The organism is Nocardia higoensis NBRC 100133, from assembly GCF_000308595.1.
In the GTDB taxonomy this organism is placed as follows: domain Bacteria; phylum Actinomycetota; class Actinomycetes; order Mycobacteriales; family Mycobacteriaceae; genus Nocardia; species Nocardia higoensis.
On the sequence record NZ_BAGA01000116.1, the window covers coordinates 1 to 57,671 of the forward strand.

General features: G+C 69.6%; 51 protein-coding genes (1 of these 51 running past the window's edge). 25 read left to right on the forward strand and 26 right to left on the reverse strand.

Going from position 1 to position 57,671, the window contains the following annotated elements:
- On the reverse strand, window positions 1–650 hold a 650-nt coding region (locus tag ON26_RS31745), incomplete at its 3' end, for a DUF2797 domain-containing protein (RefSeq protein WP_157171970.1).
- Between the two features lie 147 nt (window positions 651–797).
- Between ON26_RS31745 and ON26_RS21015 the strand changes: the two genes are divergently transcribed.
- Together ON26_RS21015 and ON26_RS34680 are read left to right on the forward strand one after the other, a co-directional pair.
- Complete coding sequence (locus tag ON26_RS21015; protein WP_040797941.1) at window positions 798–1,028, forward strand: hypothetical protein; 231 nt, start codon at window positions 798–800, stop codon at window positions 1,026–1,028.
- Between the two features lie 174 nt (window positions 1,029–1,202).
- On the forward strand, window positions 1,203–2,297 hold the full coding sequence (locus tag ON26_RS34680) for a uracil-DNA glycosylase (RefSeq protein WP_245545932.1): 1,095 nt from the start codon (window positions 1,203–1,205) through the stop codon (window positions 2,295–2,297).
- A gap of 51 nt (window positions 2,298–2,348) precedes the next feature.
- Here ON26_RS34680 and ON26_RS21030 read toward each other — a convergent pair whose 3' ends face one another.
- A complete protein-coding gene (locus tag ON26_RS21030; protein ID WP_040797943.1) occupies window positions 2,349–4,388 on the reverse strand; it encodes an N-6 DNA methylase in 2,040 nt (679 codons plus the stop codon).
- A gap of 151 nt (window positions 4,389–4,539) precedes the next feature.
- On the opposite strand from ON26_RS21030, the gene ON26_RS21035 reads away from it, so the two are divergent.
- The 5 genes from ON26_RS21035 (at window position 4,540) to ON26_RS31755 (ending at window position 10,020) form a co-directional block, all read left to right on the forward strand.
- On the forward strand, window positions 4,540–5,127 hold the full coding sequence (locus ON26_RS21035; protein ID WP_040797944.1) for a hypothetical protein: 588 nt from the start codon (window positions 4,540–4,542) through the stop codon (window positions 5,125–5,127).
- A 136-nt stretch (window positions 5,128–5,263) separates the two neighbouring features.
- A complete protein-coding gene (locus ON26_RS21040; protein WP_245545933.1) occupies window positions 5,264–6,067 on the forward strand; it encodes a DUF4352 domain-containing protein in 804 nt (267 codons plus the stop codon).
- 123 nt (window positions 6,068–6,190) lie between these two features.
- Window positions 6,191–6,889: a vWA domain-containing protein gene (locus tag ON26_RS21045; protein WP_245545934.1), complete on the forward strand. Its 699-nt coding sequence runs from the start codon at window positions 6,191–6,193 to the stop codon at window positions 6,887–6,889.
- Entirely contained in the window at window positions 6,889–7,947 is a 1,059-nt protein-coding gene (locus tag ON26_RS31750) for a PP2C family serine/threonine-protein phosphatase (RefSeq protein ID WP_157171971.1), read from the forward strand. The genes ON26_RS21045 and ON26_RS31750 overlap by 1 nt, the downstream gene beginning before the upstream one ends.
- A gap of 3 nt (window positions 7,948–7,950) precedes the next feature.
- Window positions 7,951–10,020, forward strand: coding sequence for a hypothetical protein (locus tag ON26_RS31755; RefSeq protein ID WP_051027310.1), 2,070 nt, complete (start codon window positions 7,951–7,953; stop codon window positions 10,018–10,020).
- 60 nt (window positions 10,021–10,080) lie between these two features.
- On the opposite strand, the gene ON26_RS21060 is transcribed toward ON26_RS31755, so the two are convergent.
- The 3 genes from ON26_RS21060 to ON26_RS21070 form a co-directional block, all read right to left on the reverse strand.
- A complete protein-coding gene (locus tag ON26_RS21060; protein WP_040797945.1) occupies window positions 10,081–11,442 on the reverse strand; it encodes an FAD-binding oxidoreductase in 1,362 nt (453 codons plus the stop codon).
- Between the two features lie 131 nt (window positions 11,443–11,573).
- On the reverse strand, window positions 11,574–12,794 hold the full coding sequence (locus tag ON26_RS21065) for an MFS transporter (protein ID WP_051027311.1): 1,221 nt from the start codon (window positions 12,792–12,794) through the stop codon (window positions 11,574–11,576).
- Window positions 12,795–12,968: 174 nt separating this feature from the next.
- On the reverse strand, window positions 12,969–13,706 hold the full coding sequence (locus tag ON26_RS21070) for a class I SAM-dependent methyltransferase (protein WP_245545935.1): 738 nt from the start codon (window positions 13,704–13,706) through the stop codon (window positions 12,969–12,971).
- Between the two features lie 100 nt (window positions 13,707–13,806).
- Between ON26_RS21070 and ON26_RS21075 the strand changes: the two genes are divergently transcribed.
- Window positions 13,807–14,967 (forward strand): helix-turn-helix transcriptional regulator, encoded by a 1,161-nt coding sequence (locus ON26_RS21075; protein WP_040797946.1) that lies wholly within the window; start codon window positions 13,807–13,809, stop codon window positions 14,965–14,967.
- A gap of 106 nt (window positions 14,968–15,073) precedes the next feature.
- Here ON26_RS21075 and secA read toward each other — a convergent pair whose 3' ends face one another.
- On the reverse strand, window positions 15,074–17,872 hold the full coding sequence (gene secA / locus ON26_RS21080; protein ID WP_040797947.1) for a preprotein translocase subunit SecA: 2,799 nt from the start codon (window positions 17,870–17,872) through the stop codon (window positions 15,074–15,076).
- Window positions 17,873–18,134: 262 nt separating this feature from the next.
- On the opposite strand from secA, the gene ON26_RS21085 reads away from it, so the two are divergent.
- From ON26_RS21085 to bluB, 6 genes are all read left to right on the forward strand, one after another.
- Entirely contained in the window at window positions 18,135–19,565 is a 1,431-nt protein-coding gene (locus tag ON26_RS21085) for a WS/DGAT/MGAT family O-acyltransferase (RefSeq protein WP_040797948.1), read from the forward strand.
- A 55-nt stretch (window positions 19,566–19,620) separates the two neighbouring features.
- Window positions 19,621–20,169, forward strand: coding sequence for a DUF6912 family protein (locus tag ON26_RS21090; protein WP_174375426.1), 549 nt, complete (start codon window positions 19,621–19,623; stop codon window positions 20,167–20,169).
- A gap of 284 nt (window positions 20,170–20,453) precedes the next feature.
- Window positions 20,454–21,590, forward strand: coding sequence for a ferredoxin reductase (locus ON26_RS21095; RefSeq protein ID WP_040797997.1), 1,137 nt, complete (start codon window positions 20,454–20,456; stop codon window positions 21,588–21,590).
- Window positions 21,591–21,639: 49 nt separating this feature from the next.
- Window positions 21,640–22,980: a fatty acid desaturase family protein gene (locus ON26_RS21100; protein ID WP_040797949.1), complete on the forward strand. Its 1,341-nt coding sequence runs from the start codon at window positions 21,640–21,642 to the stop codon at window positions 22,978–22,980.
- Between the two features lie 110 nt (window positions 22,981–23,090).
- Window positions 23,091–24,341, forward strand: a complete 1,251-nt coding sequence (locus tag ON26_RS21105; protein ID WP_040797950.1) for a fatty acid desaturase family protein — start codon at window positions 23,091–23,093, stop codon at window positions 24,339–24,341.
- 66 nt (window positions 24,342–24,407) lie between these two features.
- Window positions 24,408–25,097: a 5,6-dimethylbenzimidazole synthase gene (gene bluB / locus ON26_RS21110; protein ID WP_051027315.1), complete on the forward strand. Its 690-nt coding sequence runs from the start codon at window positions 24,408–24,410 to the stop codon at window positions 25,095–25,097.
- 135 nt (window positions 25,098–25,232) lie between these two features.
- Here the strand turns inward: bluB and hpf are convergent, their stop codons facing one another.
- The 15 genes from hpf to cofD form a co-directional block, all read right to left on the reverse strand.
- On the reverse strand, window positions 25,233–25,886 hold the full coding sequence (gene hpf / locus ON26_RS21115) for a ribosome hibernation-promoting factor, HPF/YfiA family (RefSeq protein WP_040797951.1): 654 nt from the start codon (window positions 25,884–25,886) through the stop codon (window positions 25,233–25,235).
- Between the two features lie 353 nt (window positions 25,887–26,239).
- A complete protein-coding gene (locus ON26_RS21120) occupies window positions 26,240–26,884 on the reverse strand; it encodes a ComF family protein (RefSeq protein ID WP_040797952.1) in 645 nt (214 codons plus the stop codon).
- A gap of 89 nt (window positions 26,885–26,973) precedes the next feature.
- The gene (gene lpqB, locus ON26_RS21125) at window positions 26,974–28,785 is read right to left on the reverse strand and encodes an MtrAB system accessory lipoprotein LpqB (RefSeq protein WP_040797953.1); all 1,812 of its coding nucleotides are present in this window, start codon (window positions 28,783–28,785) and stop codon (window positions 26,974–26,976) included.
- Complete coding sequence (gene mtrB, locus ON26_RS21130) at window positions 28,782–30,659, reverse strand: MtrAB system histidine kinase MtrB (RefSeq protein ID WP_083884257.1); 1,878 nt, start codon at window positions 30,657–30,659, stop codon at window positions 28,782–28,784. The genes lpqB and mtrB overlap by 4 nt, the downstream gene beginning before the upstream one ends.
- Window positions 30,656–31,333 (reverse strand): MtrAB system response regulator MtrA, encoded by a 678-nt coding sequence (mtrA, locus tag ON26_RS21135; RefSeq protein WP_040797954.1) that lies wholly within the window; start codon window positions 31,331–31,333, stop codon window positions 30,656–30,658. The genes mtrB and mtrA overlap by 4 nt, the downstream gene beginning before the upstream one ends.
- A 136-nt stretch (window positions 31,334–31,469) precedes the next feature.
- A complete protein-coding gene (locus tag ON26_RS21140) occupies window positions 31,470–32,126 on the reverse strand; it encodes a dTMP kinase (RefSeq protein WP_174375425.1) in 657 nt (218 codons plus the stop codon).
- On the reverse strand, window positions 32,126–33,610 hold the full coding sequence (gene ahcY / locus ON26_RS21145) for an adenosylhomocysteinase (RefSeq protein WP_040797955.1): 1,485 nt from the start codon (window positions 33,608–33,610) through the stop codon (window positions 32,126–32,128). Before ahcY ends, ON26_RS21140 begins: the two co-directional genes overlap by 1 nt.
- 96 nt (window positions 33,611–33,706) lie before the next feature.
- On the reverse strand, window positions 33,707–34,810 hold the full coding sequence (locus tag ON26_RS21150; RefSeq protein ID WP_085999062.1) for an alkane 1-monooxygenase: 1,104 nt from the start codon (window positions 34,808–34,810) through the stop codon (window positions 33,707–33,709).
- 246 nt (window positions 34,811–35,056) lie between these two features.
- The gene (locus ON26_RS21155) at window positions 35,057–35,602 is read right to left on the reverse strand and encodes a TetR/AcrR family transcriptional regulator (protein ID WP_083884262.1); all 546 of its coding nucleotides are present in this window, start codon (window positions 35,600–35,602) and stop codon (window positions 35,057–35,059) included.
- Between the two features lie 76 nt (window positions 35,603–35,678).
- Window positions 35,679–35,861: a rubredoxin gene (locus ON26_RS21160; RefSeq protein WP_040797958.1), complete on the reverse strand. Its 183-nt coding sequence runs from the start codon at window positions 35,859–35,861 to the stop codon at window positions 35,679–35,681.
- Entirely contained in the window at window positions 35,858–36,031 is a 174-nt protein-coding gene (locus ON26_RS32495) for a rubredoxin (RefSeq protein ID WP_083884258.1), read from the reverse strand. Before ON26_RS32495 ends, ON26_RS21160 begins: the two co-directional genes overlap by 4 nt.
- The gene (locus ON26_RS21165; protein WP_040798001.1) at window positions 36,028–37,263 is read right to left on the reverse strand and encodes an alkane 1-monooxygenase; all 1,236 of its coding nucleotides are present in this window, start codon (window positions 37,261–37,263) and stop codon (window positions 36,028–36,030) included. Before ON26_RS21165 ends, ON26_RS32495 begins: the two co-directional genes overlap by 4 nt.
- 180 nt (window positions 37,264–37,443) lie before the next feature.
- Window positions 37,444–37,962 carry an NUDIX hydrolase gene (locus tag ON26_RS21170; protein WP_040797959.1) on the reverse strand — a complete coding sequence of 173 codons (519 nt, stop codon included), beginning with the start codon at window positions 37,960–37,962 and terminating at the stop codon, window positions 37,444–37,446.
- Window positions 37,959–39,305, reverse strand: coding sequence for a coenzyme F420-0:L-glutamate ligase (locus ON26_RS21175; RefSeq protein WP_040797960.1), 1,347 nt, complete (start codon window positions 39,303–39,305; stop codon window positions 37,959–37,961). Before ON26_RS21175 ends, ON26_RS21170 begins: the two co-directional genes overlap by 4 nt.
- Window positions 39,302–40,435: a 2-phospho-L-lactate transferase gene (gene cofD / locus ON26_RS21180; RefSeq protein ID WP_083884259.1), complete on the reverse strand. Its 1,134-nt coding sequence runs from the start codon at window positions 40,433–40,435 to the stop codon at window positions 39,302–39,304. Before cofD ends, ON26_RS21175 begins: the two co-directional genes overlap by 4 nt.
- 351 nt (window positions 40,436–40,786) lie before the next feature.
- On the opposite strand from cofD, the gene ON26_RS21185 reads away from it, so the two are divergent.
- The 6 genes from ON26_RS21185 to manA all read left to right on the forward strand — a co-directional run bounded on the left by ON26_RS21185 (window position 40,787) and on the right by manA (window position 46,166).
- Window positions 40,787–41,020 carry a WhiB family transcriptional regulator gene (locus ON26_RS21185; protein WP_040797961.1) on the forward strand — a complete coding sequence of 78 codons (234 nt, stop codon included), beginning with the start codon at window positions 40,787–40,789 and terminating at the stop codon, window positions 41,018–41,020.
- A 99-nt stretch (window positions 41,021–41,119) separates the two neighbouring features.
- Complete coding sequence (locus ON26_RS21190) at window positions 41,120–41,599, forward strand: metallopeptidase family protein (protein ID WP_169333755.1); 480 nt, start codon at window positions 41,120–41,122, stop codon at window positions 41,597–41,599.
- Window positions 41,600–41,753: 154 nt separating this feature from the next.
- Window positions 41,754–42,131: a DUF3499 domain-containing protein gene (locus ON26_RS21195; protein ID WP_040797963.1), complete on the forward strand. Its 378-nt coding sequence runs from the start codon at window positions 41,754–41,756 to the stop codon at window positions 42,129–42,131.
- A gap of 93 nt (window positions 42,132–42,224) precedes the next feature.
- Window positions 42,225–43,595 (forward strand): phosphomannomutase/phosphoglucomutase, encoded by a 1,371-nt coding sequence (locus tag ON26_RS21200; protein ID WP_174375428.1) that lies wholly within the window; start codon window positions 42,225–42,227, stop codon window positions 43,593–43,595.
- Window positions 43,596–43,689: 94 nt separating this feature from the next.
- A complete protein-coding gene (locus ON26_RS21205) occupies window positions 43,690–44,943 on the forward strand; it encodes a hypothetical protein (protein ID WP_040797965.1) in 1,254 nt (417 codons plus the stop codon).
- Window positions 44,943–46,166, forward strand: coding sequence for a mannose-6-phosphate isomerase, class I (gene manA, locus ON26_RS21210; RefSeq protein ID WP_040797966.1), 1,224 nt, complete (start codon window positions 44,943–44,945; stop codon window positions 46,164–46,166). The genes ON26_RS21205 and manA overlap by 1 nt, the downstream gene beginning before the upstream one ends.
- Before the next feature lie 128 nt (window positions 46,167–46,294).
- On the opposite strand, the gene ON26_RS21215 is transcribed toward manA, so the two are convergent.
- Entirely contained in the window at window positions 46,295–47,131 is an 837-nt protein-coding gene (locus tag ON26_RS21215) for a helix-turn-helix domain-containing protein (RefSeq protein ID WP_040797967.1), read from the reverse strand.
- 102 nt (window positions 47,132–47,233) lie between these two features.
- Here ON26_RS21215 and ON26_RS21220 point away from each other — a divergent pair, with 102 nt between their 5' ends.
- A complete protein-coding gene (locus ON26_RS21220) occupies window positions 47,234–47,977 on the forward strand; it encodes an SDR family oxidoreductase (protein ID WP_040797968.1) in 744 nt (247 codons plus the stop codon).
- A gap of 18 nt (window positions 47,978–47,995) precedes the next feature.
- On the opposite strand, the gene ON26_RS21225 is transcribed toward ON26_RS21220, so the two are convergent.
- The 3 genes from ON26_RS21225 to rfbD all read right to left on the reverse strand — a co-directional run bounded on the left by ON26_RS21225 (window position 47,996) and on the right by rfbD (window position 51,821).
- On the reverse strand, window positions 47,996–49,465 hold the full coding sequence (locus ON26_RS21225) for a phytoene desaturase family protein (RefSeq protein WP_040797969.1): 1,470 nt from the start codon (window positions 49,463–49,465) through the stop codon (window positions 47,996–47,998).
- Window positions 49,466–49,664: 199 nt separating this feature from the next.
- Window positions 49,665–50,744, reverse strand: coding sequence for a mannose-1-phosphate guanylyltransferase (gene manB, locus ON26_RS21230; protein WP_040798003.1), 1,080 nt, complete (start codon window positions 50,742–50,744; stop codon window positions 49,665–49,667).
- Between the two features lie 219 nt (window positions 50,745–50,963).
- Complete coding sequence (rfbD, locus tag ON26_RS21235) at window positions 50,964–51,821, reverse strand: dTDP-4-dehydrorhamnose reductase (RefSeq protein ID WP_040797970.1); 858 nt, start codon at window positions 51,819–51,821, stop codon at window positions 50,964–50,966.
- 245 nt (window positions 51,822–52,066) lie between these two features.
- On the opposite strand from rfbD, the gene ON26_RS21240 reads away from it, so the two are divergent.
- The 3 genes from ON26_RS21240 to ON26_RS21250 all read left to right on the forward strand — a co-directional run bounded on the left by ON26_RS21240 (window position 52,067) and on the right by ON26_RS21250 (window position 55,656).
- Window positions 52,067–53,533 (forward strand): LCP family protein, encoded by a 1,467-nt coding sequence (locus tag ON26_RS21240; RefSeq protein ID WP_051027319.1) that lies wholly within the window; start codon window positions 52,067–52,069, stop codon window positions 53,531–53,533.
- Complete coding sequence (locus ON26_RS21245; protein ID WP_040798005.1) at window positions 53,521–54,243, forward strand: TIGR03089 family protein; 723 nt, start codon at window positions 53,521–53,523, stop codon at window positions 54,241–54,243. The genes ON26_RS21240 and ON26_RS21245 overlap by 13 nt, the downstream gene beginning before the upstream one ends.
- Window positions 54,244–54,348: 105 nt before the next feature.
- Window positions 54,349–55,656, forward strand: a complete 1,308-nt coding sequence (locus ON26_RS21250) for a cytochrome P450 (RefSeq protein ID WP_040797971.1) — start codon at window positions 54,349–54,351, stop codon at window positions 55,654–55,656.
- Window positions 55,657–55,660: 4 nt separating this feature from the next.
- On the opposite strand, the gene ON26_RS21255 is transcribed toward ON26_RS21250, so the two are convergent.
- The gene (locus tag ON26_RS21255; RefSeq protein ID WP_083884260.1) at window positions 55,661–57,238 is read right to left on the reverse strand and encodes a carboxylesterase/lipase family protein; all 1,578 of its coding nucleotides are present in this window, start codon (window positions 57,236–57,238) and stop codon (window positions 55,661–55,663) included.
- Window positions 57,239–57,451: 213 nt separating this feature from the next.
- On the opposite strand from ON26_RS21255, the gene ON26_RS21260 reads away from it, so the two are divergent.
- Window positions 57,452–57,671, forward strand: partial view of an FmdB family zinc ribbon protein gene (locus ON26_RS21260; protein WP_040797972.1) — the 5' portion only. It continues 8 nt past the right edge of the window; only the first 220 of its 228 coding nucleotides appear in the window; the start codon lies at window positions 57,452–57,454; its stop codon lies beyond the right edge, outside the window.

Here is a 57,671-nt window from a genome sequence, read left to right on the forward strand (position 1 = left end):
ATGGCGGTGCCGGAAGGCAGCAGATCCACGGCGTGCGAGGCCGCCGTCTCCAGCGTGCGCTCCAGCTTCGGCAGGCCCTCCAGCACCCCGGTCAGCGCGGCCGACTTGGCCCTGATGGTCACCGCCTCCTTGAAGCCGGCCGCCGACACCAGCCGTTCCAGCTCCCGTACGTGCAGGCCGTCGGGCGAGGATGCCACGAAACGCGCCAGCAGCGCGCCCTGTTCGTACAATCGCTTGTTCCTACGGGTCACCGTGGTCGTGCCCACCTTGCATTCGCCGTTTCCGAAACACGCGATGTAGAGCAGGTGCGGCCGGCCGATGTATTCGCGGATCTGCGGCGGCAATTCCTCCAGCGAACCGCGATGGTGATGCACCACCGAGAATCCCTCACGCAACCGGCAACGCTCGCACTGCCTGCCGCTGGTCACCTGCGCGCGCCGCGCGCACGGAAACCGATTCCCCACGCCACCGTCGAACGTGAAATAGCCCAGACACCAACGCTTTTCCTCGGCGATCCGAAATGCCAGCCGATGGCCGGCGCCGGGTAATTCCTCGATCGAGCCGTCCGGCGAGATCATCTGGTGATACCAGCTGCCGTCGTCGCGCCACCGCAATCCGCCGTACAGAAATGGCTCCGCCGCGCCTGCCAAGATCCCGCTCCCTTTCACCCGAACGGATGACACTACCCGCGCGCGAACGGTGAGACGATACGACCGCTACCTGTTCGGCATACGCGCTCGTCGTGGTGTTCCTACCGGCTCCGGGCCTGTTCTCGGCCCGTCCGGGAACCGCACGGAATGAGGGGAAATGTCGTTGTACTCGTCTGGCCGACCATCGTGACCTCCGATCCGGACTACGTCCACGCCGACGACGTGCTGGCCGAGACCATGTGCAAGGTCCGGGTCATCGGGCTCGACTACAGCCGCGCCGTCGAACTGCTGCGCCTGCACTCCGCATGCCTGGCCGACGAATGCGATGTTCATCTGGCCTGCGCGGTGCACATCGCCGACTGGCTCTACGGCCGCTGAGCCCGCCCGACGGTGCGCCGACCCCCGGGGCGCGGCATCCGACACCCGGGGCGGACCAGCGGAAACCGCCCGACGGCGCTAGTCTCATGACTCGACCGATCCGGACCATCCGGGCAGGTCGCGCAACGCCGTCGGCGTGATCGGGAATCGCCGACAAGGAACGGAGTGTCACTGATGGCGATCGGCAAGAACACGTCCCGGGGAATTGTTCAGCGGGCCAAAGCCACGCTCACGCGTTTGCTGCCCAAGCGGGCGAACAGCTCGGCGGCGGAGGAGGCGGCGGGGATCGCCGAAGACGCTGCTCCGGCACCTGCTTCGCCCACGGCACCGGAGTCATCGGCCGAGCCGAGCGGGCCGGCCGCGGCCTCCGCGTCCACGAATGTCGATGAAAACGTCTCGCCGTCGGACTCGACCGCAGCGGTCGACGCCGGCGAACCCGGCTCCCCCGCCGTACCCGCGCCCGATGCCGAGAATGCGGGGTCCCCGGAGGGCGCCGAGCCCACCACCGAGAACACCGGGTCTGCCGAGCCCGCAAAGACCACCGAGTCGCCGGTAGTCGCCACGCCCGCCGAAGCCGCCGTGCACACGGTCGCCGATCCGGTGGCGACCGTTGCGGAACCCCGGGCCGCGCGCGTGGACTCGAACCTTCGCGCCCGTCGCATGGCCGACCCGGACTACCGGGAAGAGCAGTACGCGAACCGCTACGAAGGCCCCGTCGCACCGATCAATCGCCTGATCGACGAACTGGTCGCGGAGTCCGGCGAATGGATGCCCTACGTGGCGCCGGTCTACGGCGGCGTCGAGGCCCGCCTGCTCACCCTGTTCCGCGACCCCGGCCCGAAGACCAAAGTGGGCAAGGGCAGCGGGATGCTCTCCCTGGAGAACGACGACCAATCCGCCGAACGGTTCCTCGCCTTCTTCGAGGAAGCCGGCATGCGGGTCGGCGACCTGATGACCTGGAACACCTTCCCCTGGTACCTCAACCGCAAGCCGAGCACCGCCGAAATCGACCGGGGCCTCGAGCCGCTCGAGCGTGTGATCGCCCTGCTGCCGGAGTTGACGGTCGTCATGGCACACGGTCTCGACGCCCAGAATGCCTGGCGCCGCTTCGAGCGCAAGCACCCGGCCGTCGCGGGCAGGTTGCTCGTGATCCCCACGTATCACACCAGCAAGCAGGCTCTTTTCACCCCGGATCCCGACGTGCGGGCGCAGCGCGAGGCGAAACTGCGCAGCGATTTCGCGCGCGCGGCGCAGCATCTGGCTCGCTGACCCCATCCGCCTGCCGAGCCGGGCCGCCGAGCCGGAAGTAGCCGCGGACGATCAGCCCTCGCCTTCCAGGGGTTCGAGGGCGCCCACGGTCAGGCCGTTGGTGACCAGCCGGCTGATCTGGGCGGCCAGTTCGTCGGCGCGACGGGCGGACGTGCGTAGGCGGTACAGGCGGGCGAAGGCGGCGCCGTATTCGCGTTGGCGCGAGAGCGGGAGCAAGGGAATACGGATTCGCTGCGGCACGAGGCGGACCGTGGAGCCGAGGGTGGAAGCCGCGGCGTCGGGGCTGCCGGCGAAGCCGGCGACGAACCAGGGGTCGAGGCGGTCGGGGTCGACGCGGAGGGCGACGACATTGGGGCCGATGGCCGCACCGAGCCATTTCGCCGGAGCCACTCGGGCGTGCACGGCGCGATCGCGGCCGCCGTGCACGAGGGGGACGATGACATCGTGCGACTCGACGCGCAGGACGGCGCGTTGCCAGGTGTCGTCGACGAGGCCGGTGGGATCGCTGTCGGCGGCGACATCGCGGCCGGTGAGGGCGGGCGTGCCGAAATCTTCTTCCGACGGGTCGGCGCCGGTGGCGGGGTTCAGCACTTCCAGGGCGCCGCCCGCGGCCAGGTCGCGAACGGTCGCGGTGCGCCAGGCGGGCGCGTCGGCGGCGGTGAGGATCTTCAATTCGGATGCCGCGCTGCGCAATCCGTCGAGTTCGGCGAACAGATCGCGCAGCGCGGTGGTGACGGCTTCGCCGGTGCGGTCGGCATCGACGGCGGCGCGGACGTGGCGAGCCGGGGTGAGGTCGACCTCGTCGTCGAGGACGTCCATCACGCGGACCACAGCCGCCGCATCGGTGGCATCTGTTCGCGCGCGGTCGCCGCGGGCGAACGCGCGCCAGGTTTCGGTGATCAGGCGGGTGAGTTCGGTCCAGTTCGGCTGCTCGCCGGTGGAATCGGGGGCTCGGCGCGCGGTGTCGAGGAAGAGTACGTCGTCGGGGGCGGGCCGGTCGGGCGCGGGGCGGGTCAGCACCCACAGTTGCAGCGCGATCTGACGGGGCGGGGCGAGACCGGCGGGAAGGCCGATCACGGCGCGTAACGCGCCCGCGCGCAACAGGTTCGCGCGAATCCGTCGGCCACTGGAGCGCATCGCCACGGCGGGCGGCAGCAGCAGGACGGCACGACCACCGGGGCGCAGGTGCGCCAGGGCGTGCTGCACCCAGGCCAGTTCCGATTCCACGCGCGGGGGGACGCCGTACTCCCACCGTGGGTCCAGCGCCAGCCGGTCGGCACCCCAATCACGCTGCTGGAAAGGGGGATTGCTGATGACGGCGTCGACGGTGACACCCTCGAAGGCGTCCTCGGTCAAGCTGTCGCCCGCTTCCACGGTGACCGACGCGGTCCCGTCGCGGGACGACGGCGCGGCCCCGGCCTCGGAGATGTCGCGCACGGCGTCGAGGGCGAGCAGGGCGCGGGCGCGGTGAACCTGGACCGGTAGCAGGTCCTGGCCGAGCAATCGGCGCGCTCCCGCCCGGGCGGCGGCGCGCAGTAGCGAACCACTACCGCACGCCGGATCGAGCACTTCGGCGGGCACGGCGGCCGGGACGGTCGTCCCGATCCCGCGAGGCACGCCGACCTCCCGGATGAGTTCGACGATCAACTGCGCCAACGGTTCCGGGGTGGGATAGACGCCGGTCGTCGGGCTCTCCTCGAGGCCGCGCTCGGCCAGGACATCGAGTACGACGGCCGGATCGTCGGCGCGCGCGGCGGCGCGGACCGCGCGGCGCACGTCGTCGTCGGAAGAATCCGGCTGCGGATCGGCGGCGAGGGCGGGCAATTCGTCGATGAGGGCGGGGATGTCCTGGGGGCGCACCGCGGCCCGCAGGACGCTGCGCAGCTCACGGACCGGTGATTCGGCCGACTCGACGCCGTGCCGGCGCAGCCAGTCGCGCACATCGGCGAGTTCGAACAGCGGTCGGGTCTCGCTGCCGCCGGCGGGGGACGGAAAGTCGGGGTGACGTCGCCGCCAGTTGCTGACGGTCGCACGAGTGACGCCGGCCAGCCGAGAGATCTCCGCGGCCGTGACCTGTGGGGTGTCGTTCATACCCCTCCTTTCTTGTCGCACAAGCTTCCGCCAAGCATGCCAGTGTGTCAATCATGGTTGTATTAGTTGACAATGTTTTCACTCTCTTCTACCTTAGGCGAAGTTCGAAACGACTGAAAACATTGTTCACCACACAGGCAGGAGAGACACTATGCCGAGCCACCGACACCGCCGGGCCGACCATCGCCGCACCGGCGGCCGCCGCACCCTCGGTTGTGGCGAGGACCTGCGCAAACGTTCCGCCCGGGTGCCCACCACGCGCTGCATCAACGGTGGCAAGCGGCGTTACTTCACCCGGAGCGACGCCGAACTCGCGTTGTCGGGGGTCGATCACGACGACCCGCGCCGTCGGGAACAGCGCTGCTACCAGTGCCCGGCCTGCCACGGCTGGCATCTCACCAGCCTGTCGCTGGCGGAATACGTCGAGACCCGCATCCCCCAGCGATCACACGACACCCCTGCTCATCCGCGGCGCATCGATCGAGGCGCCACGACGGCGTCCCGCCCCGCCCGCGCGGCGCGCGTCTCGTTCGACCACATCACCGCCGGTCCCGCGCCCAGCCCCGCCGAGGTGGCCGCGAGGGCCCGCACACGCGCCCCGGTTCGACCTGCGCCACAGGAGAAGCCGACGACATGGCCCGGCTTCGGCGCACTGCTGCGCGCATGGCTCCGCCGCCGGCTCACCCATCCCGCCCTCCCGGCCGTGCTGCGCCGGGCTTCGAAAGGACACCGCTCGTGATCATCCGCTCCGCCCCCGCCGCCCTCGCCGCCGTCGGCACCCGCATGGGCGTCCCGGCGACCGCGCACGCCGAAGCGCACACCTGGATCCGCGAAACCTACCGGCCCTGACGGCCTTTCACCCCGAGGACGAAACCATGACCGACCACTCTTCTGGACAGCGCCATTCCCAGCACCCGGATCCCGGCTCTCGGCAGCCCGGCAATCAGCAGTCCCATCCTCAGCACCCCGCTGCTCAGTACTCCTATCCTCAGCACCCCGATCCTCTGCCGTCCGTTCCCCGGCCGCCCGCGGCACCTCAGCAGTTCGCCGGACAGCCCTATCAGGGGCCGCATCCGGCGCCGCGGCCGCCGAAGCGATCGACTCCGGTGTGGCCGTGGGTGCTCATCGGCGTGATGGTGCTGCTGTGCGGCGGATGCTTCGGCATCGTCGGGATGTCGTCGGATGCCGCCGACGACGGCTCCTCGACCACCACGTTCACCACCGGCGCCGCGGCGAGCGAGCCCGCCGTCGCCGCGCCCGGGGAGGCCGCGCCACCGAAGCCGGACGCCGCTCCCGCAGGCGCGGCCGTCCGGGACGGGAAGTTCGAGTTCCGGGTGACCGCCGTCGACGGGCCGGTGAAGACGGTGGGCGACAACCAGTTCCTGCAGTCCACCGCACAGGGCGAATACATCCTGGTGCACGTGAGCGTCACCAATATCGGTGACCGGCCGCAGACCTACTTCGGCAGCAATCAGAAGCTGTTCGACGCTCAGGGCAGGCAGTACGAGAACGACACCATGGCCGAGGTGAACCTGCACGATCACATGGCCACCACGATCAATCCGGGCAACACCATCGATGTCGTGCTCGCCTTCGACCTCCCGGTCGGCACCGTGGCGGACAAGCTGCAGCTGCACGATTCGATGTTCTCCGGCGGGGCGAAGGTCGCTCTGCGCTGAGACCGGACCCGGCGGTTGTCGAGCGGATGACCGACAGACGCCGACCGGTCCGGAATGTCATGCTGACGATCCCCGAAACGGTTCGGGTGCTCATTGTTCGCGAACGCGCCAGGAGGCGAACCCTTGTCGCACTTCACCATCCCCCTCAACGAGGCCAATCCCGATCCCCGCGTGGCCTGCATCGTGCTCGCGGATGTGTCGGGGTCGATGTCGGGTGCGCCGATCGCCGCACTGGAGAAAGGCTTCGCCGCGTTCGTCGAGTACGTCACCGATGACGACCTGACGCGCAAGCGGGCCGAGGTCGCGGTGATCACCTTCGGCACCCAGGCCCAGCTGGCGGTGCCGTTGCAGGAAGCGCGAACGCTCGAGCCGATCCCGTTCTCCGCGAGCGGCAGCACGAACATGGCCGATGCCATCGACATGGCGATCGACATGATCGACGAGCGCAAACGCGAGTACAAGGCCGGCGGCATCCAGTACTTTCGGCCGTGGTTGCTGCTGCTGACCGACGGCGCGCCGAACCAGCAGGGCTTCGACGCGGCCGTGGCGCGGCTGAACGCGCTCGAAGCCGCCAAGGGCGTCACGGTCTTCGCGGTCGGCGTCGGCGACAACGTCGACTACCGGCAGCTCGGGCGGGTGAGCACCCAGCGTCGGCCCGTCCCGCTGGCCGGACTGCAGTTCTCCGAGTTCTTCGAATGGTTGTCGGCCTCGCTCGGCAATATGGCCGCCTCGGGTAACCACGGCCGTTCGGACGAGCAGGTGGCGCAGAACTCCGGCCAGCAGGTGCCGCTCGCACCGCTGGACGGTTGGGCGACCGCCTGATGGTTTACCTGCGCCCCATCGCCGCACTGTTCGGCCAGGCCGCAGCCGGGCCGCCGACCGACAGCCCGGACGGCGCCGACAGCCCGGATGCCGGCCGGGAAGGTCCGGCAACCACCGAGGACCGGTCCGGGCCCGACATCGGCGCTCGCTCCGAGCCGGATGCCGCGGCCGGATCGACGCCCGGATCCGTCCCGGATGCGGGCGCGCCCGTACGGCGCTGGGCGGTCAGCGGAGCGTCGGTCGCCGGGGAAGCGCACATCCGCAAGGGCCTCGGCTGTGACGACGCCTTCGCCTACGCGACCACCGGCGACCTGGTCGTCGCCGCGGTCGCCGACGGCGCGGGCAGTGTCACCCAGACTTCGGCGTGGGGCTCCTACACCGTCTGCGATCGGGTCGTGACCACCGTGCTGAGCCCGGTGTTCCTCGACTGGCTCGACGACGTCCTGCGCGGCGACGAACCCGCCGAACGCCTGATGACATGGCTGTTCGAGCAGGCCCTCGGCGCTCTGCAGGCGCGGGCGCGCTATACCGGCCAGCCGATCGGCGAGCTCGCCACCACCCTGGCGGTGGCGATCGCGACGCCCGAGTTCGCGATCTTCGCCCAGATCGGCGACGGGGTGATCGCGCTGCGCGATCCGGACGGGGTGCGGACGGTGCTCGTCGAGGAGAAGGGCGAGTACGCGAACCTGACCTGGTTCGTGCAGTCGCGCGACGCCTTCACCGCCTCGTTCCGCGTGCACACCGCCACCGATGTGACGGCCTTCGCGCTGAGCACCGACGGGATGGCCTACAAGATCACCGATGTGGCCAGCGGGGCGGCGTTCGTGCCCTTCTTCGAGGGCGCGTGGGCCGCGACCACGGCGAACGAACTGGGCGAGGTGGAGTTCCAGGCCTGGCTGAGCGCGATCCCCGAGGACCAGACCGGCGACGACAAGACCCTCGTGCTCGCGGTGCGCACCGACGACAGCGCGGCGGCAGGCGCCGGCCTGGAACGCCGGGTGCAGTCCCGGCGGCCACCGGCCTATGTCGCTCCCGCGGCGGTGGGCGCCGAAGGCTGAGCCATGCGGGAATTCCGGCTCGACGACGGACGGGCCGTGCGGCTCGGCAAGCAGCTGGCCAGTGCAGGTGAGGGCGTGGTCAGCGAGGTGATCGGCCATCCCGAGTGGGTGGCCAAGATCTATCATCCGCACCTGCCGCAGCAGGGACTGCAGGCCCGCGGACGGAAGGTGCGCGCGATGGCGGCCGCGAAACCGGCCGGCGCCACGCAGGCCGACGGTTTCGTGGTGCTCGCCTGGCCGGAGCACGCGCTGCTCGGGCCGGACGCGCGGGTGCGCGGGTTCGTCATGCGCAAGATCGACACTTCGAAAACCGTCGAGGTGCACAGCCTGTCGAACCCCGCCGACCGGGCGGACCCCAACCCCAAAGGGCCGCAATGGCCGAAGAAGGCGACCTGGCTGCATCTGGTCAATGTCTCCCGCAATCTCTGCCGGGCGCTCGACACCGCGCACAACGCGGGCGCGGTGATCGGTGACTTCAACGAGCGCAACATCCTCGTCGCCGACACCACTCTGGTGACGCTGGTCGACTGCGACTCCTTCCAGTTCCGCTCCGGTTCGACGGTGCACCCGTGCGGGGTGGCACGGCCGGAGTTCCTCGCACCCGAGCTGGCGAAAGTCGATCTCGCCAAGCATGTCCGGGACAGATCATCGGACCTGTTCGTACTGGCCATCCACATCCACCTGCTGTTGATGGCTGGCAATCACCCGTTCTCGCGGGGCAACTGGACCGGGCCGGGCGAGAAGCCGGAGGCGCTGGTGCTGGCCGCGGGCGGACACTGGGCCGGTGGCGCGCAGTCGAGGCTGAAACCGCACCCGGCGGCGCCCGAGGTGAGCATGCTGCCGGTGGCCGTGCGGAATCTGTTCGAGCGGGCTCTCGGCGTCGGGGCCCGGCAGCCCGCGCAGCGACCGTCGGCCGCCGAATGGGAGCGGGCGCTCGCGGCGATGACCTTGGTCGGCTGCTCGCGGGACAAGACGCATGTGTATCCGAACCATAATCGGAGCTGTCCTTGGTGCGCGCTCGCGTCGCGCCAGAACGGCACGACGCGCACCACATCGGGGCCGCGGCCGAAGACGACGGTGCCCAAGCCGGGTACGCGGGTGCGGCGGTCTGCGGCCGCCACGGTCGGAACCCGGCCCGTGACGAAGACCGCGACGGCGACGCGGCCGGCCGCCACCACGACCAGGGCCACCGCGACCACCGCAATGGTCGGCACGAAACCCGCTGCCGGGACCACCGCCACCGCGGCGGTCGCGACCACCCAGCGGGCCGCGACAGGTCCGGGCGCGCAGGGGAAACCGACGCCCAAGCGCCCCGACCCGGTGCTCGCCGAGCGTCGTGAGAACGACTCCTCGGCGCGTCTGCTCACCGTCGTGGCGAGCCTGACCTGTCTGCTGCCCTGGCTGCTCGGCCATTACGTATTGCGCGGGAACTATCTCCCGGTCTCCGGCGAGGTCTACGACGACGAGATCCGGGCATGGTGGCCGTACTTCTGGGCGGAACTGCGCGCCGGCTGGGCGCTGCTGTGGCTGGCGGCCGGGGCGTTCTTCGTGTTCCGGCCGTGGCGCGGACGCTGGGTGTCCGTCGCGACCGGTGTCGCTCTTGCGGCGGCGGCGATCTGGATGGGGCCGGGCGCGAAGGCCGATTTCGCCGCGGCGGAGCAGGATTCGGTCTTCGCGCTGAGCGCGACGGCCTACCCGTTCCCCCGGTATCACACCATGTGCAACTCCATCGATGTCGGAGTTCGTGACGCCGAGGACGAGCCGACGCACACCATGTGGCAGATGTACGTGTACACCGACGCCGAATTCGGCACCTCGGTCTGTGACCACGTCGCGGTGTATCGCGGCTGGACCCGAGTCGCCCACCTGCAGCTGCCCGAAGGCGTCACCATCGATAACACCAGCCGCGATGTCTGGGTCCACTTCGAGGAAACCGGCGAGACGGTTCCACGCGGCTGGGTCTTCTGGAACCTCGACTGGTCCCGGATATGGCTCAACGCCCGCACCGGCGACGGGCGGGTCGTGTCGACGAACCTGCGCGACGCCCCCAACGGCGGCCTCGCACTTCGGTAGCACGTACCGGAGGCGCCGACGCGAAAACGCCGGCGCCTCCAGACCCCTCGAAAAACGTCCTCACAGAGCGTGATTGGCCACGAACACCGAGCCCGGTGCCACGGTGTCGCGCACCTGGTTCAGCCGCGCCCAGTCCTCCCCGTCGAACAGCCTCCCGCTGTCGACGCGGTCCTCGGCGAAGGTGGCGACGAGACCGGGCAGCGACCACGGCGCCAAGGCGCGCGAGACCGCGAAGCCCGCCGCCTTGCCCGCCACCGCGGCCTGCGGAGTGGGCGCCACCGCGACACAGAGCAAGGCGAATTCGCCCGGGACATGGGAGAGCGCACCGCCCTCTGCGTCCGGGCGGGCGAAGGCGCCACCGAGATGGCGCAGTTCGGCGAACATCAGGCCGGAGGAGGTGCCGTCGCCGACCTGCGCGAGAAACGCCGACACGGCCTCGTCGTCGAGCGGGCCGAGCACACTGTGCTCACCGACCGTCGGTGTCGGCGCGGGCGGGTCCATGTGGACCTGCACCAGGGCCGGCGCCGGGATGCGGGTGAAGGTGTCGATTTCGGGCGACAGGGCGCGCAGCGGGGCGAGCACATCGCCCGCGAACGCGTCGGATTCGAGGATCGCGCCGTCGATGACGACGATGTCGCGACCGGACAGGAACGGCGGCAGTTCCGGCAGCGGCGGGAAGCTCATCACGCGCAGCGAGGTGGTGGCCGACTCCGGGGCGGACCTCGTCCACTCGAGCCACGCCGGGACGACCTCGGCGGCGCGCGAGCGGTCCCACAGCAGCATGCCCGCGTAGACGTCCGCGTAGGGCAGCAGGTCGATCTCGATGGCGACGACCACGCCGAAGTTGCCGCCGCCGCCGCGCAGCGCCCAGAACAGGTCCGGGTTCTCGGTCGCCGAGGCGTGCGCGACGGTGCCGTCGTGCAGAACCACGTCGAAGGCTCGCACCGAGTTCGCCGCCAGGCCGTGGGTGCGGCCGTAGAAGGACAGGCCGCCGGAGAGGAGGTAGCCGGCGACCCCGACATCGGGGGCGCTGCCGTGCAGCGCGGTCAGGCCGTGCGGGGCGGCGGCGGCGAGCACGTCCTGCCACAGGGTGCCGCCGAGCACGCGGGCGGTGCGGGCCTGCGGGTCGACGGTGACGCCGGTGAACCGGGACAGCTTCAGCAGCACCACATCGTCGAGGGGGACGTCGGCCAGCGGGCCCGCGCCGTGACCGGTGCTCTGCGGCGCGATCCGCAGGCCGGCGTCGGTGGCGGCGCGGATGACCGCGGCCACCTGTTCCACGCTGGTCGGGACGGCGACCGCGGCGGGTCGCTGGTCGACGGCGACGTTCCACGGAATGCGGGCGGCGTCGTAGCCGGCATCACCGGGCAGATGCAGTTCGCACTGGGTGCGCAGGGGCTCGAGAGCGAGAGCGTTTGTCATGCACACAAGATTCGGGCAGTACGCCGATCACCGAAATCCCTCGTCGCCGGGTACTTTCCGGCCCACGATCTGGGGGCAGCCGTCCCCAGAGATCTGGGGGTCCTTCCGGAGACGGCTGCCGCAGATGCGGCTCAGGCGTGCTTGCGCGCGCCTCTCGCCAGCAGCACCAGCGGGACCAGGGCCAGAATGCCGAACACGAGGCCGACCAGCGGCGGGCCTTGCGCTTCCAGGCCGGAGGACAGTGCCACACCGGCCAGCGCCGAGCCGCCCGCGATACCGACATTGAACGCCGAGGTGCTCAACGCCATCGCCAGCGGACGACCGGGGCCGGCCACCGCGACGACCTGGGCGCTGAGGATCGGGTTGCACACCAGACCGGCCACACCCAGCGCGATCACCAGCACGACGGCCACGGCGCTGTTGGTCGCCCACAGCGTGATCGCGGTCAGCACCAGGGTGGTCGCCAGCACGCCCGTGATCGCCGCGCGCCACGGAACGCTGTCGCCGAGGCGTCCGCCCAGCGCGCTGCCGACGACGGTGCCTGCGCCGTAACCCAGCATCGCCAGCGGAACAAGGCCCGCGGCCAGACCGGCGCGGTCGGTCAACATCGGGGAGATGTAGGAGTAGGTGCCGAGGACGGCGGCCTGCGCGAGCGCGATCGACAGGTAGACCAGCCACAGCCTGCCCTTGCGCAGAGCGGCGAGCTCGCCGTTGACGGTGGCGTGCGAACCACCGCCGTGATCGGCGGGCACCTGCCGCACGATGACGGCGACGGCGACGAGCGACAGCACCGCCAGGATCCAGAACGGCCCCTGCCAGCCCAGCGATTTGCCCAGCGCGGCGCCGAGAGGAACGCCGATCACATTGGCGATCGTCAGACCGCCGATCATCACGCCCATCGCGCTCGCCGCCCGCTCGCGTCCGGCGGCGGCGGTCGCGACCAGCGCACCGACCGCCCAGAAGGTGCCGGTACCGAGCGCGGAGACGAGGCGACCGACGAGCGCGAGCGCGAAAACGTCGGTCAGCGCGCCGATCACATGGCCTGCGGCGAACAGCACCAGCGCGGTGATCAATACCGCACGCCTCGGCAACCGCAGCGTGGCAAGCGCCATCAGCGGCGAGCCGATCATCATGCCCAGTGCGAAAACGGTGATCAGGCTGCCCGCTTGCGCAACGCTGACATCCAGCGCCTCGGAGACCTCGGGCAGGATGCCGGCGACCATCATCTCGGTGGTGCCGACGAGGAATGTCACAGCACCCATCAGCCAGACGATCGGCGGCAGCGGACGCTTCCCGGTGGGAGGCGCGGCCGGTGCGGCCGCGCGATCTCCCACAGCGGAGGATTCGGTCATGGCGGAATACCTTCACGGTCCGCCACACGGCACGCTTGCACCCCGACGGGCGAGCGGCACGGTGGATGAATGGCGGCCAGCCCTCCCCCGGCCGGCACGGATCGCCGACGGCGACCACAGATCCGATACCTTACCCGAACCAGCGACTTGTCGGCAAAGCGGCGATGAAGGATTTCACAGGGTCGCCAGGCGCATGGCGATCGGCCAGGAGATCCGCCTGGTTCCGGCCGGGTCGCCCCACAACTCGGTGAGATCGGCGGCGAAGGCGCGCAGCATCTCCTGCTCGCCGGCCTCCTGCACCCTGCGCACCGCCGACCACGTCGACAGGTAGCCGAGCAGTTCGTCCAGGTTCCAGTACTTTTCGATGACCATGCGCGGGGCAGGGCGCTCCTCGAACGGGAAGTCGATGTCGGCGTAACCGCTGTCGACGAGTGTGCGCTCGGGCGGCCAGTACGGGCCGATCTCCTCGCGGTAGAACCGGTCGAACCGCGCGCGCAGATCGGTTTCGAGCTCGAGCACCCCGTAGCTGATCAAGGCGAGCACGGCGCGATCGACGGCGATTCTGCGGACCTCCGCGTAGAAGGCGGGCCGGTCGAACCAGTGCGCGGCCTGAGCCGCGGTGATCAGTGCCGCGCTGCGATCGGCGACGGGCAACTGCTCAGCGGCCCCCCGGACGTAGCACACCCTGTCGCGCTGTCGCGCGTGCGCGATCTGGTCGGCGCTGGGCTCCACCCCGAGCGTCGTCGCGAAGAACGGTTCGAGCCGGGTGGTCAATTGGCCGCTGCCGCAGCCGATGTCGACGGCGAGATCGGTGGCGGGCGCCAGCGCGGCCAGGAATCGGCCGAGCCGGGCGGGATACTCGGGGCGGAACCGCGCGTACGCCTGCCCGCCCCGCTCGAACCAGTTCGTCACCGGGCTCAGCCTGCCACAGACGCCGCCGCTCGCGCGTGGGCCCGACGCCACCCAGAGTTCTGGGATGGTGCCGCGACCAGCAACAGCGCACAATCGGTCCATGGCTCGAGAACTGACAGCAGCACGGGTGCGACAGGATGTGGACGTGGTCGCCCGTGCGGGTCTCGACCTGGACACCTTCCTGCAGGAAGCCGTCGATTCGGTGGCGCGGGCGGTGCCGTGGGTCGGGGCGTGCGTCGGCACGCACGATCCGGCGACGCACATGCTGACCAGCGCGCGCAAGTACGGGCACCTGCGCGATCGCAACAGCCACGACCACGAATTCGGGCTCATCGAGTACGGGACCGTGGAACCGACGGCGTTCACCGAGCTGGCGCGTGCCGAGGTGCCCGCGGCGGCCGTACACCTGACCACCGGCGGAGCGGTCGAGCGGTCGGGCCGGATGGCCTCGTTCATGAAACCGCGCTTCGGCTTCGCCGACGAGGCGCGGATGGTGTTCCGCGACGGCCGCGATGTCTGGGGCGCGATGGCGTTGTTCCGCGGTCCGGACGACAGGCCGTTCGACACGGCGGAGATCCAGTTCCTGGCCTCGCTCGCCGCGCCGTTCGCGCACGGGGTGCGCACCGGCATGCTTTCGCGACTGGCCGACGCGCCCGCGCCGACCGCGGTCACCGGGCCGGCCGTGGTGATCGTCGGCTCCGACGACCAGATCTCACAGATGAGCCTCGGCGCCGAACAGCGGCTGGCGGACATCAACTTCGGCGAGGCAGGCGGCGATCCGCTCGCCGCGATCTCGTCCCTCGTCGGCGCGGCCCGCCGCTACGGGCGCGGGGAGACGCCACTGCCGCCGCGCTGCCGGATGCGCACGGTGAGCGGCATGTGGCTGGTGCTGCACGCCGGGCCGTTGATCGCTCGCGACGGCAGGCAGGGCGAGGTCGTCATCACCATCGAGGAGGCCAGGCCGCCGGAGATCGTGTCGATCGTGGTCGCCGCCTACGGGCTGTCCCCGCGCGAACGCGACGTCGTGCAACTGGTCCTGCAGGGCATCGACACCAAAGAGATCGCGGCGACACTGCACCTGTCCACCTACACCGTCCAGGACCACCTGAAGTCGGTCTTCGACAAGGCGGGCGTGCGCTCGCGGCGCGAACTCATCTCCCGCGTCTACTTCGACCAGTACGTGCCGCGCATGGGCACCGATCTCTCCCCCACCGGCTGGTTCGCCGACTCCCGGATGAGCGATCAGCCGATCGGCGCCTGAACGCGCGCCCGGTCCCACTGCCGTCCGGCCACACGACGAAAGGGCCGTCGAGGCGTAGCACGCCCCGACGGCCCTTTCGATCGTTCAGCGTCCGCGGCCGAACACCTCAGTGCCGACGGCGGGACTTCGGTCCGCGCTTGCCCTTGCCTTCGGCGCGGGCCGCTTCGCGGCGTTCGCGGCGGGGGGTGTGGGCGCCGTCGCCGCCGTATTCCTCGGCGTCGCTGTGCACCTCGGCGCGGCCGCCCTCGTCGGGGCCGATGTAGTTCAGGCCGCGCGGAGAGCCGTCGGAGATGCCCTTGGCGAGCAGCGGGGCCGGGGCGGCGGGCGGCGGGGTCGCGCCGAGGGGGGAGCGCAGGCCGGGGTCGACGGAGACGCCGGTGGGCTGCGGCTGCTGGACTTCGACCTTCAGGTTGAACAGGAAGCCGACCGACTCCTCCTTGAGGCCGTCGAGCATGGCCATGAACATGTCGTAGCCCTCGCGCTGGTACTCGACCAGCGGGTCGCGCTGGGCCATCGCGCGCAGGCCGATGCCCTCCTTGAGGTAGTCCATCTCGTAGAGGTGCTCGCGCCACTTGCGGTCCAGCACCGACAGCAGCACCTGACGTTCCAGGTTGCGCATGGAGCCCTCGCCGGCCAAGCCGTCGATCTCCTGCTCACGCTTGGCGTAGGCGGCATGGGCGTCGTCGAGAACGGCCTCGAGCAGCTCGTCGCGCGTCAGGTCGCGTTCCTCGCCGGCGAGTTCACCGGTCAGCTCGCGGTAATCCAGGCTCACCGGGTACAGGGTCTTGAGCGCGGTCCACAGCTTCTCCAGATCCCAGTCCTCCACATAGCCGTCGGCGGTGGCGCCGTCGACATAGGCGGTGAACACGTCGGTGATCATGTTCTGGACCTGACCCTCCATGTCCTCACCACGCAGGATCCGGTTGCGCTCGCCGTAGATCACGGTGCGCTGCTGGTTCATGACCTCGTCGTACTTGAGGACGTTCTTGCGGATCTCGAAGTTCTGCTGCTCGACCTGGGTCTGCGCGCTCTTGATCGCCTTGGAGACCATCTTGGCCTCGATCGGAACGTCGTCGGGCAGGTTCAGCCGGGTCATGATCGACTCGAGCGCGGCGCCGTTGAAGCGGCGCATCAGCTCGTCGCCCAGCGACAGGTAGAAGCGGGACTCACCCGGGTCGCCCTGACGTCCGGAGCGGCCGCGCAGCTGGTTGTCGATACGGCGCGAATCGTGCCGCTCGGTGCCGAGCACGTACAGGCCGCCCGCTTCGATGACCGCTTCGGCGTCGGCCTCGGTCTGCGCCTTGACCTTCTCCAGCGTCGGCAGCCAGGCCGCCTCGTACTGCTCGGGGGTCTCCACCGGATCCAGCCCCTGCTTGCGCAGCAGCAGGTCGGCGATGATGTCGGGATTGCCGCCGAGCACGATGTCGGTGCCTCGACCGGCCATATTGGTGGCGACGGTGACCGCGCCGGGCCGACCGGCCTCGGCGATGATCTCGGCTTCCTTCTCGTGGAATTTGGCGTTGAGCACGTTGTGCGGGACGCCGCGGCGGGTGAACTGCTTGGACAGGTACTCCGAGCGTTCGACGCTGGTGGTGCCGATCAGGACCGGCTGGCCGAGTTCGTGGCGCTCGACGACATCGTCGACCACGGCGTTGAACTTGGCCTCCTCGGACTTGTAGATCAGGTCCGACTGGTCGATGCGCTGCATCGGGCGGTTGGTCGGGATCGGGACCACGCCCAGGCTGTAGATCTGGTGCAGTTCGGCGGCCTCGGTCTCGGCGGTGCCGGTCATGCCGGAGAGCCTGCTGTAGAGGCGGAAGTAGTTCTGCAGGGTGATGGTGGCCAGCGTCTGGTTCTCCGGCTGGATCTCCACCCCCTCCTTCGCCTCGATGGCCTGGTGCATGCCCTCGTTGTAGCGGCGCCCGACGAGGATGCGGCCGGTGAACTCGTCGACGATGATGACCTCGCCGTCGCGGACGATGTAGTCCTTGTCGCGCTGGTAGAGCTCCTTGGCCTTGACGGCGTTGTTCAGATAGCTGACCAGCGGCGAGTTCGCGGCCTCGTAGAGGTTGTCGATGCCGAGCTGATCCTCGACGAACTCCACGCCCGCCTCGTGCACGCCGATGGTGCGCTTCTTGATGTCGACCTCGTAGTGCACGTCCTTCTTCAGCAGCGGCGCGATGCGGGCGAACTCCGCGTACCACTTGGAGGAGGCGTCGGCGGGGCCGGAGATGATCAGCGGGGTGCGGGCCTCGTCGATGAGGATCGAGTCGACCTCGTCGACCACGGCGAAGTTGTGGCCGCGCTGCACCAGATCGTCGAGTGAGTGCGCCATGTTGTCGCGCAGGTAGTCGAAGCCGAACTCGTTGTTGGTGCCGTAGGTGATGTCGGCGTGGTAGGCGACGCGGCGCTGCGGCGGGGTCATGCCGCCGAGGATCACGCCGACCTCGAGGCCGAGGAAGCGGTGCACGCGGCCCATCCACTCGGCGTCGCGCTTGGCCAGGTAGTCGTTGACGGTGACCACGTGCACGCCGTCGCCGGACAGCGCGTTGAGGTAGGCGGGCAGCACACAGGTCAGGGTCTTGCCCTCACCGGTCTTCATCTCGGCGATATTGCCCAGATGCAGCGCCGCGCCGCCCATGATCTGCACCTTGTAGTGCTTCTGGTTGAGCACGCGCCAGGACGCCTCCCGAGCCACCGCGAAAGCTTCCAGCAGCAGGTCGTCCAGGGTTTCGCCGTCGGCGTACCGCTGTTTGAACTCCGCTGTCTTGGCCCGCAGCTGCGCGTCGGTCAGATCCTCGTAGTCCGGGCCGATCGCGATCACCTCGTCGGCGAGATGAGCGAGCCGCTTGACGGTGCGACCCTCACCGATCCGTAGCAACCTCGAAAGCGTCAGCGCAGGCACGGGTCTTTTCAGTCCTCTGGTCGGGTGTCGATTTGGTCCCCCCAACGGCTCCGCCGAGTCGGCGGAATCCGCGGCACGAATTCATGGTAGTCGCGCTACCTGCGCGCGGTGCTATGCAGGCGGGCGTCCACTGTGATCGAATCGAAGCATCGTGCCACCGTAACGCCGCCGCGGCTCGTGTCGAGCCGAAGGTCGCGCCGAATGGTGTCGCGGTGACGAGCGGCGTCGGGCGTCACCAGCATCGAAAGGAGCGACTGGCAGCGTGATCACCAGATTGACGCCGCAGGACGCGGCGTTCTACCGGCTGGAGTCGAGCAGTAATCCGATTCACATCGGATCCCTCGCGATCGTCGCCGGCTCCGACGGCGAGGACGCGAGCGCCGGTGCTCCGCAGGGGGTGGACTACGACAGCCTGGTCGATCTGGTGGAGAGCAGGCTGGCGCTGGTTCCGCGTTATCGCTGGAAGGTCCGCGAGATCCCGCTGTCGCTGGGCAAGCCGGTGTGGGTCGAGGACAGCAGATTCGACATCACCTATCACGTCCGCCGCTCCGCGCTGCCCAGTCCCGGCACCGAGGAGCAACTGCACGAACTGGTCGCACGGCTGGCGTCCCGGCCGCTGGACCAGAGCAGACCGCTGTGGGAGATGTATCTGATCGAGGGGCTCGCGGGCGGGCGCGGCGCCATCTTCACCAAGACGCACGCCGCCCTCGTCGACGGGGACGAGGCGCTGGAGATCGGGCACGTCATCCTCGACACCAGCCCCTCGCCGCGCGAGCTGGCCGATTACCTCTGGGAGCCGCCGCGCGAACCGACCGAGGTCGAACTGCTGATCGGGGCGCTGAGCCGGCTGGCCGCCCGGCCGAGGGAAGCGATGACCGTGGCGCGCGAGCGCAGTTCCGAGGCCTTCGCGATGGTCGGCGCGGCGGGCCGGGCGCTGGACTCGGTGGTGTCGGCGGTGCGCGCGGTGGCCATCGGCGCGCCGGACAGCCCACTGAACGCGCCCACCTCCCGGCATCGGCGGTTCGCGACCGCCAGCACCGACCTCGCCAGCCACCGCAGCATCCACAAGCACTTCGACTGCTCGCTGAACGACGTCATCCTGGCCGTGGTCACCGGGGCGCTGCGCAACTGGCTGCTCTCCCGCGGCGAGGGCCTGGTCGAGTCGAGCACCCTGCGCGCGGTGGTGCCGATGTCGGTCTATGTCGACGACGAGAGGGCCGAACGAACGGCGCCCCCCGCCAGCGAGGTGTCCTCGTTCCTGATAGATCTGCCGGTCGGGGAACCGAATCCGGTGATCCGGCTGTCGCACATCGCGCACGCCAACGAGGCCAACGCCGGATTCCGGCGCGGCGTGCGGGCGCGCACGCTGGTGCATCTGTCGGGCTTCGCCCCGGCGAGCCTGCACGCGGTGAGCGTACGGGCGGCGAGTACCTTCGCAGAACACACATTCAATCTGGTGATCACCAACGCACCGGGTCCGCAGCGGCCGATGTACATCGGCGGCGCGCGGATGCTGGAGATGTACGCGGTGTCGCCGCTGCTGCGCAATCAGGCCTCGAGCATCGGGATCACGTCCTATGACGGTCGTGTCTTCTACGGGCTCAACGGCGATCGCGACGCGATGGCCGATATCGGCGTCCTGGCGGCCGCGGTGCACGAATCCTTGGAGGAGATGCTCGGTGCCTGCGCCTGAGAAGAACTTGCCCGAGACGAAGAAGCTGCGGGTCTACATTCCCGTGACGGTGCCGATGTTGCGTCGGCTGCTCACCGAGCGCGAGATCTTCCCGGTCGGCGGCACCGCCTTCGCGGTCACCCCGGCCCTGCGCGAGGCGTATGCCTCCGGCGACGACGAGGAGCTGGCCGAGGTCGCGATGAGCGAGGCCGCGCGGGCCTCGCTGCGCCTGATCGCCGCCGAACGCGAAGACCTCACCGAGTCGCTGGAAGAGGCGCTCGAGGCACCCGCCGACGCCGACGCGGCCCCCGCACCCGGTGCGGGCGCGCACGGCGGCCCGGTGTACCGGCGGGCGGTGATCGCGGCGGATGTGTCCGGGGCGAAGCTGCGCTCCGATCTCGACGACGCGGTGGTCAAGTTGTCCGGGCCGATTCCCTACGAGCGGATCGCCTCGGTGCACGTCGATCTGGCCGAGGCCGAGCCGGAGGTGGCCAAGGCCGTGGACGTGATCGACGCCGCCGATCTCGGTGACGAGGACGCCGAATTCGTGCTCGGCGACGCCGAGGACCACCAGCTCGCCTGGTACGCCAACCAGGAACTCGCCTTCCTCGTCGAATTGCTCTGAGCCGGACGGCCCGGGCCGAACCGCAATATGTTCGCCCGCGCGCACCGGCCGAGGCGCCGTTCGCCCGAGATCGTGACCGAGGGCTCACGTTCGAAGTGCGAACAGCACTTCCCCCGAATAACCTACGATGCCGTAACCTGACAGTGAGCGGGCCCGCCCCTGCGGGCGGAGTGAACTCGCGCAGACGTATGCGACCGCGAGCCGGTCGAATTCGCCACCGCGGCGGATCCGGCATCAGCGACGACGACACCGCGACGAACGAACAGAAAGACGAAACGGCACTGATGGTCCTGAAGAATGTCCGTGACTGGCTGGAGGCGCCCGCGGCGAATGTCGCCGAGCGCGGCGGTCGGCTCAATGTGCTGCGCGGCGCCGTCGCCCGGGTGACCACTCCCCTGCTGCCCGACGACTACCTGCACCTGGCCAATCCGCTGTGGTCGGCGCGCGAACTACGCGGTCGCATCGTCGATGTGCGCGAGGAGACCGCGGACTCGGCGACCATCGTCATCCGACCGGGCTGGGGCTTCGATTTCACCTATCAGCCGGGCCAGTACATCGGCATCGGCCTGCTGGTCGACGGTCGCTGGCACTGGCGTTCCTACTCGCTGACCTGCCCGCCGAACTGGAATTCGCCCGAGCACGGCGGCAAGAAGGTCATCTCCATCGCGGTCAAGGCCATGCCGGAGGGCTTCCTGTCCAGCCATCTCGTCGGCGGCGTGCAGCCGGGCACCATCGTGCGGCTGCAGGCTCCGCAGGGCGGTTTCGTCATGCCCTCCCCGCCGCCGCCGAAGGTGCTGTTCCTGACCGCGGGCAGCGGCATCACCCCGGTGATGTCGATGCTGCGCGCGATGGACCGCCGCGACGGCATCGCCGATGTGGCGCATCTGCACTCCGCGCGGTCGGAGCAGGACGTGATGTTCGGCGCCGAGCTGCGCGCGTTGCACGACAGGCATCCCGGCTTCGCCTCGCATCTGCGGCTGACCGGCGAGCAGGGCAAATTCGCCTTGGCCGAGCTCGACGCCGAGTTCCCGGACTGGCGCGAGCGCGAGACCTGGGCGTGCGGCCCGGCCGCGATGCTCGACGAGATCGAGAAGCACTGGCAGGCCGCGGGCCTGTCGGACAAGCTGCACGTGGAACGCTTCGAGATCGAGCGGTCGGCGGTCGGCGAGGGCGGCACGGTCACCTTCGGCAAGACCGGACGCAGCGTGGTCGCCGACGGGGCGACCAGCCTGCTCGAGGCAGGCGAGTCGGTCGGTGTGCAGATGCCGTTCGGCTGCCGGATGGGCATCTGCCAGACCTGTGTGGTGACGGTGGCCGAGGGCCACGCGCGCGATCTGCGCAACGGCGACGAGCGCCGGGCCGGCGACAAGGTGCAGACCTGCATCTCCGCCGCCGCGGGCGACTGCACACTCGAAATCTGAGTCGCCGCGTACCCTCGACAGCAACGTCCAGCCACAGAAGGGACTGGCGGTGGCCATCACCGATATCCAGGCTTTTTCCCACCTCACCGACACCGACATCGAGGCGCTCGGCCACGAGCTCGACACGATTCGCCGGTCGGTGGAGCAGTCACGCGGAGAGCGTGACGCGAAGTACATCCGGCGCACCATCGCCGCTCAGCGCGGTCTGGAGGTCGCGGCGAGGGCCGTGCTGTTCGGCAGCCGCAACCGGTGGGCCTGGCTGGCCGGCACCGCGATGCTCTCGGTCGCCAAGATCATCGAGAACATGGAGCTGGGCCACAACATCAGCCACGGTCAATGGGATTGGATGAACGATCCCGAGATCCACTCCACCACCTGGGAATGGGACCAGACCGGCCCGTCGGCGCAGTGGCGCCGCGCGCACAACTACTCCCACCACACCTACACCAACGTGCTGGGCAAGGACGAGGACCTCGGCTTCGGCATCCTGCGCATGACCAGGGACGAGCCGTGGCGGCCGATCCATCTGGTGCAGCCGGTGGCCAATCTGATCCTGGCGGCCACCTTCGAGTGGGGCATCGCCCTGCACGACTGGTCCATCGAAAAGCAGATCTCGAACGTTCCCGCCTGGGAACTCGGCTCGGCGCCGAACCGGGAATTCGCCCGCAAGATCCGCCGCCAGGTCGCGAAGGATTTCCTCATCTATCCGGCGCTGACCGGACCCGCCTGGAAGTCGACGCTGAAGGCGAACGCCACCGCGAATCTGGTGCGCAATCTGTGGGCCTACGCGGTGATCTTCTGCGGACATTTCCCGGACGGCGCGGAGAAGTTCACCATCGAGCAACTCGAGGGCGAGACGCAGGCCGAGTGGTACCTGCGCCAGATGCTCGGCAGCGCGAATTTCGACGCGGGGCCCGCGATGGCGTTCATGAGCGGCAATCTCTGCTATCAGATCGAGCACCATCTGTTCCCGGATCTGCCGAGCAACCGGTATCCCGAGATCGCCGAGCGGGTGCGGGAATTGTGCGACAAGTACGACCTGCCCTACACCACCGGTTCCCTGGGCAAGCAGTACCTGCTGGCTTTCCGCACGATTCACAAGCTGGCGCTTCCGGATCGTTTCCTCAAGCGCACCGCCGACGATGCCCCGGAGACGTCTTCCGAGCGCAAGTTCGTCGGTATCACGTTGCCGCACACCGAACGCTGGGGTGAGCACAACCGGCTGATCACCGACCCGGTGACCGGAAAGCGCCGCGGGCTGCGTTCGGCCATTCAGGAGGCCAAAGTCGCGCTGGAGGAAAAGGCGCGCCACGAAAAGCAGGTGCTCCGGGAGAAGAAGGCCGCGCTCAAAGAGCTCAAGCGCTCCGGGATGCGCGCGCGCCGGGCCTGAAATATCATGTCTCGGCCGCGATTTCAATGCGGGATTTACCACAGCCCGGTGGATGATTTGTCGCAGACCCAACAACCTACGGTCTCGTAACTTACGGTACTGTAACCGCCATGGCGATCTCGGATGTCAAGGAGTACGCGCACCTCACCGAAGCTGATGTAGAAGCCCTCGGTGCGGAGTTCGACGCGATTCGACGACAAATCGAAAGTTCACGCGGCGAATCGGACGCGCGTTATATCCGCAATGTCATCAGACTGCAGCGCGGCCTCGAAATCACCGGTCGCGCCATCCTGTTCGGCAGCCGGCGGCGGCCCGCCTGGCTGGCCGGCGCGGGCCTGCTCGGCGTGGCCAAGATCATCGAGAACATGGAGATCGGCCACAATGTGATGCACGGCCAGTGGGACTGGATGAACGACCCGGAAATCCACTCCACCTCCTGGGAATGGGACAACACCGACCCGTCCAAGCACTGGAAGCACACCCACAACTACCTGCACCACAAGTACACCAATGTGCTCGGCATGGACGACGACATCGGCTACGGCCTGCTGCGCGTCACCCGTGACCAGCGCTGGAAGCCGTTCAATCTCGGTAATCCGGTCTACAACCTGATCCTGCAGCTGCTGTTCCAGTACGGCGTCGCCATCCAGCATCTCGAGCTGGGCAAGGTGGCCACCGGGCGCATCAAGCCCGGCACCCCCGAGCGCGCGGAATTCGAGCGTAAGCGCGACGAGGTGATCGAGAAGGTCGGCAAGCAGGTCGTCAAGGACTACGTGATCTTCCCGGCGCTGACCGGCCGCGCGTTCTTCTCCACGTTCACCGCGAACATGACCGCCAACATGATCCGCAATGTCTGGTCCAACGCGATCATCTTCTGCGGACACTTCCCCGACGGCGCGGAGAAGTTCACCAAGTCGGACGTGGACAACGAGACCCATGCCGAGTGGTACCTGCGCCAGATGCTGGGCAGCGCCAACATTTCCGGCGGCAAGCTCCTGCACTTCATGTCGGGCAACCTCAGCCACCAGATCGAGCATCACCTGTTCCCCGATCTACCGAGCAACCGGTACGCCGAGATCGCGGTGCGGGTGCGCGAACTGTGCGACAAGTACGACCTGCCGTACACCACCGGTCCGCTGCCCGCGCAGTACTTCAAGGCCTGGCGCACCATCGTCAAGCTGTCGCTGCCGAACAAGTACCTGCGCCACACCGCCGACGACGCCCCCGAGACCGCTTCGGAGCGCCGCTTCAACGGTGCCACGGCGCCCAGCTTCGACCCGGTGACGGGCAAGCGACGCGGCCTGCGCACCGCGCTCGGGCAGCAGCGCCGCCGGTTCAGCCGGCGCTTCGCCTCGGCCTGATTCCGGAAGAACGACTGATCGGGCCGAACGCACCGCGCCCGTCCGCGCCCCTGGTTGACTGAGACGGTGAACGAGGAACAGGTCGGCCTGTACGAGGCCATTCGGACGCGGCGTGATGTGCGTGCGGAATTCACCGGCGATATCGTCGACGACGCGGTGCTGTGGCGCTTGCTCGAAGCGGCGCACCGGGCTCCCAGCGTCGGCAATTCGCAGCCGTGGGATTTCGTCGTGGTGCGCGAACCGGCGACCCTGCGCCGGTTCGCCGCTCATGTGGCGGACAAGCGGGTGGAATTCCGCGCCGGGCTGTCGCCGGACCGGGCCGTCACCTTCGAGCCCATCAAGATCGAGGGCATCGTCGAGAGCGGCACCGGGGTCGTGGTCACCTACGACCACGACCGCGGCGGACCGCAGGTGCTCGGCCGGGCCACCGTCCCCGAGACCGGGATCTACTCCACGGTGCTGGCCATCCAGAACCTGTGGCTGGCCGCCACCGCGGAGAAGATCGGCGTCGGCTGGGTGTCGTTCTACGACGCCGGCTTCCTCGCCGAACTGGTCGGCCTGCCCGAAGGCATCCGCCCGGTCGCCTGGTTGTGTGTCGGGCCGGTCCGCGAATTCCAGACCGTTCCGGATCTGGAGCGATTCGGCTGGCGCAGCGGCAGACCGCTCACCGAAGCCATCCACCACGAGCGGTTCGGCGCGGGCCTCGGCGCCCCTGAGCCCGCTACCGAAGCTGTTGCGCCGGAAGCGCATTCCTGACCGACCGCGCAGACGCACCGGCGAGTTCGTCGGCCGTCGTGATCACCATGCGGGCGCCGGTCGCACCGGGCAGATGTCCGAGACCACGACGACGGCCCGTCGCCGGATGGGCGACGGGCCGTGCACACATGGCGTCTAGGCCAGCCTGATGAGGCCGTAGTCGAACGCGTGACGTCGGTAGACCACCGAGGGGCGGTCGGTCTCCTTGTCATGGAAGAGGAAGAAATCGTGGCCGACGAGCTCCATCTGGTAGAGCGCGTCGTCGACCGTCATCGGTGCCGCGGTATGCACCTTGGTGCGCACGATATGGCCGGGACCGAGGTTTTCGTGCTCGTCTCGGTCGTGCTCGTGCCCGGCCGCTCCATCCCTACCCTGCGCGAACAGCGAGTCGTCGAGCAGGCTGGCGGTGGCCTCGGCGACCGAGAGCGGTGTCTTGTCGCCGTAGTGCACACGCCTGCGGTCCTTGGTGCGGCGCAGCCTGCTCTCCAGCTTGGCGGTCACCGATTCGAAGGCCGCGTAGAAGCTGTCCGCGCAGGCCTCGGCCCGGACGACCGGGCCCTTGCCGCGGGCGGTGATCTCCACGCGCTGGCACGCCTTCTTCTGGCGGCGGTTGCGCTCGTGGAAGAGCTCCACGTCGAAGAGGAAGATCGTCGGATCGAATCGTTCGAGCCGGGAGAGCTTGTCGGACACATAAATTCGGAAGTGGTCGGGTACTTCGACATTGCGCCCCTTGACGACGATCTCCGCTCGTGTCGGCCGTGGCCGCTCGGCGGATTCGTCGATTTCCATCGCAGTGGGCGTCGCGTCGAGCTCCGGCGCGTCGATGGTCGAGGGTTCTTTCACTGAAGGTCGTGAAGACGTCACGCGTACCTCCCGGATCTGGCCGCACCAACCTTTGCGCGTGCGGCGGGGTTGAGCCGTACCGAGACTGACTGATTCCGGCGAGACCGTTCCTGAGTGGATCGCGGGCAGCAGATCGACTGCGAACACTTTCGCGGGCTCCCTTCCGGCCCGCTCACGCCGGGAAATCACACGGCACGAAGTTTCCGAGGCGCCACCTCCAAACTCCCGGTTCGGGTGTGTGACCGCGACGGTAGTCCGCCCGCGAGAGGTTTGCCACCGTTCACGCAAATTTCCTCGAGTCAAGCCACACACGTCACGAAGAAGGCCACCACCGAGAGTCCCGAACATTCGAGAACCCGGACCGACTCGGTGGCCGTCGCACCGGTGGTGAGCACATCGTCCACCACCACTACCTCGCATTTTCCGGTGCGACCGACCTTCGCCAAGGCTCCGGGACGCAGTGATACCCGACCGCTCAGATTGTGCCTGCGCTCACCGGGCGACAGGCCCACCGAATCGTGTACGCCGCGCCATACCCGCAACATCGGAATCGCCCGGCAATTGCGCAGATACCCGGCCGCAATGCCGGCGACACGGAGCACCGGATCGCCTCCGCGCATCCGGGCGGCCGCGCGTCTGCTCGGCGCGGCCACCAGCAACAGCGGCCGGTCACGAGTGCGCAGCCGAGCCAACCCCCGGGCCAGTGCGCGGCCCAGCGGCCCGGCGAGATCGCGGCGACCGCGTTCCTTGATCGCCAGTACCGCGCAGCGCGCGGGCCCGGTGTAGGGCGCCAGCGCCCAGCACGGGACACCGGGATCGGTGCGGGGTCGCACCCGGACGGGCGGGCCGGCCAGCGCGGCGTCGCAACCCGTACACCACGCCGTACCCGCGCGAGCGCAGCCGCCGCAGGCCACGGGGAGCATCAGATCCAGCAGGGTTCGCATGCACCGAGTGTGCACCCGCACCTCGACGGCTCCGGCGTATCCACGCCGGGTTGTCCACAGCCGCAGGGGGTGTGGACAACCCCGCCTGGTCAGCCGGGCAGCACGGGAGTCGCGTCGTTGCCGACCAGACCGGGCATCTCGGTCCAGTAGGACGGCTCACCGGTATTGCCGGTCAGTTCCAGCACGCCACGCGCGTCGGCGACGTACTGGGCGCCGGGCGTGGCGGCGACCGCGCGCACCGGCGGTGTCAGGTTCGGCGAGGTGACCGGGCGCCACTCCGAGCCGTCGATGCGCACCGTGGAGACCGGGTCGATATTGCCCTCCCTGGCGATCAGCAGGGTGTCCCCGCCGATCCAGCTCAGCGAGACCGCGCTGCTGCTCAGGCCGACCGCGACCGGAACCGGTGTGGTCAGCGCGTAGCCGCCGTTCGCGCCGCGCACGATCAGAGCCACGTAGACCTTGCCGTCGGCGATGAGGGCCGCACGAACGCCGGTGCGGGAGATACGCAGTTCGGTGATCGGCATGCGCAATGTCGGCCCCGCCGGATCGGAAGTCAGGCCGCTGATGTCGACCGGCTGCCTGGACACGGTATTGGTCGCGCTGTCGTGCACTGCCCTGATCACCTGGACGCCGTCGATCACCGCCCAGGCCGCGCTGCCGTCGGCGTTCCAGGAAGGGCGGGAAATGGTCGTGCCCTCGGCGACCGGGATCGCCGTGCCGCCGTAGGTGCCCACCATCAGCGTGCGCTGCGGCTCGGGCGCCGGACGGCCGGCGTCGGCCACCGCGGCGACCAGCTGACCGTCCGGGGAGAGCGCGGCCGAGCGCAGATTGCTGACCGACCCGAAATAGCCGGGCACGTCCACCACCCCGCCGTCGGTGACCTGGGCCAGCGTGCCACCCCGCAGCGCGTGCAGGCCGATACGATCGACCGCGCTCACCGACGGGTTGAGGTAGTCCACATCGCCGACGGTCCAGCCGCCGACCGCGTACCGGTCGTCGAGCGGCTGCCCGTCGGCCAGCAGGATGTAGGGGCCGGGAATGTCGGCCTGGGACAGGGTCAGGACGACCTGCCCGGCCAGCATCTCCTTGTCGCGCTGGTTCAGCCCGCCCGCGCCCGCGAAGTCCACGCGGATGCCGCCCAGCCCGACGCCGACATCCTGCGGGTCGCCGTTGGCCTTGGTGATCGGCCCGCGCAGCGTCACCGGCGGCGCCAGCCGGTTGCCCACCACCGGCGCGAGACTCTGGTGCGGCCCTTCGATGAGCAGCCCGAGCAGCCGCTGGGCCAGCTGGTTCTTGGGGACCGAGAGCCAGCGCAGATCCGGCACGGCCGCGGTGCCGGTCGGGTCGGCGAAATACAGCACGTAGCGGCGGTAGGACTTGGCGAACGCGCCCACGTCCATCACGACGCCCGCGGGCAGCGACTCGATGCGCCACTCGCCGTCGACCTTGACCATCTCGATCTTGTTCTCGAGGGTGGGCTCGGTGACCGCGCGATACGCGCCGTCGCCGGACAGCTCGGCCACCCGCTGCGCGCGGATCCGGTACGTGGCCCGGTCACCCTCGCGCGATTCCAGCAGGGTGTCGGGCCGTTCCACGATGGTGGTGCTCAGCGTGTCGTCCCACTGCGCCGACGCCGACGGAGTCATGTACTGGCGCGCGGCCAGGTGCCGGGTGGCCGGGTCGGCGGTGGCCGCCAGGAAATCCCGCAGCAGCAGGTCGGGATCGCGCCCGGCGATCGGTGGGGCGGGCCCGTCGAGGGCGGGCTCGCGGTCGATGGTGCGCAGCGCCTGCGGGGCGGACGACTCCGGCAGGCTCGCGCAGCCGGTGAGCACCATGAGCACGATGAGCAACAACGCGGGGAGCCCGGTGCGGCCGGAAGACCGGACAACTCGCATCGTCATGACGGTTCACCTCCACGTTCGCTGAGCGCGTGGCTGCCGTCGGAGGAATCGGACGAGCGTACCCCCACGCCGTTCTCGCTCTCGGCCGAGGAAGGCTGTCCGGTTCCGGCGCCGTCGGCGGCGTCGCCGGTTTCCTCGGTGTCGACCGGCGCGGCCGCGCGTGGCGCGGGCCGGTACATCGGCACGGTCGGAATGTCCACCGGGTCGCCCTCGATGGGCACCGGCTCCGAGGGGCGCGGCGGTGTCCTGCGCACCGCGGCCTCCAGCGGCAAGGGGCTGGTTCCCATTTTGCGTCCGCGCGTCATCGGCAGCGTCAGCCGGAAGCTGGCGCCCACGCCGATCTCGCCCCAGGCCTCGAGCCGGCCCGCGTGCAGATTGGCGTCCTCGACACTGATGGACAGGCCGAGTCCGGTGCCGCCCGAGCGGCGCATCCGGGACGGGTCCGAGCGCCAGAACCGGTTGAAGACCAGCTTGTCCTCGCCGGGACGCAGGCCGACGCCCTGGTCGCGGACCACGAACGCCACCGCGTTGGCGTCGGCGTCGCCGCGCATCCGCAGCAGCACGGGCTTGCCCTCGCTGTGGTCGATGGCGTTGGCGAGCAGATTGCGCAGCACCCGCTCCACCCGTCGTGGATCGACCTCGGCGACGACCGGGTCCTCCGGCAGGTCGGTGACCACCTCCACGCCGGATTCCTTGGCCAGATGGCGCACGGTGGAGATCGCGGCCCGCGCGCACATCCGCACATCCAGCGATTCCACCTGCAACTCGGCCACGCCCGCGTCATGACGGCTGATCTCGAGCAGGTCGTTGAGCAGGCCCTCGAACCGGTCCAGTTCGGTGACCAGCAGTTCGGCGCTGCGGGCCAGCGCCGGATCCAGCTGGTCGCTGGAGCCGTGGATGAGGTCGGCGGCCATCCGCACGGTGGTCAGCGGGGTACGCAGCTCATGGCTGACATCGGAGGTGAACCGGCGCTGCAGATTGCCGAATTCCTCCAGCTGGGTGATCTGGTTCGACAGGCTCTCGGCCATCTCGTTGAACGCCTGCGCCAGCCGCGCCATGTCGTCCTCGCCGCGCACCAGCATGCGTTCCTTGAGACGCCCGTCGGCGAAGCGGCTGGCGATACGCGCGGCCGACCGGATCGGCAGCACCACCTGTCTGGTGACCAGCGCGGTGATGGCGGCGAGCAGCACCAGCAACACCAGGCCGCCGATCATCATCGTGCCGCGCATGAGGGCGAGACTGCTCTCCTCGTTGGCCAGCGGGAAGATCAGATAGACCTCCAGCGTGGGCACCTCCGCGCTGGGGCTGCCGATGATCAGCGCGCGCCCGTGATAGCCGTCGGGGTCGGCGACCGTGGCGAACTGATAGCTGATCTGGTTGCGCTGCACGAAGCGACGTAATTCGGCGGGCACCTCGGACACCGGCCCGGCCTCGGCCTGCTGCTGCGCCGAGCTACCGACGACGATGAGCGCGGTGTCGAAGCTGCCCGCCGCGCCACTGGAACGGCCCGAACCGCCGCGATTGGACACCTCGCTGCGCGCGTCGGTCAATGCCTTGCGGAGGGTGTCGATGTCGTAGACGCCCGACACCTTGTCCTCGACCGCCACGCGGACCCGGTTGATCTCCTCTTCCGCCGCATTGACCTTCGCATCGAGCAGGCGGTCGGTGATCTGACTGGTCAGCACGACACCGAGAATGGTGATCACGATCAGCGACAGCGTCAACGTCGAGACGATGACGCGCAACTGCAACGAACGACGCCACAGATGCCCGAGGGCGGTACCCAAATCGGTGAACCAGGCGCCGACCGGGGCCAGCGACCGTTCCAGTCGTGGAATCACCCCGCGCGAGGCGGGACGCTTCCCATCGGTCACGGCGGTCCGGCCTTGTAGCCGACGCCGCGGACGGTCAGCACGATCTCCGGGTTCTCCGGATCCTTCTCCACCTTCGCGCGCAGCCGCTGCACGTGCACGTTGACCAGCCGGGTGTCGGCGGCATGGCGGTAGCCCCACACCTGCTCGAGCAGCACCTCACGGGTGAACACCTGGCGCGGCTTGCGCGCCAGCGCCACCAGCAGGTCGAACTCCAGCGGCGTCAGCGAGATCTGCTGGCCGGCGCGCGAGACCTTGTGCGCGGGCACGTCGATGAGGACGTCGGCGATCTGGAGCTGCTCGGCGGGCTCGTCCTCGGTGCGGCGCAGCCGGGCCCGCACGCGCGCGACGAGTTCCTTGGGCTTGAACGGCTTGACGATGTAGTCGTCGGCACCCGATTCCAGGCCGAGCACCACGTCGACGGTGTCGGTCTTGGCGGTGAGCATGACGATCGGGACACCGGAGTCGGCCCGCAGCACCCGGCAGACGTCGATGCCGTTCATACCGGGCAGCATCAGGTCGAGCAGGACCAGATCGGGGCGGATCTCGCGCACCGCGGCCAGCGCCTGTGTGCCGTCACCGACCACGTGCGGGTCGAAACCCTCCCCGCGTAGGACGATCGTCAGCATCTCCGCGAGCGCCATATCGTCGTCGACGACCAGAATCTTCGGCTTCATGGTTATATGTTGTCATCTCCCAGGCGAGGATCGGGCCGCCACGCCAAATAATGGCGAGCAGCCGAATAAACGTAGCTCGCCGAATTGACCGACTCGGTCGAATCGGGACAAGGCGAACCGGAAAACCGATAGAACATTATCGAGCGATCATGTCGGCCAGCCGTGCGGCCAGTGCCACCGGATCATCGCCGGGCCGGTATGTCCACCACGGTCCGTGCCAGTTCCGCTCGGCGAGCTCACGGTACACCGCCAGCGTGCGCTTCTGCAGCCCACCGTCGCGTTCGTAGGCGTCCAGCGGCCTGCTCTCGTCGAGTTCGGTGCGCCTGCGGGCGCGTTCGGCGGCGAGCTCGGTGTCCACGTCGAGCAGCAATTGCACGTCGGGCACGGGCAGGCCGAACCGGCCGAACTCCAGATCCGCTGTCCAGCCGACGATTTCGCCGTCGGCGGACTGGTGCAGCCGCGCCGCGTTGTAGGCGGCGTTGGAGGCCACGTAGCGATCGAGGATCACGATGTCGTTGGCGGCCAGCAGCTTCGACAGCTCGTCGCGCGCGTCGGCACGGTCCAGGGCGAACATCAGTGCCATCGCGTACACCGAGGACGCGAGGTCACCGTGCGCGCCGTGCAGCGCCTCGGAGGCCAGATCCGCGTGCACCGAACGCCCGTAGCGCGGAAAGGCGAGCGTGGCCGCCCGCACTCCCCGCGCCCCGAGCGCGGCCACGACGGCGTCGGTCAGCGTGCGCTTTCCGGCGCCGTCGAGGCCCTCCAGTGCGATCAGCACCTGATGATCGGACATCAGTAGCGGTAGTGCTCCGGCTTGTACGGGCCCTCCACGTCCACGCCGATGTACTCGGCCTGGTCCTTGGTCAGCTTGGTGAGCCGACCGCCGAGGGCCTCCACGTGGATGCGCGCGACCTTCTCGTCGAGATGCTTGGGCAGCCGGTAGACCTCGTTGTCGTAGTCCTGCGGCTTGGTCCACAGCTCGATCTGCGCGATGACCTGGTTGGAGAAGCTGTTCGACATCACGAACGACGGGTGCCCGGTGGCATTGCCGAGATTGAGCAGACGGCCCTCGGAGAGCACGATGATCGAGCGGCCGGTCTCGCCGAAGGTCCACAGGTCGACCTGCGGCTTGATCTCGAGGCGGGTGGCGCCGGAGTTCTCCAGGGCCGCCATGTCGATCTCGTTGTCGAAGTGGCCGATATTGCCCAGGATGGCCTGTTCCTTCATCGCCTTCATGTGATCGAGGGTGATGATGTCCTTGTTGCCGGTCGCGGTGATCACGATGTCGGCGTCGGCGATGGCCTGCTCGACGGTCACCACGTCGTAGCCGTCCATCAGCGCCTGCAGCGCGTTGATCGGATCGATCTCGGTGACCTGCACGCGCGCGCCCTGGCCTGCCAGCGAATCCGCGCAACCCTTGCCCACGTCGCCGTAGCCGCAGATCAGCACCTTCTTGCCGCCGATGAGCACGTCGGTGCCGCGATTGATGCCGTCGATCAGCGAGTGGCGGGTGCCGTACTTGTTGTCGAACTTGGACTTGGTGACCGAGTCGTTGACATTGATCGCCGGGAACACCAGCTCGCCGGCGGCGGCGAACTGGTAGAGACGCAGCACGCCGGTGGTGGTCTCCTCGGTGACGCCCTTGACGCTCTCGGCGATGGCGGTCCACTTGCCCTTGTCGGACTGCAGACGCTCGCGCAGCAGATTCAGGAAGACCTTGTACTCGGCCGAGTGGGTCTCGTCCTCCGGCGGGACGACGCCCGACTTCTCGAACTGGGCGCCGCGCAGCACCAGCATGGTGGCGTCGCCACCGTCGTCGAGAATCATGTTGGCGGGCTCGTTCGGCCAGGTCAGCATCTGCTCGGCGGCCCACCAGTACTCCTCCAGGGTCTCGCCCTTCCAGGCGAAGACCGGGGTGCCCTTGGGCTCGTCGACGGTGCCGTGCGGGCCGACGACCACCGCGGCGGCGGCGTGGTCCTGGGTCGAGAAGATGTTGCAGGAGGCCCAGCGGACCTCGGCGCCGAGGGAGACCAGGGTCTCGATGAGCACGGCGGTCTGCACGGTCATGTGCAGCGAGCCGGAGATGCGCGCGCCCTTCAGCGGCTGCACGTCGGCGTATTCACGGCGCAGGGCCATCAAGCCGGGCATCTCGTGCTCGGCCAGCCGGATCTCCTTGCGGCCGAACTCGGCCAGAGCCAGATCAGCCACCTTGTAGTCGATGCCGTTGCGGACATCCGCGGTCAGGGACGTGCGAGCGGGAAGTTCTGAGGTCGTCATCTGCCTCTCCTGGTTCGGCTGTACCGGTGCAAGGCTAGCGCCGTCGGCGGGGCGGAGTTGCCCCACCTACACACTCGGCTCCCGATACCGGGCCGCTCAGGCGAGCGCGCCGTGCTCGGTCAGAATCCTGGCGCGTTTGCGGGGCGCGATATTGGCGAGGGTGATATCGCCACCGTAGTGCGCCAGCAATCGGCGATCCATCACCGCCCGCCACAGCGGCGGAATGGCGGCGAACAGGATCATGGTCGCGTAACCGCCCGGCAACTGCGGCGAGACTTCCGAGCTGCGCAGGGTCTGGTAGCGCCTGCCGGGGTTTGCGTGATGGTCGCTGTGGCGCTGCAGATGGAACAGGAAGATGTTGGTCACGAGCCGGTCGCTGTTCCAGCTGTCGCGCGGCGAGCAGCGCGCCCAGCGGCCGTTCGGACGTCGCTCCCGCAGCAGTCCGTAGTGCTCGACGTAGTTCACCGTCTCCAGCAGACCGACGCCGATCATCGCCTGCAGCACCAGCCACGGCAGGATGTGCCAGCCGAAGACCAGCATCAGCCCGCCGAACAACACGATCGTCATGGACCAGGCCTGCAGGATGTGGTTGCGCGGGCTCCACCAACCCTGTCCCGCACGGGCCAGGCGCTCCTTCTCCAGCGCGATCCCCGAGCGGAAGCCGCCGACCACGGTGCGGGGCAGGAACTCCCACAGCGACTCGCCCATCCGGGCGCTGGCCGGGTCCTCGGGGGTGGCCACCCGCACGTGGTGACCGCGGTTGTGCTCGACGAAGAAGTGGCCGTACCCGGACTGGGCGAGCGCGATCTTGGCCAGCCAGCGCTCCAGCTTCTCGACCCGGTGGCCGAGTTCGTGAGCGGCGTTGATGCCGATGCCGCTGACCAGGCCGAGCGTGGTGGCCAGGCCCGCCTTGTCCAGCAGACTCAGATCGTCGCCCGCCCACATGGCCGACGCGATCAGCAAGCCGATCATCTGGACGGGCAGGAACAGGTAGGTGCACCAGCGGTAGTACCGATCGTTGGACAACTGCTCGTAGTCCTCGTCGCGGGGATTGGTGCCGTCCTCACCCACGATCCAGTCGAGGAGCGGGATGATCACCAGCACGATGATCGGCCCGATCCACCAGAAGACCTCCATGCCGGTCCGCAGCACGAGCTGGGAGGGCAGCAACGCCGACGCAGGGGCGATCAGCCCGAGCACCCACAAGTGGCGTTTGGGGTCCCTCGCAATCGCTGATTTGCCATCCGTTTGCACTTTGCCCCGCCTAATGGACTGCCTGACTCTTCAGGGAAATACATACAGGGTCGCCTGCCGTTACAGGGCCTCTACCCTCGCAAAGGTGGGCGCCAGCACAATCCGATCGGTCGGTCCAACCGACCGCCACAGCTCGAAGTTGAAACGTACAGCACACTTCCCGCAAAGCCAAATGCCCTGCCCGGATTATCCTTATTCCGTCTCGCGAGCGGCCAGGATGCCGGCGATATAGGGGCTCAGCAAATCGGCCAGCTCGGCGGGTCCGTTGCGGCCGGGGCCGGGCGGATTCGGGATATAGCTCAGCGCGATCCGCACCAGCGCGTGGGCGAGCACATCGGCTTCGGCGGGGGTGGCCGCGACCCAGCTGTCCACGAACACCGCCGTCAGCCGGGCGGTCGCGTGCTCCACGAGCGGGGCCGCGTCCAAGGTGATCAGCCGCAGCAGGTCCGGCTTCACCTCTCCGGCCAGCAGCGAGCACACCAGCGGATCGGTCGCCGCGTCCAGGAAGAAACCGGACAGTCCCTCGCGAATGGCGGCGCCCGGGTCGCCGACGTTCGCGGCGACCGCCGCGCCCACGTGATCGACCAGGTCGTCGGCCAGGCGCAGGGCGTAACTCTGCGCCAAGCCGGCCCGTGAGCCGAACTCGTTGTAGAGGGTCTGCCTGCTCACCCCGGCCCGGCCCGCCACATCCCCGACGGTGATCTTGGACCAGTCCCGCTCGATCAGCAGGGCGCGCATCGCGTCCAGGATCGAAGCGCGCAGCAGTTCCCTGGTCGCCTCCTGGAAGGGCGAGGACGGTCCGCGGCTCCCCACCTCAGGACCGCTCGATCTCGACCATGAAGAAGTCGGCCTTGGCGGCGCCGCAGTCCGGGCAGGTCCAATCCTCGGGAATGTCGTCCCACCGAGTGCCCGGCGCAATGCCGTCCTCGGGCCAGCCCTTCGCTTCGTCGTATTCGAAGCCGCACTGCGCGCATTGATACAACTTGTATTCGGTCACAGCGTTACTCCCACCGGTTCGAAATCGATCTTCTCACGGACTCCGCAGTCCGGGCAGCACCAGTCGTCGGGCACGGCCGCCCACGGGGTTCCCGCCGGAAATCCCTCGTGTGGGGCGCCTTTCGATTCTTCGTAGACGTATTCGCATACGGGGCAACGATAAGCGCTCATCGTGCGGCCGCCGCTCCGTATTCGGCCAGCACCCGGCTGCGAGTACGCGGATGGATATTCGCACGGGTGATGTCGCCGCCGTAGTGCGCGAGCACCCGCTTGTCCATCACCTTGCGCCACAGCGGCGGAACGTAGGCGAGCATGATCATGGTCGCGTAGCCGCTGGGCAGATTCGGTGCACCGTCCCAGCTGCGCAGCGTCTGGTACCGCCGGGTGGGGTAGGCGTGATGATCGCTGTGGCGCTGCAGATGGTACAGGAACACATTGGTGACCAGGTGGTCGCTGTTCCAGCTGTGCGTCGGCGCCGGCCGCTCGTAACGCCCGGACGCGGTGCGCTGCCGCGCCAGCCCGTAGTGCTCCAGGTAGTTGACCACCTCCAGCAGGCTGAACCCGAACACCGCCTGCAGGATCAGGTAGGGCAGCAGCCCGATGCCGAACACCGCGAGCAGCGCCGCGTACAGCGCCACCGACATCGCCCAGGCCTGGAGCAACTCGTTACGCCAGGTCCACGGCCCGGTACCGATCCGCTCCAGCCGCGTCTTCTCCAGCCGCCAGGCCGAGACCAGACTCCCCGTCACCGTCCGCGGCAGGAATTCCCAGAACGACTCGCCCAGCCTCGAGCTGGCCGGGTCCTCCGGGGTGGCCACCCGCACGTGGTGGCCGCGGTTGTGCTCGATGTAGAAGTGACCGTAGAAGGTCTGGGCCAACGCGATACGCGAGAGCCAGCGCTCGAGGTCGACCTTCTTGTGGCCGAGTTCGTGGGCGGTGTTGATGCCGATGCCACCGATCAGCCCCACGGTGATCGCCAGCCCGATCTTGTCCGCGACGTGCAGGCCGCCGTCGATGCCCAGCCAGCTCAGGTCGTCGGCGGTGATCAGGTAGCAGGCCATGACCAGCGCGGCGTATTGGAAGGGCAGGTAGAGATAGGTCAGGTAGCGGTAGTAGCGGTCGTTCTCGAGGTGGGCGATCACCTCGTCCGGCGGGTTCTCCCCATCGGGGCCGACGAATCGGTCGGCGAGCGGGATGACGATGTAGAGCAGGATCGGGCCGAGCCAGAAAGGCAGATGGGCCAAGCCGTGCCAACCGTTCTCGTTCAGAATCCAGATCGCGGGCAGGCCGATGGTGAACAGGCCTGTCGGTACGAACAGACCCCACAGCCAGTAGTAGCGCTTGCGGTCGCGCCAGCTCGACGCCTCCAAGGTCCGGCCGGCCGCATCGGCGTCAGTCGACATCTTCGTCTCCCTCCATGCGCGCATCTGTGACACGCATTACATACAAGTTCGACAATACGATGTCGCCTGTCTGCGGTCTATACAAATTCGAAGATTTGTATAGTCGTGATTCCGTCAGTCGACCGCGACCGGACCGCGACGTTGTTCCCGGAAGCCCTCCCCGACGATCCTTCGCATCACCTACCGCAGCGGCACGTCGAAGCCCGGCGGCAGCGCGTCGACCGGCCACCACCGCAGGTCGGTCGACTCGGCGCTGCGCACCGGCACCGCGCCCGCCGGCGCGGTGATACGGAAGAGCAGGTCCAGATGCCGGGTCGGCTGCCCGAGCGAGCAGGTGATCGGATGCGCGTGCGCACCGAAGAGCCCCGGCTCGAGACGCAAGCCCGCGATACCGGACTCCTCGGTGGCCTCCCGCAGCGCCGCGGCTGCCACCGTCTCGTCGGGCTCCTCGCAGTGCCCGCCGAGCTGGAGCCACCGGCCGACCCGGGGATGCAGCGTCAACAGCACCTCGCGCTCGTCGGCGGAGAAGACCACCGCCGAGGCGGTGATGTGTCCCGGCACATGCTCACGCAGACACCCGCGCGGTGCCGAACCCAGGAACGCGAGCATCGACTCGCGGATCGACTCCTCCGGCCCGGACCGGACGCGCCAGCTGTGCAGCAATTCGGTCGCCGAGGCGTGCAGGGATTCCGCGCTCACAGCTCGACCAGCCCTTCCCCGCCCGCGCGCGGCGGCCGCGGCGCGAGTTCCTCGGCGGGATGTCCCACCGCGACCGCGCCGAGGGGATGCCAGTCCGCGGCCAGTCCCAGCTCGGCGCGGGTCACCTCGGGCGCGAAGATGGTCGAGCCGATCCAGCAACTGCCGACCCCCTCGGCGGCCAGCGCCACCAGCAGGCCCTGCACCGCCGCGCCCGCCGCGACGGTGAACATGGTCCGCTCGGCCGCCTGCCTGCGCTCGTCGGGATAGTCGTGCGCGCCGTCGGGGACCATGCACGGGATGATCACCTCGGGCGCGTCGAACAGAATGCGCCCGCGCGCGATTCGCCGTTCGACCCGCTCCTGATCGAGGCCGTCCGCGGTGAGATCGGCGCGCCATTTCTCGGCCAGCGCGGTGAGGAGCCGCTCACGCCGGTCCCGGTCGCGCACCCACACGAACCGCACCGGGCGGGTGTGATGCGGAGCCGGGGCGGTCAACGCGACGGCGACCGCGGCGCGGACACGCTCGGGTTCGACTGCGGCATCGGTGAATTCGCGCACCGAGCGGCGCAACAGCACCGCCTCCCGCCTGCCCTGCTGCACGGCTTCGGCGGTGCCGAGCCAGAACAAGTCCTCCTCCCCCGAGCGCACCAGGTCCGCCGCGCCGGACCCGTCGTCCTCGTAGGGCAATCCGCGCACGACAGCCACCGGCACCGCACGCAACTTGCCCTTCACCAGATCGGCGGCCGCGGCCAGTTCGTCGGCGACGGCGACCTGGGTGACGTGCAGCTCGTTACCCTGCCCGTCGATCGCCCCGTTGTAGTCGTGCAGCACCCGCAGGCCCGCGGACCCGATCGCGGTGTCGGTCTGCCCGTTGCGCCAGGCCCGGCCCATCGTGTCGGTGATCACGACCGCCACCCGGACGCCGAGCCGCTGCGCCAGCCCGGTGCGCACCTCGCGGGCACTGGCATCGGGATCGGAAGGCAGCAGCACCAATTCGTCGCGCTCGACATTGGATCCGTCCACCCCCGAGGCGGCCTGCACGATGCCGAGCTTGTTCTCGGTGATGAGCGTGCGCCCCTTGCGAGCGAGCACCCGTACGGCCTCCTGCTCGACGAGCGCCCGCCGCACGGCATCGCGTTCCTCGGGATCCACCGGCGCGGCCACCACCCGCCCCTCGGCCTTGGCGACGATCTTGCTGGTGATGACGAGGATGTCGCCGTCACGCAACCACGGCGCGGCCTCGGCGATCGCGGCGGTGACATCGTCGCCGGGACGGAACTCCGGCAGTCCGGGCACCGGCAGGATGCTCAGACCCTCGGCGCCGTGATCGATGGGCGTGCTCACAGCGTCACCCCGGCCAGATCCAGTGCCTCGCGGACGATTTCGGCGGTGGTCGGCGGATCGGTCATCAGCAACGGGACACTGCGCACCTCGACGCCGGGCACATCGGCGGTATCGGTGCTGTGCACCAGCCAGCCGTCGAGTATGCCGTTGGCCGACCGCGCGCCGTAATGCCTGCCGATGGCCTCGGCGGTGGTCTCCACGCCGATCACCGACAGGCACTCGTCGGCCATCCCGCGCAGCGGCTTCCCATCGATGACTCCGGACACTCCGACGACTTTCGCCTGCGTCGTGCGCAACGCGCCGCGGATTCCGGGGACGGCCAGGATCGAACCGATGCTGACGACCGGATTCGACGGGGCCAGTAATACCGCATCACATCTCTCTATGAGATCGATCACACCGGGCGCCGGTTTCGCGTCTTCTGCTCCGATTGGGGCAAAACCATGCGTTTCGACGTTTGCGCGATACCGCACCCACCACTCCTGAAAATGGATCGCGCGACGTTCGCCAGGGTTCTCCGGATCGGTCACAACAACATGCGTTTCACACCTGTCGTCGGTTGCCGGGATGAGTTTCACACCTGGCTGCCAACGGTTGCACAGCGCCTCGGTGACCGCCGACAGCGGGTAGCCGGCCCGCAACATTTCCGTCCGAATGAGATGGGTGGCGATATCGCGATCCCCCAGGCCGAACCAGTCCGGCTGCGCGCGATATGCCGCGAGCTCTTCCTTGGCGTGCCAGGTCTCGCCGACCCGGCCCCAGCCACGCTCGGTATCAATGCCGCCACCCAGCGTGTACATGCAGGTGTCGAGGTCGGGACAGATTCTCAGACCGTGCATCCAGACGTCGTCGCCGACGTTCACGATCGCCGAGATCTGCGAATCGGGGAGAAGTTCACGCACGCCCTGCAGGAAGCGCGCACCGCCGACGCCGCCGACGAGCACGGCGATCTCGGGGCCCGCGGCAGGCGTGATGTCCGCGTGTTGTCCAGTCACATCCGCACAGCCTATGCGTTGCGACGCAAACCTCACGATCCAGCATATTTGCTGCTCATTTGCTATTCTGCGTCTCAGGACGGCCGCGGAAATCGGGTCCGGATAGTAACGGAATAGCGACAGCGGCTTGACCATCGATACACGCGGCGTGTCTAATCACAGACATGTCATTCCGGGTTCGCGCGAGAGTGCATGGCGCGAACGGCATTTCGAACAGATGTTCGCATCGGATTGATGTGCTCGGGGATGTCCGCGGGACTACATCGCGGGGTAGTGCCGTCGGTGTGCGTGTTGGTCCGACGGAAAGAAGCATTCTGCGCTAACACACAGTGAGGAGGCGGAGCGATGACCGAAGACATGGTCGCGCGAACCGATTCCACAGCAGGCGCAGCACGTGGCGTCTGCGCTGACATCGGCCGCGAACACGACGGGGGTGAAGCGGTGTCGACTCCTCGACTCAGCCTGGTCGTCACGGGCTTTGACGAGATGTTCGAATCCATCGAAGAGCAGTGGCAGGAACGCGCCCTGTGCGCGCAAACGGATCCGGAGGCGTTCTTCCCGGAAAAGGGCGGCTCCACGCGCGAAGCGAAGCGAATCTGCATGGGATGCGAGGTGCGCGACGAGTGCCTGGAATACGCACTCGCCCATGACGAGCGGTTCGGCATCTGGGGCGGCCTCTCCGAGCGGGAGCGCCGTCGCCTCAAGCGCGGCATCATCTGACGGGCTTCGACCCGCACCGGCTCCCGATTCCGGGGCCGGTGCGGGTTCAGCCGATCCCGGTCTGCACCGCGTTCGCAGTCTTCCCCTAGATTTTCTTCCATGGCCCGCTCTCGCAATCGACGACCGCCGACCGCTCGGTCGGTCATCCGCCGCGGCCGCGGCGTGCGCGGTCCGATGCTCCCACCGACAGTGCCCGCCTGGCGAACCAGGGGCCAGCAGTTCGACCGGCTGGTCCTCGAGGCCTTCGCGCCGATCGATTCGCGCTGGCACGACCGGCTCACCAAACTCGACATCGCCGTCGACGACGTGCCGAAAATCCGTCCACTGCATCCCGATTCGGTCACCTGGCCGGACGAGGTCGTCGCCGACGGGCCGGTGCCGCTGTCGCGCCTGGTGCCCGCGGGCGTCGACCGGCACGGCGCGGCCACCCGCGCGCGCGTCGTGCTCTTCCGCAAACCGCTGGAATTGCGCGCCGGCGACCCCGACGATCTGGTCGATCTGTTGCGCGAAGTACTCATCCAGCAGGTCGCGACCTACCTCGGCGTCGACCCCGATGTGATCGACCCGGACGCGCAATAGCGGCGCGGTCAAATAGTCGCCGTCGTGTGATGTGTCCCAATTCACGGTCCGGGCGTTCGCATGTTCGCACGCGAATTCGGCCGGCGGGAAGTCGACCCAGCGTGTCTGTACACATACCGGAGGCAGGCGCGATACTCTCAACGACGTGATCCCCATGCGTCGTTGCTGCCGACCCGGCTGCAAGAACCCGGCCGTCGCGACGCTCACGTATGTCTATTCCGATTCCACCGCGGTGGTCGGTCCACTGGCCACCGTGGCCGAACCGCATTCCTGGGATCTGTGCGAAACGCACGCCTCCCGGATCACCGCTCCGAAGGGCTGGGAACTGGTCCGCCACGAGGGCGGTTTCTCCAGCAGTACCGACGACGACGATCTGACCGCGCTGGCCGAGGCCGTGCGGGAGGCGGGCCTGCGCAGGCGTCCCCCGGAATCCGATCATCGGGGCTATCGCGAGTACGCGCCGCCACAGCAGCGCGCCACCAGGACGGGCCGTCGCGGTCATCTGCGCGTGCTGCCCGATCCCCCGAGCTGACCGGCGATCCGTCCCGCGCCGGGCCGGCCGATGCACTCGGGTGGGCAGTGCTCCTTGCTGTTCCGGGCGCCCACTAGGGTGTGGGGCATGACAGTGGCCCGCTCTGCCGAGTCCGTTAATGCGGTGATCAAGGCATACGACGTGCGTGGTGTGGTCGGTGACCAGATCGACGCCCGCTTCACCCAGGACGTGGGAGCGTCCTTCGCCCGGCTGATGCGCGCCGAGGGCGCGACCCGGGTGGTCATCGGACACGATATGCGCGAGTCCTCCCCCGAGCTCGCGAACGCCTTCGCCGCGGGCGTCACCGCGCAGGGCCTCGATGTCACCCACATCGGGTTGGCCTCCACCGACGAGCTGTACTTCGCCTCCGGCCGATTCGGCTGCCCCGGCGCGATGTTCACCGCCAGCCACAATCCGGCTCGCTACAACGGGATCAAGCTCTGCCGGGCCAACGCGCTGCCGGTCGGCCAGGACACCGGCCTGGCGACCATCAAGGACGAACTCGTCGCCGGCGTCCCGGAATACGACGGCGCGCCCGGCAGCGTCGACACCGTCGAACTGCTCGACGACTACGCCGAGTTCCTGCGCGAGCTGGTTCGGCTGTCCGGCGAGCGCCCGCTGACCATCGCGGTGGACGCGGGCAACGGCATGGGCGGGCACACCGTCCCCGCCGTGCTCGGCGCGCTCGAGCACGTGAAGATCGTGCCGCTGTTCTTCGAACTCGACGGCACCTTCCCCAATCACGAGGCCAACCCGCTGGATCCGAAGAATCTGGTGGATCTGCAGCACCTGGTTCGCGAGTCCGGCGCCGATATCGGCCTGGCCTTCGACGGCGACGCCGATCGCTGCTTCGTGGTGGACGAGAAGGGCGACCCGGTGTCCCCCTCGGCGATCACCGCGCTGGTCGCCGAGCGCGAGCTGGCCAAGGAGCCGGGCGCGACCATCATCCACAACCTGATCACCTCGAAGGCCGTTCCCGAGCTGGTGCGCTCGCTGGGCGGTACCCCGGTGCGCACCCGTGTCGGCCACTCCTTCATCAAGCAGCAGATGGCCGCCACCGGCGCGGTGTTCGGCGGCGAGCACTCGGCGCACTACTACTTCCGCGACTTCTGGGGCGCCGACTCCGGCATGCTGGCCGCCCTGCACGTGCTGGCCGCCCTCGGTGAGACCGATCGCCCGGTCTCGGAGCTGATGGCGTCCTACAACGCCTATGCCGCCTCCGGCGAGATCAACTCCACCGTCGACGACGCCGCGGCGCGCACCGCCGCGGTGCTGGACGCCTTCGCCGGACGCGCGAAGTCGGTGGACCGGCTCGACGGCGTGACCGTGCAACTGGCCGACGACGCCTGGTTCAATCTGCGCGCCTCCAACACCGAACCGCTCCTGCGGCTCAATGTGGAGGCCCGGTCGGCCGAAGAAGTAGACGCACTCGTAACCGAGATCCTGAGCGTCGTGCGGTCCTGACTGCAATAGTGGAATAACAGACTTTGGATTCGCCCGACCAGGGCACGGTGTGAACGATCCGGACACAGCGCGACGAGGGGAGGTGAGAGGCCGGATGATCGCTGGAACACCGGTACTCGACCTCGACGATGCCGCTTCACTCGAAGCGGCCGACAGCGGCGGCGCACTCCGGTCGGCGGCCTCCGGTGGCGCGCTGGTGCGTGCCACCGCGGCGGCGGTCGGTGAGGATGTGCTCGCCCGCCTGGACGGTCTGCGGCCACGCAGCGTGGTGTTCGTATGCGGGGCCGGCCGCGCGGCTCGCGCGGCCGGCCTGCTGATCGCCGCGCTCGGTGAGCGTGCGGGCTTGCCGATCGTGCTCGCCGCCGGCCTGCCCCCGTGGGTGGGCCCGCTCGATGTGGTGCTCGTGGCCGGCGACGACGCCGGGGATCCCCGGCTGATCGAAGCGGTGGACCGTGGCCTGCGCCGCGGCGCCGAAGTGGTGATCGCCGCGCCGGACGAGGGTCCGTTGCGGATGGCCGCGGCGGGCCGGGCGCTGATGCTGCCGCCGCGCGTTCCCGTGCTCGACCACAATCGCCTGCTGCGCTATCTGGCGGTGGGCGTCGCGGTGCTGCGCCTGGTCGATTCGTCCCGCAGCGGTCCGGTGACGCCCGAGCTGACGGCGCTGGCCGACGTGCTCGACGCCGAGGCGCTGCGCGCGGCCCCGCAGATCGAGGTCTTCCGCAATCCCGCCAAGACGCTGGCCGCGCGCATGCAGCAGCACGGCGTGGTCTTCGCGGGCGACTCACCGGCCACCGCCGCGCTGGCCGAGCACGCGGCCGAGGTGCTGTTACAGGCGGCAGGCCGGGTGTCCGGCGCCGCCGGGCTCGCCGAGGTGGTGGCCGCCCAGCCACGGATCGTGGCGGCGGCGGGTCAGGCCGCGCCCGGCTTCGATCCGATGTTCCACGACGAAGAACTCGACGGTCCGGCGCCGGTCGACCGGGTCCGGGTGTTCGTGCTCAGCACCGATCCCGACGAGTCCGCGGCCAGGCGCCGGATCGCGGTCTTCGGCACCGGCGGGCTGGTCGACGCCGACCTGGTCAACGCCGATATCGACCTGCTGCGTTCGGCCCTCACCGATCCCGCCGCGCCCGCCGCGGACGCCGGTGACGGCGCGCGGCCCACCGGCGGCGGCAACGAAGTGGAACAGCTGGCCGTGCTCGCCTTGCGCATCGAGATGGCGGCCGCCTATCTGCGCCTGATCAACGGGCAGCCGCAGGCGGTCGGCCGCGCCGAGTACACGGGCGGCGGCGACTACCGGGGCGGGGACGATTTCGACCCCACCGACCAGTACGACGGGGGACGTTTCTAGTGCACGAACTCGTTGGTGCGCTGCGTTCCTACGCCTGGGGATCGCGCACCGCCCTCGCCGAACTGTGCGGTCGCCCGGTGCCCTCCGCCCACCCCGAGGCCGAACTGTGGTTCGGCGCGCACCCCGCCGACCCCGCGTATGTGACCCTCGCCGAGGGCACCACCAAGTCGCTGCTCGATGTCGTGGCCGCCGACCCGGAACGCGAACTCGGCGCCGCCGCCGAGCAGTTCGGCGACAAGCTGCCGTTCCTGTTGAAGATCCTGGCCGCCGAGGAGCCGCTGTCGTTGCAGGCGCATCCCTCCGCCGAGCAGGCCCGCGCCGGTTTCGCCAAGGAGAACCGCGACGGGGTGCCGCTGGACTCGCCGATGCGCAACTACCGCGACGACAACCACAAGCCGGAGCTGGTGGTCGCGCTGGACCGCTTCGAGGCGCTGGCCGGCTTCCGCGAACCACTGCGCACGGTCGAGCTCTTCCGCGACCTCGCGGTGCCCGAGCTCGAGCCCTACGCCGACATGCTCGCTTCGCAGCCCGACTCCCAGGGCCTGCGCGCGCTGTTCACCACCTGGATCACGCTGCCGCACCAGGTGCTCGACACCCTGCTGCCCGCCGTCCTGGACGGCTGCGTGCGGTATCTGTCGGCGCCAGGCAGGCGCCGCTTCACCCCCGAGGCGCGCACCGCCCTGGAACTGGCCGAGAACTACCCGGGCGACGCGGGCGTGCTGGCGGCACTGCTGCTCAACCGCCTGACTCTGCAGCCCGGCCAAGCGCTGTTCCTCGATGCGGGCAACCTGCACGCCTACCTGCACGGCGTCGGCGTCGAACTGATGGCCAACTCCGACAATGTGCTGCGCGGCGGCCTCACCCCGAAGCACGTCGACGTTCCCGAGCTGCTGCGGGTGCTGGATTTCGAGCCGCTGGATCTGCCGATCGTGCTGCCCGAACCCGCCGGCGACGGCTCCGTCCGCTACAACGCCCCCGCACCCGAATTCGCCTTGCGCCGTTTCGACCTCACCGAGGGTTCCGGGCAGGTCCCGCTGACCGATGCCGGCCCCGGCATCGTGCTGTGCACCTCGGGCACCGCCCGGCTGCTGCACGGGGGCGACGAACTGATCGTGGCGCGTGGCTCGGCCGCGTGGATCTCCGCCGCCGACACCGGTATCCGCGCCCAGGCCGTCGACGGTCCGGCGCAGCTGTTCTGCGCCTGCGTCGGCGACGGGCGCTGACTCTCTCCGTCACCGGCGCGCTCGGGCCGGGCGGAGCCGGTTCCGGACCGGACGCGCTTGCCCGCCGCGCCAAGGGTGTCGACGGTCCGGCACGCCCGGCCTTCCCCCCCGTGGCGGAACTCCGTCGCTCACGACACGGCGCCGGCCTCGACGGCGAGCGCCAGCAGCGCCAGCGCATCATGTTCCGGTGTGCCCGCCGGCGCCTGGTAGACCAGCAGTCGTTGCCCGCTGCCCGCGTCGGAGAGGACCTCGCTCGCCAGTGTCACGCGACCGATCTGCGGATGCCGGAAGCTCGTCCGGCCGCCGCGCTTGACCCACACCTCGTGCCGCCCCCACAGTGCGGTGAATTCGCGGCTGGCCGAGCTCAATTCGGCGACCAGATCGGCGGTGGGACCCGGATTGTCCGGTTCGGCGCCGCGCAACTGAGCCACACTGTTGCGGGCGACGCGGTCCCAGTCGGCGAAGACGGCCCGCGCCGTGGGATGCAAGAAGGTGTATCGGATGATGTTCCGGCGCGTGGGCGGTGCGTCGCCGAGGCCGGGCAGCAGGCCCAGGCCCTCCGGATTGGCGGCGAGCACGTTGTTGATCGCATCGAGCAGGTAGGCGGGGCTGGGCCGCAGCGATTCCAGCAGCACGAGCAGGCCGGGCCGCACGGGCAGCGGGAGCGAGGGCCTGCGGCGAAGCGTGCGCCCGGCGACGCGGTCGGCCACAGCGAGCAGATGGTCGTGCTCGTCAGCCGTGAGGCGCAGCGCCGACGCCAGCGCATCGAGTACCGCGTCGCTGGGCGCGGTCTCGCGCCCCTGCTCGATCCGGGTGTAGTAGTCGACACTGACGCCGGCCAGCACCGCCAGTTCCTCACGACGCAGTCCGGGGGTGCGGCGCACGCCGGGACCGGCGGGCAGGCCGACCTCGGTGGGACCGATCAACCCGCGGCGGCTGCGCAGGAACTCGGCCAGGGCGTTCACGGCGTCGAGTCTGCCATCCGGTGGGGATGCGTGGGTGGCCGTATCGCACCCAGGAAGAGCGCGGTCTGCCGCACGCGGGTCTTCCGGCGCAGGCTCGAGGCCATGACTGACGTGATGATCATCGGTGGTAGTTCCGGCATGGGTTTCGCGCTGGCTGGTGTCCTGGTCGCCGAGGGCGCGGACGTGACCCTCGTCGGCCGTTCGCCCGCCCGGCTCGCCCTCGCCCGCGACGCCCTGGAACGGGATGCGCGGGACCGGGGCGCGGACGCCTCGAGTCGGCAGGCCGTGGTGCACACCGTCGCCGCGGATATCGGCCGGGACGCCGATGTGGCGGCACTGTTCGCGGAGATCGGGCAGGTCGAGCACGTAGTGGTCACCGCGGCGGACGCGACGGGCGTCTACGGTCGCAGTGGCGACATCGCCGTCGGCGCGGCCCGGGCCGCGCTGGACACCAAACTCATCGGCGCCTGGCTGGTCGGCCGGTATGCGGCCGGTGTGGTCACCGGGTCGATCACCTACACCTCCGGCATCAACGCCTACCGGCCGAACGGCACCAACACCATCCTGGCCGCGGCCAACGGCGGTCTCGCCTCCCTGGCATACGGATTGGCGATCGAGCTCGCGCCGGTGCGGGTGAACGTCGTCTCGCCCGGCTGGGTGGACACGCCCATCTGGGCGGACCTCGGGATGGACAAGGAAGCCGCCTTCGCGGAGATGGCACAGCGCCTGCCCGCCCGCCGCGTGGGCAGCGCTTCCGACATCGCCGCGGCCCTGCTCTCGGTGATGCGCAATCCGTTCATGACAGCCGCCGTCCTGCATGTCGACGGCGGGCATCGGCTCGTCTGATCCGCTGCGGTCCGGGGTCTATCGGCGGGCGGCAGTGAGCGAGCGCAGCAGCTCCAACGGGTCGGTGGTGGTGCCGAATTCGCGGCGCAGGGCGTGGCGGGCGGCGGTGAGACCGCACATGCCGTGGACGCCGCCGCCGGGCGGAGTGGACGAGGAGCACAGGTAGACGCCCGGGAGCGGGGTGGCGTACGGGTTCCATCGGGGGGCGGGGCGGGCCAGCATCTGCTTCACGGTCATGGCGCCCGCGGAGATGTCGCCGCCGATGTAGTTGGCGTTGTGCCGGGGCAATTCGGCGGCGGTACTGGTGTGGTGGGCGATGATCAGGTCGCGGAAGCCGGGGGCGAAGCGTTCGACCTGGGCGATCACCTGCTCGGTGATGTCGCGGTCGGAGCCGTGCGGGACGTGGGCGTAGGTGTAGAAGGTGTGGTGACCGGCGGGAGCGCGGGAATCGTCCACCACGCCCTGCTGGATCGCCAGCACGTAGGGGCGTTCGGCATGCCTGCCCGAGGCCACCGCGCCTTCGGCCGCCATGGCCTCGGCGCGGCTGCCGACCAGGTGCAGCGTGCCCGCCTTCGCGCAGTCCGCGGACGCCCAGGGCACCGGGCCCGAGAGGGCGAAATCCACTTTGCACGCCGCGTTCCCGTACCGGAACTTCCCGAGCTGCCGGGCATATCGGCTCGGCAGCCGCTCCCCCGCCAGCCGCACCAGCTCGGCGGGCGAGGTGTCGAGCAGGACGGCCTTCACCGAACCCAGCTCCGAAAGGGAGTCCACCCGATGACCGGTGTGCACGCGCCCGCCGAGCCGCTCGAGTTCGGCGATCATCGCGTCGACGATGGCCTGGCTGCCGCCGCGCGGTATCACCCAGCCGTCGACATGGGCGAGCGTGCCGAGCAGCAGTGCGGCCCCGACAGCCGACACCGCGCGCGGCGAGGTGATGGCATGGGAGGCGACGCCGCTGAACAGGGCGGGCGCCACATCGGCCGAGAAGCGTGAATTCCACAGCGGCGAACCCTGTTCGAGCATTCGCGTACCGAACCGCACCGCCGCGGTCAGGTTCGGAGGCAGTCGGCGCAGGTCCGACATCGCCACCCCCACGACGCCCTCCCACTGCCGTACCAGCGGCCCGAACAGCGACCGCCAGGCCGTCCCGTCCGGTCCGAGACCGTCCACGGTGCGCTCCAGATCGCGCCAGGCCACGCCCGCGCGGGCGCCGTCGAGCGGATGCGCGTACGAGGCCTCCGGCGTCAGCAGCTGCACCCCGTGCGCGACGAGATCGAACGCCCGGAAGAACGGCGAGGCCACCGCCATCGGATGGGCCCCCGCGCAGACATCGTGCCGGTATCCGGGCAACGTCAGCTCGGCCGTCCGGCAGCCGCCGCCCGCCGTCTCCTCGGCCTCGAACACCTCCACCGACAATCCAGCCGCGGCCAGCGTCACCGCCGCCGCGAGACCGTTCGGACCGGACCCCACCACCGCCACATCAGTCACATCCCCACGCTAGGCGCTCGGACAGTTCCCGGCCACGACCCGGCCCGCGGTTTTCCGCGCCGACGCGTCCTGCCTCCCGGCGGCCCGTCGAGCGACGGTGTTCGGCGGGCCACCCGCGCTCGCCGCGGCGAGCGCCGGACAATGCGGAAGAGCCCGTGGAACATCCACGGGCTCTTCCGTATTCGTCGGGCGCGGCGGGTCAGACGTCGGTGGAGAAGCGGATGCCGCCGTCGGGGATCTCGACGCCGGGCCAGACGCGGGCCCCGCGCAGGAGCTCACAGCGGGCGCCGATGTTCGCGCCGTCGCCGATCACGCCGTCGCGCACCAGGGCGCGCGGGCCGATGCGGGCGCCGAAGCCGACGATGGTGCGTTCCACCGTAGCCCCCGCCTCCACCCGGGCGCCGTCGAAGATGACCGCGCCGTCCAGGCGGGCGCCCGCGCCGATCTCGGCACCGCGACCCACCACCGTGCCGCCGATGAGCAACGCGCCCGGCGCGATGCCCGCACTGGGGTGGACGAGGGACTCGCCGCGCTGGCCGGGCAGGGCGGGCGAGGGCGCGATGCCCCGGACCAGGTCGGCCGAACCGCGCACGAAGTCCTCGGGGGTGCCCATGTCGCGCCAGTAGGAGGTGTCGACGTGGGCCTGGACGCGCGCACCCTCGGCGAGCAGCGCCGGGAATACCTCGCGCTCGACCGAGACCGGCCTGCCGGAGGGAATCTTCTCGATGTACTCGCGCCGGAAGACGTAGCAGCCGGCGTTGATCTGGTCGGTCGGCGGGTCCTGGGTCTTCTCCAGGAACGCGGTGACGCGGCCCTCGTCGTCGGTGGGAACGCAGCCGAAGGCGCGGGGGTCGCCGACCCGGACCAGGTGCAGGGTGACGTCGGCATTCGTCGAGTGGTGGGTGTCGAGTACCGCGCGCAGATCGGTGCCGCCGAGCACGTCGCCGTTGAACACCATGACGGTGTCGGCGCGCAGCTTGGGCAGCACGTTGCGGATGCCGCCGCCGGTGCCGAGCGGCTCGGTCTCGGTCACGTACTCGATCTCCAGCCCCAGGTCGGAGCCGTCGCCGAAGTGTTCTTCGAAGACCTCCGCCTTGAACGAGGTGCCGAGCACGACGTGGGTGATGCCCGCCTGGGCGATGCGCGCCAGCAGGTGGGTCAGGAACGGTAGTCCGGCCGTGGGCAGCATCGGTTTGGGCGCCGACAAGGTCAGCGGACGCAGCCGCGTGCCCTGACCGCCGACCAGAATCACGGCGTCGGTGCCGGAATCTCCTGCCATCGTTCTTCCCCTGTTCACACTGGTACTGCCGATCGCGCCGGCGCGCCTGGTGGCGCAGCGCAGATCGAACCGCACTTCGGGAGCGGATGGCAAGTCCGCGGGTCGGAGCCGACCGCGCAGCGCTCGCCGGCACCGCGGAGAGAGGCTCTCGGGACCGGTGCGATCGGCGTGCGACGCGGACGCGCTCGGGCCAGCTCGGCGTATGGGGGTGCGACTGGCTCAGAGGTCGGTCAGCGCGGCGTGCAGAGCCTCGCGCCAGTCCCGTAGCGGGGTGAGTCCCGCCGCCCGCCAGGCCCGGCCGGAGAGCACCGAATAGGCGGGGCGGGCCGCCGGACGCGGGAAGGCGGTGGAATCGCACGGACGCACGCGTTCGGGGTCGGCCCCGAGTTCGGCGAAGACCGCGCGGGCCAGATCGAACCAGCTGGCCGTGCCGGCGTTGGTGGCGTGCAGGATCCGCGGCGCGGTGGGCGTGGCGGCGAGTTCGAGCAGGCCGGCGGCGAGGTCGGCGGCGAAGGTGGGAGAACCGATCTGGTCGTCGACCACATCGACGGTGGGACGCTCGGACTCCAGCCTGCGCATGGTGGCGACGAAGTCGCCGCTGTCGCCGGTGTAGACCCAGGCGGTCCGGACGACGTGGGCGGCGGGGGCCAGCTCCAGGACGGCCCGTTCGCCGGCGAGCTTGGAGCGGCCGTAGACGGTGGCGGGCCCGGTGTCGTCATCGGTCTCGTAGGGGGTGTCGTGCTCGCCGGCGAAAACGTAGTCGGTGGACAGGTGGATGAGGTGGGCGCCCGCCTCGGCGCACGCGGCGGCCAGCACGGCGGGGCCGGTCCCGTTGATCGCGAAGGCGGCGCCCGGCTCGGACTCGGCGCGGTCGACGGCGGTGTAGGCGGCGCAGTTCACCACCACATCGCCGGGGGCGAGCACCGCCCGGACGGCATCGGCGTCGGTTATGTCGAGTTGCGCGCGGGTATATCCGAACGCGTGCGGGGCCAGACGGGTCAGCTGCCTGCCGACCTGCCCGCCCGCGCCGGTGACGACGAGGCGAGCGGAGGGTCGGCGAGGTGGTGCGGCGGTCACGGCGGCAAGTCTGGCACGCCGGAAACCACCGAGGTGCCCACGGCGGCGGTAACCGTTGGATAGCCTGAGTCCGGTCGGCCCGGCGAGTTGCGCTTCGGGATGAGGGTCGATCGTGGTACGGGGGATTTCCAGGGGGGCGTCGCCGATTCGTCGAGAGGATGCTCGGTTTGCCGCGAAGCAACGATTCGTCGCGCAGCACACGCAGGCGCGGCACGGAGGGGCCGCACCGCCGGGAACCCGTGCGGATGCGGGCTTCCGGCCCCGCGCCCGAGCAGGCATCGCCGCGCCCGATGCGGGTGGCGGTCGCGGCCTTGGCCGCGGTCGTGCTGGTGGCGACCGGTTTCGCCTGGCACAGCGTCGATTCGCTGATCTCGAAGATCGAACGCATCGGTGATCTGGGTCTCGGCGGCGGCCGCGACGGCGCGGTCGACATCCTGCTGGTCGGTGTGGACAGCCGCACCGACGCGCACGGCAACCCGCTCACCGACAGCGAGCGCGCCATGCTGCACGCCGGTGACGAGGTCGGCACCAACACCGACACCCTCGTGCTGATCCGGGTGCCCAACGACGGCAGTTCGGCCACCGCCATCTCGCTGCCCCGCGACTCCTACGTCGACATCCCCGGCCTCGGCAAGGGCAAGATCAACTCCGCCTACGGCGTCACCAAGGAGAACAAGCGGCAGAAGCTGCTCGACAGCGGCGCGTCCGAGGCCGAAGCCGAGAAGCAGTCCACCCAGGCCGGACGCAAAGCGCTGATCGACACGGTCGCCGGGCTCACCGGCATCTCCGTCGACCACTACGCCGAGATCAGCCTGCTCGGTTTCGTCCTGCTCACCGAGGCCGTCGGCGGGGTCGAGGTGTGCTTGAACGCGCCGGTGGAGGAATCCATGTCGGGCGCGAGCTTCCCCGCGGGCAGGCAGCGGCTGGACGGGCCGCAGGCGCTGAGCTTCGTGCGCCAGCGCCACGGGCTGCCACGCGGCGACCTCGACCGGATCGTCCGCCAGCAGGTGTTCATGGCCCAGTTGGTGGGGCAGGTGCTCAGCGCCAAGACGCTCACCGACCCGGGACGGCTGAGCGAACTCGGCGACGCGGTCGGCCGCACGGTGGTCGTCGACGAGGACTGGGACGTGCTGGCCTTCCTGCAGCAGCTGCAGGATCTCTCCGGCGGACAGGTGCGGTTCGAGACCATCCCGGTGGCCGATCTGAACGGCATGACCAGTGACGGCGAGTCCGTGGTGCGTGTCGAGACCGACGCGGTGAAGTCCTATGTGGCCTCGCTGGTCGGGGGCGATTCCCCCGCGCGGGAGACTTCGCGCGTGACGCCGTCGAATGTGACCGTGGACGTCTTCAACGCCAGCTCCGTCGGCGGGCTCGCGGGTGAGGTCTCCCAGGCGCTGGCGGGCAAAGGTTTTCGGTCCGGTGAGGTGGGGAACTACACCGGGATGGGTGTGACCGGTTCACGGGTGCTGGCCGCCGACAGCGCCGACGCGGGGGCCGAGGCGGTCGCCGAAGCCCTCGGCGGGCTGCCGATCGTGGCCGATACGACACTGCCCGCGGGGGCCGTGTCGGTGGTTCTCGCGAGCGACTACAGTGGCCCGGGCTCGCAGGCGGCCGAGCTGTTCGACTTCACCGCGACGTCGACCACCCCGACGCCCGTGCCCCCCGCACCACCGATCGACGCAGGCCAGGACGGACCGAAATGCGTGAACTGACGAAGACTTCGACACTGACCGAGGCCATCCTGGACCCGATCCTGGCCCAGGATTCCGCGGCGCCGCGCATCACCTACTACGACGACGCCACCGGCGCCCGCATCGAACTGTCCGGCGCGACTCTCGCGAACTGGGCGGCCAAGACCGCCAATCTGATCCGCGACGAGTTCGGGCTCACCATCGGCGCGCGCGTCGCGGTGCTGCTGCCCGCGCACTGGCAGACCGCGGCCGTGCTGCTCGGCTGCTGGTGGGCGGGCACGGAGGTGGTGCTGAACGCGGACCCCGACGCCGACCTCGCGCTGGTGACCCCCGACCGGATCGACGAGGCGGGCGCCATCCCGGAAGTGGCGGCGCTGTCGCTGGATCCGATGGGCGCGCCGGTGCGCGACCTGCCGGTCGGCGTCACCGATTTCGCGACCTCGGTACGCGTACACGGCGATCAGTTCATGCCGCGCGGCACCGGCGTCGCGCTGGAGGGCGACCTGGTGGGCGAGGTGTTCGACGCCGCGCGCAGATCGGCGCTGCGCCAGGGCATCGGCCCGGGCGACCGGGTGCTGTCGACCAGGCCGTGGGAGCACGCGAGCGATCTGGTCGACGGACTGCTTGCGGTGCTGGTGGCGGGCGCGTCGCTGGTGCAGGTCGTCGACCCCGACCCGGCCGCCCAGGCGCGCCGGACCGAGACCGAGCGCATCACCGTCACGCTGGACTGACCCTCCTACCGCAGGAGGAGCCGGCGATCCGCCCGCAGGCCGTTTCGCAATGCCCGCCCCGCCCGTACCGTGGTCTCCATCACAGCGGAACGGGGTGGTGGAGACATGAGTCCGGCAGCATGGTGGCGTTGGCTCTTCGCGCAGGGTGTGCCACGGTTCGTCCTGCGCAACCAGGCGCGTCGCGGCGATCCCTTCGCACGGCTGATCGCGGGCGAGGAGGGCATCGGCGATCCGTACTCGCTGATCGAGCAGTTGCGCGGGGACCGTCCACTGGTCCGCACCCCGCTGACCTGGGCGTCGTTCGACCACGAACTGGTGCGAGCGATCCTGCGCGACAACCGGTTCGGCGTGCAGTCGCCGCAGCACTTCGTGCCGTTCGAGGCGGTCCGGTCGGTGATGCCGACTTCCCCGCTGCCCCCGAGTCCGGTCGAGCCGCCGTCCATGCTGGTGATCGACCCGCCCGAGCACACCGCCATGCGCAAGCCGGTGGCCGCGGCGTTCACCCCGCGCGCCGTCGGCAGGCTCCGCGACCGGATCGCCGAGGTCACCACCGAACTACTCGACGGGCTGCCCTCCGGCGGGTCGGCAGATCTGGTGGCCGCCTACTCCGCGCAGGTGCCGATCGCGATCATCTCCGAGATGCTCGGCTTCCCCTATTCCGATCGGGACATGTTCCTCGACTGGGGCGACCTGATGTCGCCGCTGCTCGATCTGGGCATCTCCTGGCGCGTGCAGCGGCGGGCGAACCGGGCCATGCACCGGATGAACGACTACCTCGACGACCACATCGCCACCTTGCGCCGCGCACCCGGCGAGGACATCCTCAGTTCGCTGGTCAGCGCGGGCGAGCTGGATCACGACGCACTGAAGGCGACAGCCAGCCTGCTGATGGGCGCCGGCTTCGAAACCACGGTCAATCTCATCAGCAACGGCGTGGTGCAGTTGCTGGCCCATCCCGAGCAACTGGCCCGGTTGCGCGCGGAGCCCGACCTGTGGCCCAACGCGGTGGAGGAGATTCTGCGGTTCGATCCGCCGGTGCAGGTCACCGGACGAGTGGCGCTCACCGAGCTGGAACTGGCGGGGGTGCCGTTCCGGCCCGGCCAGGCGGTCACGGTGTCGCTGGCGGGGGCCAACCGCGACCCGAAGGTGTTCGACGATCCGCAGCGCTTCGACATCACCCGTGCCAACGCCAAAGACCACCTGTCCTTCAGCAGCGGCATCCATGTCTGCCTCGGCGCGAGCCTGGCCAGGATGGAGGGCGTCTACGCGCTGCGGGCGTTGTTCGAACGGTTCCCCGGCCTGAGCCTGGCCGAGCCGCCGAGCAGGCGGGAACTGTTCACCCTGCACGGGTACCGGCGACTGCCGGTGCGGCTGGGCACCCGCGCGCCCGCCGGGCAGACCTCGCTCGCGTGAGCCGTCAGCGGAAGCCGACCGCCTGATCGCCCCACGCGCTGTGCAGCGCGTGATCGGGGTCGGGCGCCGTGCGGTCGATGGCGTCGATGAGCAGGGTGTGCCTGACGTCGGACCGATACGGCGCCCAGTGTTTGGAACCGTCCAGTGCCGCGGGCACCCCGTGCTCGGCGAAGGCGAGCCAGCGGCGCATCATCCGCCCCGACACCTCGGTGGCCTGTTTGCGCCCACCCAGCCAGAAGGTCGGGTCCGGGTTCAGGGTGCCGAAATTGCCGAAGACGTAGGGCACTTCCGTGGCGTGCCCGGCGCCGATCCTGGCCGCGCGCAGCATCGGGGTGGCGTGGTCGAAGCGGTAGACCCAGGTCATCGAGTGCGCGGAGTGTCCGTCGGCGACCCACCGGGCGGGCAACCGGAAGGCGGCGTCGGTGGAGATGGCCAGCGCGCCGCGCGGGGTGGTGAGATCCGGGTAGGCCGAGGCGATTTCGGCCAGGCGTTCGGGTGAGAGATCGGGATGGCTCTCGGCCACATCGCGCAGCATCATGGTCACCGCCTGCGGGGTGACCGGCATGATCGGCGAACGGAACACCTTGAACAGCGAGGCCTCGTCCTTGTTGCTGCCGACGATCAGCGGCACCCGGTGGGACCGGCCGCGCTGGAAGGCGTTGATCGGATAGTCGGGCAGCAGATCCCCGTCGACCACCGGCGCGGCCGCCAATCGGCCCGGCTCCTTGGTGGGCACCTCGTCGAACAACGTGCCCGCGGCCTGCACCAGCCGCTCCATCGGCATGTCCGTCAGGTCCCCGGCGCGCCGTGGCGGCAGGTCGAGCAGTTCGGCGAAACGACGCGCCACCAGTTCGGCGCGCTGCGCCCCGAACACGGTGGTGGCGGGCGGGCTCTGCGCGATCGCCTTGTGGAACAGGCCGTCGGCGGCGGGGGCGGTGAGCAGCGCGGTCACGCAGCCCGCGCCGGAGGACTCGCCGAACAGCGTCACATTGCCGGGATCGCCGCCGAAGGCGGCGATGTTGTCGCGCACCCATTCCAGCGCCGCGATCTGGTCGCGCAAACCGAGATTGGCGGTGAAGTCGGATGACAGCGAGCTCAGATCGAGGAAGCCGAGCAACCCGACGCGGTAGTTCACGGTGACGATCACCACCCCGCCGCGCGCGGCGAGTTCACGACCGTCGTAGACCGCCTGGGCGGCGGTACCCAGGCAGTAGGCGCCGCCGTGCAGCCACACCATGACCGGGCGCGGCGCGCCGTCCTCGCCGGGCGCGGTCGGCGCCCAGACATTGAGCCACAGGCAGTCCTCACCCATCCGGAGCGCGGAGTCGACCGGCACCATCGGGCCGAGGGACTGCGGGGAGACATCGCCCACGGCCCGGCAGTCGCGCACGCCGTCCCAGGGTTGCGGCGGCCGTGGCGGGCGCAGCCGGTTCGCGCCGGTGACCGGCGCACCGTAGGGGATGCCGCGCCACATCGCTATCGATCCGGCCATGGCGCCGCGGACCCGCCCGCTGCGGGTGTGCGCGATGGGTCCGAAGTCGTCGAGCCGGATGCCGGCGTCGGTGTCGGGTCGTGTCGTCATCGCGCACCTCCTGGTGTCCTGCGGTGGCGGCCCGCAGCAGCGACGACGAAGGCGCCGCGTTGTGGCGGCGTCGGTGCGCCACATCCGCGGGGCCCGCACCGGGTGATCTCTTTCGAGGGTACGTCCGCGCACGACCATTCGGTCTCGGATCCGGACCGCGAACCGGAGTTCGCGCCGCTACCGGTGGCGCGCACCGCCCGCTAACCTGGGCGCGTGCCGAACTACAGCTTCCGGTGTCGCCAGTGCGGCGATACATTCGAGGTCAATCGTCCGATGGCCCGTTCCGGCGAGCCCGCGACCTGCCCGGCCGGGCACGAGGACACGGTCAAACTGCTGACCACCTTCGCCACCGTCGGCCGGTCGGGTGGCGCGCCCGCTGCGGCCCCGGCGCCCGCGGCACCCGCGGGCGGTGGCTGCTGCGGCGGCGGTTGCT

Excerpts from the sequence above, each read along its gene's own strand:
- ON26_RS21140 (WP_174375425.1), bottom strand. The coding sequence starts at position 32,126 with ATGTCCGATCATCAGGTGCTGATCGCACTGGAGGGCCTCGACGGCGCC.
- ON26_RS21185 (WP_040797961.1), top strand. The coding sequence starts at position 40,787 with ATGTTCGAATCCATCGAAGAGCAGTGGCAGGAACGCGCCCTGTGCGCG.
- ON26_RS21075 (WP_040797946.1), top strand. The coding sequence starts at position 13,807 with ATGGCTCGAGAACTGACAGCAGCACGGGTGCGACAGGATGTGGACGTG.
- ON26_RS21105 (WP_040797950.1), top strand. The coding sequence starts at position 23,091 with ATGGCGATCTCGGATGTCAAGGAGTACGCGCACCTCACCGAAGCTGAT.
- ON26_RS21030 (WP_040797943.1), bottom strand. The coding sequence starts at position 4,388 with ATGAACGACACCCCACAGGTCACGGCCGCGGAGATCTCTCGGCTGGCC.
- ON26_RS21245 (WP_040798005.1), top strand. The coding sequence starts at position 53,521 with ATGCGTGAACTGACGAAGACTTCGACACTGACCGAGGCCATCCTGGAC.
- ON26_RS21255 (WP_083884260.1), bottom strand. The coding sequence starts at position 57,238 with ATGACGACACGACCCGACACCGACGCCGGCATCCGGCTCGACGACTTC.
- ON26_RS21015 (WP_040797941.1), top strand. The coding sequence starts at position 798 with ATGAGGGGAAATGTCGTTGTACTCGTCTGGCCGACCATCGTGACCTCC.
- ON26_RS21250 (WP_040797971.1), top strand. The coding sequence starts at position 54,349 with ATGAGTCCGGCAGCATGGTGGCGTTGGCTCTTCGCGCAGGGTGTGCCA.
- manB (WP_040798003.1), bottom strand. The coding sequence starts at position 50,744 with ATGGCAGGAGATTCCGGCACCGACGCCGTGATTCTGGTCGGCGGTCAG.
- ON26_RS21040 (WP_245545933.1), top strand. The coding sequence starts at position 5,264 with ATGACCGACCACTCTTCTGGACAGCGCCATTCCCAGCACCCGGATCCC.
- lpqB (WP_040797953.1), bottom strand. The coding sequence starts at position 28,785 with ATGACGATGCGAGTTGTCCGGTCTTCCGGCCGCACCGGGCTCCCCGCG.
- ON26_RS21065 (WP_051027311.1), bottom strand. The coding sequence starts at position 12,794 with ATGACCGAATCCTCCGCTGTGGGAGATCGCGCGGCCGCACCGGCCGCG.
- ON26_RS21090 (WP_174375426.1), top strand. The coding sequence starts at position 19,621 with ATGTTGCGTCGGCTGCTCACCGAGCGCGAGATCTTCCCGGTCGGCGGC.
- ON26_RS21165 (WP_040798001.1), bottom strand. The coding sequence starts at position 37,263 with ATGTCGACTGACGCCGATGCGGCCGGCCGGACCTTGGAGGCGTCGAGC.
- cofD (WP_083884259.1), bottom strand. The coding sequence starts at position 40,435 with ATGGTCAAGCCGCTGTCGCTATTCCGTTACTATCCGGACCCGATTTCC.
- ON26_RS21195 (WP_040797963.1), top strand. The coding sequence starts at position 41,754 with ATGCGTCGTTGCTGCCGACCCGGCTGCAAGAACCCGGCCGTCGCGACG.
- ON26_RS21205 (WP_040797965.1), top strand. The coding sequence starts at position 43,690 with ATGATCGCTGGAACACCGGTACTCGACCTCGACGATGCCGCTTCACTC.
- ON26_RS21220 (WP_040797968.1), top strand. The coding sequence starts at position 47,234 with ATGACTGACGTGATGATCATCGGTGGTAGTTCCGGCATGGGTTTCGCG.
- ON26_RS31755 (WP_051027310.1), top strand. The coding sequence starts at position 7,951 with ATGCGGGAATTCCGGCTCGACGACGGACGGGCCGTGCGGCTCGGCAAG.
- ahcY (WP_040797955.1), bottom strand. The coding sequence starts at position 33,610 with ATGACGACCTCAGAACTTCCCGCTCGCACGTCCCTGACCGCGGATGTC.
- ON26_RS21190 (WP_169333755.1), top strand. The coding sequence starts at position 41,120 with ATGGCCCGCTCTCGCAATCGACGACCGCCGACCGCTCGGTCGGTCATC.
- mtrA (WP_040797954.1), bottom strand. The coding sequence starts at position 31,333 with ATGAAGCCGAAGATTCTGGTCGTCGACGACGATATGGCGCTCGCGGAG.
- ON26_RS21035 (WP_040797944.1), top strand. The coding sequence starts at position 4,540 with ATGCCGAGCCACCGACACCGCCGGGCCGACCATCGCCGCACCGGCGGC.
- hpf (WP_040797951.1), bottom strand. The coding sequence starts at position 25,886 with ATGGAAATCGACGAATCCGCCGAGCGGCCACGGCCGACACGAGCGGAG.
- ON26_RS32495 (WP_083884258.1), bottom strand. The coding sequence starts at position 36,031 with ATGAGCGCTTATCGTTGCCCCGTATGCGAATACGTCTACGAAGAATCG.
- ON26_RS21155 (WP_083884262.1), bottom strand. The coding sequence starts at position 35,602 with ATGCGCGCCCTGCTGATCGAGCGGGACTGGTCCAAGATCACCGTCGGG.
- ON26_RS21120 (WP_040797952.1), bottom strand. The coding sequence starts at position 26,884 with ATGCGAACCCTGCTGGATCTGATGCTCCCCGTGGCCTGCGGCGGCTGC.
- ON26_RS31750 (WP_157171971.1), top strand. The coding sequence starts at position 6,889 with ATGGTTTACCTGCGCCCCATCGCCGCACTGTTCGGCCAGGCCGCAGCC.
- ON26_RS21240 (WP_051027319.1), top strand. The coding sequence starts at position 52,067 with ATGCGGGCTTCCGGCCCCGCGCCCGAGCAGGCATCGCCGCGCCCGATG.
- ON26_RS34680 (WP_245545932.1), top strand. The coding sequence starts at position 1,203 with ATGGCGATCGGCAAGAACACGTCCCGGGGAATTGTTCAGCGGGCCAAA.
- ON26_RS21060 (WP_040797945.1), bottom strand. The coding sequence starts at position 11,442 with ATGACAAACGCTCTCGCTCTCGAGCCCCTGCGCACCCAGTGCGAACTG.
- ON26_RS21095 (WP_040797997.1), top strand. The coding sequence starts at position 20,454 with ATGGTCCTGAAGAATGTCCGTGACTGGCTGGAGGCGCCCGCGGCGAAT.